Here is a 54,966-nt window from a genome sequence, read left to right as displayed (position 1 = left end):
ATGCCTGCGCTGACATCGCGAGTGAGTTCAATGAAGTCAGCGAATTTTTCCTCGCGGCCGGGGCCGTGAATCCAGCGGAAATCTTCGTGATGAGGGGGGATGTTTTTTTGGTCGGACGTGTTGGTGCGAGGCATCTACAACTCCTTGTGCGAAAAATGAACCGCGCCCCGCTCTCAAACGGGGTGGGCGGCAAATGGCAAGGTTGAGAGACCGGTGCACAAGGAACCCGGCAGGCCGAAGCCTCCCTACCATTGCCGCCCATTGAAGGTGCGACATGGTACAGACGAAAAAAACCGCCAAGGGAGGCGGTTGTCCGCCTTGTGCAAATCGAGCTCTCATACTCGGTCTCCTCTTTTTTGGAGACGCAGGAAGTATTCACTTTCTGCGTGTAACACGTCAAGCGATTTTCTCGCGCAACGTGCTATCGCTTGCGTTGCAGCTTGCCCACAGCGGGTGTTTTTGCTTCGGAACAATCCCATCGGTAACGCTGTTTTTGGGTCTGACAAGTCAGATTTTTTCTTCATGTGCTTAAGACCAGGCTGAAACTGGCTTTTCGATGTTCCGGCGCTTGATTGGCTCTATAAAATCCCGTCTCGTTACCTGATTCTCCGCTCCTTGCGGGCCAATATAGATCTTCTGATCCGGCCCATTCTCATATCAATTACGCCATCAACTATTCATGAAAAAACACCCTTCCCTATTGGTCGCGTTGCTGGCCTGTGTCATCGCACTAAGCGCTGGATGCGCGAGCACGCCGGAGCATGTGCCGCAAAAAGAAACCGCACGCGCTGATATTGAAAAGATCACCAAGGTCGATATTTTTTATCATCCAGCCGAGTATTCGGTCGTGGATGCGGGCGGGTCGTCATTGTCGGGGCTGGCTAGTTTCCTCGGTCCCATCGGCACGCTCGCGGGAGCAGCGCTGGATGCCGGTAGCAAATTGACTGTGGCAGAGCGGGCGACTGCGCGATCGAAGGAATTCACGGCCTTGATTGAGGATGCAGGGACTCCGGAAATCACCTTAATGCAGGCCGAGCGTCTGGCCGAGCGCATCAGAGAATCGGGCCGTGAAGTGCGTCTGATCAGCGTCAAGCGACCACTGGGCAAGATGAGCGCGATGGATGCAAGCGATCCGGAGGCCGCGACCGCCGATTACATGCCTGACCGTGCGCGGCTGGTCTTGCGTGTTACCCCTGGTTATCGCGCGGAGAGTGCGATGTCTTCGTTTCAGTCTGTCATGACCACTGCTTTTGTGTTGCGTGATGCGGAGGGCAAGCATCTGGTGTCCTACAGCCTGAGGAAGCAGGATAACGGTGAAACCTATATGGCTTATGAGGGCCTCAAGGAAGCTGCTGCGACGGCTGCTGCATCACTGCTCAAGGATGCGCTGGCGCAGGCTGATGACGTGTTTGTGATGACGTTTGATTTAGCGCCAGTGGCTCACTGAACCGGCTCTCGCTCATGACACCGCACCAACTGCGAGTGGCAGCGTAGGGAGGCGGTCCTCTATCTTTTGACGCACAGCATGGGGTACTTGCTCTTCTTTCTCTTTCAGACGGGCGATACCAGGTGATTTTCCTTGCTGGTATCGCCTGACAAACTGATTACCAGGCAATACAAGGCAACGTATCCAGAAAATTATGTTCGCGTAAATATTGCCAGTTGTCATTGCTGTTTTTACCTTCGGGGAAAGGATAGGCGTAGGCGTTATCTGTTTTGGCTTTGAAATATCTGCTGTTTTCAGGTGGGTACCGGTACCAGCCATGGCTGAGTTGCCACGATCGGTGGTGATTGTCCATATCGTAGCCAAACGAGGTATAGAGCCTGCTACCATCACCGTCCAGAAAACGATTGGTCGCTCTGTTACGCAACTGGACCATACCGTTCTCTAGCTTGATCGGCCACCATTGCTGGTACCCGCTGCCTGGCGTCGGGTCTCTCGTGTAGACGTGGCCATCGGCATCGCTATCAAGCACTCTGCCTGTGGCAGTTTGCTTGATGACGTACCAGGAGCTGAATTCTGGCCAACCCGGGTAGGCTTTTACAAATGTCCATAACTGGTAGGGATTTCCTATAGTCCACGGACGCATGTAGGCGTTGCCTTGGGGATCAGCATCGACGTTGTTATCGGTGCCTGAGACTTGCCGCAGGTTCCAATGGCTATCGGTGAGGAATGTGGTGATATAGATACTGTCTTTGCCACCAGCCTGTCCGGGTGTCAGGCACATGGGTTTTTGCGGTTGACCGTATTCTTCATAACGTTTATCGGGCAATTGCTCGAGGACACCTCCCTTCTCTTCCATTTCACTGATGGTGAGCTTTTTGTTGTCGTAGGTAACAATGTGTGCTTTTGCTTCGAAGGCGGCGCCTGTGCGGTAGACATTGACATTCCCAAAGAGGGGGTCGTCATGGTGTTCCTCCCTGGCGAACTGATGTTGATGCCCGACGAAAATTGCCAGCGGAGTATACGTATTCATAATGGCCCGGAACTGCAACCTTTCAGCGACGGTGGCCGTTCTCGAGAAGAAATCATTGTCTTGATGAAAATTGACAATGATTGCTGACATGCCACGCAATCTTGCCAGACGCATGTCTTCATGCAACCAGCTCAAGGACCGGTCTATCCAGATATAGCGGGCAGTCCAGCTCGTAAGCTCAACCCGATAGGTTGGATAGTTTTGCAATTGTACAAAATGAACGCCGTTGTAATCCCACGAGTAAGACATGCTGCCTGACCAATGCGCGCTGGAGGTCCGAACCCAATCCTTTGAGAAGTTACTGAGGCGATTGGCATACAGTCCCAGTTCGTAGTCCATTCTGGCGACAGAATTCATGGCACAACCGTTGGAGTCAAACCCAAAGTCTGGGTGAGTGCAATCACCGACGTTATTCTGATAGTCGTGATTACCCAGGCCAAAGTAATAGGGGAACCTCAGATTACCGTAGACGGAGATGACATTGTTCCAGGAGTCACTGCGTCCGAATTCTGTGACGTCGCCATTCATGATAGCGAACTCCACTCCGCTGTATTTGTTGAGTGCAGCGACCAGATTGCTATTGATTTTCCTCCACTCTGTGCCGTTTATCGATTCGCTGTTGGGATTGCCACCCGAGCTGAGTCGAAATGCCTGTGGATCTGCTATTACTGCAAACGTAAACGGTATGTCGGCGAGCGGTAAGGCGTTGGCTGGTCGTGGTGGCTCACCCATGTTGCTATTACCGTCTTGCTGCGGTGTGACACTCCGTGCGTTGATTGCGTCGATGACCTTAATGGCATCGATTGCAGGGTTTGCTTTGTCGGTATCAGCTGCGCAAGAAGTGCCACTGACAAGACAAAAAAGCACCAAGGTTATCGTTGCTGGGCGGTACCAAGATAGAGATTTTTTCGGTGTAGTGAAGGGTTGCATTTACTCGTCTCCAGATTGCAGACCGTGAGAGCAAAATACTTCCCGTTGGAGAAGGACTTTGCTGCCTCTGGCCAAGGTACCCGCGTTCGGATCGAGAATAGGTTGTTTAGTGGCGCTCAGTACCCCCCGCGTCAGGGGGGGCGCGCGTGGATGAATCAATTGCGTCGAGATGCTCTGTTATTGGAGTGAGTTCTTGTTGATGGTAAGCGTGACGCCAGCAACGTCGGTATGCCGGCGATGATTGAGATCGTCATCGCCGACGCGGCTGGCTTCACGGATATGCGCTGCGGCTTCAACGGCCTAGCAGCCAAGGTGGAGAGTGCCTTGCAAGACGATCCATTCAGTGGTCATGTCTTGCCTTCCGAGGACGACGCGGCAACGTCATCAAACTGCTGTGGTCCAGCGTGGACGGTCTGTGCCTGTTTGCCAAACGATTGGAACGTGGACGTTTCATCTGGCCACAGACCAGCGACGGGAAGGTTGATTTGACTGCGGCCCAGCTCTCCCGGCTTCTCCAAGGCATCTATTGGAAACACCCAGAACGCACCGCGCGCCCTATGCGTAACGGTCGAGGATGACAGCACCCGCACGCGGTGGAAATTGCCTTACGCTGCCATTGTGGATGATCAAGCCCCCCGTCCTGAACAGGCGCTGCAAGTACTGCCAATACGTGCTGAGATGCCCGTGTTCAAGCTTGATGACACCGCCAGCTTCACTGATAAGCATCTACGGGAACACATCGGTACGATTACCAAGATGAACACAAAGACTTATTCCCTCCCTTGCCACGCTGCGTGTGCTTGGCGGTGAGCATACGTGAGCGCTTTGACGGCAGAAGAGACTGCCGTTTTGCTGCTCGATTGTGCCACTGACGGAGTGTAATGGTGAATCGATATTGCTATCGTGTCATCTGGAATCATCCACTGCAGGTGAGCCAGGTCGTCTCCGAAAAGGTGCGATCAGGCAGAGGTACGGGCAGCCATAGCGGGAGCGTCAGGGCACCTGCGATCAGGCCGATAGGGCTGCGGCTATGGGTGGTGCTGGTCATCACTATCACGCTCAGCCTTGTAAGTGCCTTACCCGCCGTAGCCGACGACAATGGCGGCAATGGCGGCAATGGCGGCAATAACGGCGACTGGGAAGGCCGTGAGGGTATCAATGGCGGTACAGGTGGTGGCGGTGGCAGCGCTGGTAATGGTGGCTGGGGTAGTGCGAATGTGAGCAACGGAGAGCAATGGCTGTTACCTGGGTACCGGTGGTGGTGGTGGTGGTGGTGGTGGTGGTGGTGGTGGTGGTGGTGGTACCGGATTTGTCGGCTCCTCACTGACGAGTGTGGTTAGCACCATCTTGGGTGGTAATGGCGGTAACGGAGGTATTCCGGATGGTGCCAATCAGTCTGGTGCTGATGGCGGTGCAGGTGGCGGTGGCGGTGCGGGTGCTGCACTGTCGGGGTTTGGCAGTACCAGCACCCAGGCCAACATCGTTGGTGGCGCTGGCGGCAGTGGTGGCAATGGTGGCATTACTGCCAATGGTGTTCCTGCCTCAAATACTGCCGATGGCGCAGGGGGTGCGGGCGGAAGTGGTGTCAGTGGTTCCGGCTTTACTCTGACTAACTCGGGCAACATTACAGGCGGTAACGGCGGTCAAGCAGGTTTCAGCAACCCTAATCTTGGTGTGATGGGTGCCGGCGGTATCGGTGTGGTGGGGGGCAATCTGACGATCATCAACTCAGGCAGTATCAGTGGTGGTGTCGATGGAAACGGGAACCGCGCGGCCGCCATTAGCTTCACTGGTGGAATCAATCGTCTTGAGTTACAACGCGGTAGCAGCATCACCGGTCTCGTGATCGCCTCGGGGCTTAGTAATACCTTCGCGTTGGGCTCGCTCGACGCGAGCAATCAGGGGCAATTCAATGTCAGTCTGATTGGCTCGCAATACTTAGGCTTTAGTAACTTCCAGAAAACCGGTAACGGTACCTGGCAATTAACCGGTACCACCGCCACATCAACGCCATGGACCATTTACGATGACACCCTGATCATCAGCAGTGATGCGAACTTGGGCAGCACCGGCAACGCCCTCACGTTTGGTGCGGCTGGGGTCTACGTCGGCTCGACCATCAGTGGCGGTACCGGTCAACTGCAGGCAAACACTTCGTTGACCATGACGCGCGACATCGTGCTCAACGGTGACGCCATCATCGGAGCCAGCAGCGGTGCTACCTTGACCAGTACCGGTGCCATCAGCGGCAGTGGCAGCTTGACCGTCAATGCTGCCGGCGCCACGCTGGCGCTCAGTGGCAGCGCCAGTCGCAGCACTGGTGGCTTGACGCTGGCAGCAGGTACCCTGGGCTTGTCCTCGGGTGCTACGGTAACGGTCTCAGGGGCCTATACGCAGGCTGCAGACACGACGCTCGACATCAATCTCAGTGGTAGTACAGGAGCGGTCATCACTGCCAATACCGCGAGTCTGAACGGCACCTTGACTGTGAGTAACTATACGTTTGGTACGGCACCATCGAGCGTGAGCCAACTCGCTAATGCAGACTATATCCTGATTGCGACAAATGCTGGCATCAGCGGCAATTTTACGTCTGCTCCTGCCGAGGCCGTAGCCGGTTACGACTACCTGCGCGCAGGTGGCATGGTAAAGGGTAACAATTATGTGATGGGTCTGAGTCTTGCCTGGGATGCGCTGACGAACCCTAGTGGTAACTTCACGCTCAACAATGGCAATTTCAACGTGGATCAAGTGCTCGGCAATCGCGCCGATGGTGGTAATGATCTGGTCAAATCTGGCACCGGCACACTGACGCTGTCGGCTAACAATATCTATACCGGTAGTACTACCGTCAATGCGGGTGGTCTGGTATTGAGCGGTGCGGGCAATATCAGCAACAGCAGCGCACTGATCATCAATGGTGGCACCGTCGATGTCTCTGGGGTGAACGGCAACAGCACGCTGATCAATAATCTGAGCGGGGCTGCGGGCAGCACCGTGACGTTGGGTAACACTGCGTTGACCATCAACAATATAGTCGACACCTCCTTTGCGGGCAACATCCAAGGTACCGGAACGTTGATCAAAAGCGGCGCAGCAAGCTTTGCCATTGTGGGTACCAGCAGTCTCGGCAACATTGGCGCGGTGGTCATTAACCAAGGTACGCTGGATGTCTCTGGGGTCAGCAGCGGCAGCACGCTGATCAATAATCTGAGCGGGGTTGCGGGCAGTACCGTGACGTTGGGTAGCACCGCACTGACCGTCAACAATACGGTCGATACCGCCTATGCAGGGGACATTCATGGTACAGGCACACTGACCAAGACCGGGGCGGCTGCGCTCACCCTCACGGGCAATATGGCCTACACTGGCGAGACCATCCTCACTGCAGGCAAACTGATACTCGATGGTTCCGCTGGTGGTGCGCAACTGAGCGGTGATGTGATCGGGCAGCCCGGTAGCAGCTTAGCACTGATCAATGGTGCGCGTCTGACTGGTTCGATTGATCCGGTCAATAGCAGTATCGATGCATCCAGTACCTGGAACATGACCGCACCCTCCGTGGTGGCCAACATGGCGCTGGCGGGCATAATCAACTTTGCGGCACCGCCCCAGCCAATGACGACTGGCCGCACGCTGACTGCCAGCAATTGGACAGGCCAGGGCGGCACCGTCAATTTGTACGCGGTACTGAGCAACAATGCGTCAGTCATTGATCAGATCGTCATTAATGGCGGCACTGCCAGTGGCAATACCAACTTGCACATCATCAACATTGGCGGACAGGGTGCGCAAACCACGGGTAGCGGTATCAAGGTGGTCGATACCATCAATAACGCCAGCACTAGCGCCACCGCCTTTACGCTGGCGGGCCCGTTGTATGCGGGCGCCTATCAATACAACTTGCAGCGTGGTAGTGGCGACAGCTCGCAAGACTGGTTCCTGGTCAGCAAAGTACGTGCCGAAACAAGTTTGTACAGCAGCATCGACAATCAAGGCGCGCGTTATGCAAGCGTGGTCGCTGGCAGTTTGATCGAACGCATGGGTGCACTCACCGCATTGGAGAGAAAAACCGAGCCCTATGCCTGGGGACGTCTGTTCAGGCTGACTGACGATCAGGCGGCGAGCAGTCGTTCGGTCGGCCAACAAGCCGACATAAGCGGGGTGCAGGTCGGCAGCGATGTGCTTGTGGAGGCAAGCGATGCCAGGCGCGATAGTGTCGGGGTGTACTTCGCCAGCGGACAAAGTGTTGCCAATGTCAATGGCTATGGCGGTAGCGATAGTGGCCAGACCGTAACCGGCCAAAATACTATACATGGTTACAGTTTGGGTGCTTACCTTACCCGGCTCGAAAGTGATGGTGGTTATCTGGATATGGTATTTCAGACAACCTGGTATGAAGTCAGTGAAGCCTCGGTCAATCATCTGACGGCATCGACCCGAGGCTTGGGCGTATTGGGATCGGCCGAAATTGGTCAGGCGTTTGATCTGGGTGACGGCCGAAAATTGGAGCTACAGGGACAGTTAGGATTGCAGAGCGTCAAACTGCGCGGCTTTGCGCTCGATGCCGAGACCGACGTGAGCATGGATGCCCGCATCAATGTCGCATCCCGTCTGGGGCTGCGACTGTCAAAAACAGAGCTGCCGGATCAACATGGCAATGATGCCGTGGTGTGGCTGGGCTTGGATTTATTGAACAACAGCGGTCCGGCATCGACAACGCATTTCATCACATCGAATACCTCCGATGTCGAATTTTCCAACAAGCTTCCCGGCACTCGCGTGGCCATCTCGGCCGGTGCCGATGGCCAGATCAGCAAGAATCTCATGGTCAACGTGCGGGTCAATGCAGAAACCAGTATCGATGCCTCGCACAGCAAGAGCTACGGCTTGCAGGTCGGGATCAAGCTGGCGTTTTGAGCTTGCCCTCATGGTCGTGCCGATCAGACAAGCAAAGCGAGCAGGCCAGCGGACGGCCCGACCAAGTCTAACCGTGAAAGAATTTGATATCTCCGGCTAATGCGCTGTTGATAATAGTGTCGTGCACATGCGTGCTGTCGGCCCTGGCCGTGCTCTGCGGTTTTTGCCGAGATTCTGGTGTACCTGATGCAGGCCAGCGGCAATCCACTTTTGCGGTGCCGGGTTCGATGCGATTCCTCGTGGCCAGATTGTCTCGTAAATTGGTCCTTCTGAAGCAGGCAAAACGACGCTGCTGCGTTGCGTGAATTTTTTGGAAGCGGATGACGAGGGCGAAGTAATGATCAAGGGGCAGTTGCTTGGTTATCACTCTCACTGTCGCGCCCCCAAAGATCGAGATAGTGGGAAACGCATTGCGGAAGTGCGTCGCTACGTCGACATGGTGTTTCAGTAATTCAATTTGTGGCCGCATATCAGTATAACTATTCGGCAGCAACAGCAGTGCAAGGGGTCATCAAGGCTGTCAGGACTCCACCGCCTCACCGCGCAAACGCGTAATCACACCATCGAGCGCATCCAGATCGGCGAAGTTGATGATGAGCTGACCACGGTTCTTGGCGCCGGTCTTGATCGATACCTGGGTCGCCAGAATGTCGGAAAGCTCTTCTTCCAGACGGGCGATGTCGCGTGATTTTTCCTTGCTGGCATCGCGTGGTTTGCTGGCGGCAGATTGCTCGGCGCTGGTGCGTACGACCAGCTTTTCTGCTTCGCGAACCGACATGCGCTTGGCGACGATCTGGTTTGCCAGATTGATCTGGGTTGCCGAATCAACGGCCAGCAAGGAGCGCGCATGGCCCATGTCGATATCGCCGGCCATGAGCATGGTTTGTACTGGCTTGGCCAGATTGAGCAAACGCAGCAGATTGGAGACGGCACTGCGCGAGCGTCCGACGGCAACGGCGGCTTGCTCGTGGGTGAAGTTGAAGTCGGTGATGAGGCGGTGAATACCTTGCGCTTCTTCAAGCGGGTTGAGGTCTTCACGCTGCATGTTTTCGATCAGCGCCATGGCGGCGGTGGTTTGATCGTCGACGTTCTTGACCAGTACCGGGACTTCGGTCAGGCCAGCAATCTTGGCGGCGCGGAAGCGACGTTCACCGGCGATGATTTCGTAGCGGTCGCGACCTTCGTGGGTGCCGATCTGGCGGATCAGGATCGGTTGCAGCAAGCCCTGTTCCTTGATTGAGGCGGCCAGCTCATTGAGTGCGCCTTCATCCATGCGGCTGCGTGGCTGGTATTTACCGGCCTGCAGTTCGGTGACGGCCATGATCGATGGCGAACCAGCGACCACTGGCACATCGTCCGTGATGTCGGAAGAGCTGCCGAGCAAGGCGTCGAGTCCACGGCCGAGGCCTTTTGATTTTTTGATTGCCATCTTGATTTACCTGCCTGTTCTTTAATTGCTCAATGACTGAATATCTCTTGATCTTTGCTGCTGCCTGCTTACAGCGTCTTGATGCGTTCGACCATCTCGGCACCGAAGGCGATGTAGGCCTGTGCGCCCTTGGACGACTCGTCAAAATTGACGCCCGGCATGCCGTAGGACGGTGCTTCTGCCAGCCGCACATTGCGCGGGATGACGGTCTTGAATACCTTGTCGCCGAAGTGTTGCTCGAGCTGGTCAGAGACCTGTTGCGAGAGCGTCATGCGAGGGTCGAACATGACCCGCAGCAGACCGATGATCTTGAGATCGGGATTGAGTTTGGCGTGCACCTTCTTGATCGTGTTGACCAGGTCCGACAAGCCTTCCAGTGCGTAGTATTCGCATTGCATCGGGATCACCACACCGTGGGCCGAACAGAGGCCGTTCAAGGTCAGCAGGGAGAGCGCTGGCGGGCAGTCGATGAGGATGAAGTCGTATTCATCCTGGACGGCGGCAAAGGCGTCTTTGAGGCGCTTTTCACGGTTTTCCAGTTCGACCATTTCAACTTCGGCACCGGCCAACTCACGGTTGGCAGGCAGTACGTCGAAGTTACCGCTTTCCGAGCGCTTGCGTACCGATTTGATATCGGCAATGCCGAGCAGGACCTGATAGATGGAGCCTTGCAGATCGGACTTGTTGATGCCGGAACCCATGGTGGCGTTGCCTTGCGGGTCAAGGTCGGCGAGCAATACGCGCTGGTTGTGCTGGGCCAGACCAGCGGCGAGGTTGACTGCTGTGGTGGTTTTGCCGACGCCGCCTTTTTGATTCGCAACGCAAAAGATTTTAGCCATGAATTCGTCTAGTAAATGAAACGTTGGTGGGCCATGAAAATGGAAATGCTACTGCTATTGCACGGATACTCAATTATTGCGTCCCCAGCTTGAGACCGAACAGGATCAGAAAAATCCCTGCTGTGCGGGTCGCCAGTTTGCCGAGCCGACGGTGATGCGACAAGCGCTTGGCCGCTGTGTTGCCGGCAAAGACCAGCAAGCTGCCATAGAGGAAGGTGCAGGTGCAGATGACGCTGCCCATGACGATGAAGGTGAGCGCGCCCTTTTGTGTCACCGGGTCGATGAACAGCGGGAAGAAGGCCATGTAAAAGACGATCGCCTTGGGGTTCATCAAGGTGACGAAAAAACTGCGACGAAAGTCAGTACGGGTCGATCCTGAGGTGTCCTGAACCAAGCCTTTACTGCGTGCAAACAGGAGTCGGCAACCGAGATAGGCCAGATAGACCGCGCCAATGTACTGCACTGCCTTGAACAGCAAGGGATTGGCATGCAACATGGCGGCTACGCCTATGGCGGCAAGGAACATCAAGACGATATCACCCATCATCAAGCCGATGACGGCGATAAAGCCGCCGCGCAAACCTTGTCTGGCCGAGCAGGTCAGGATGCAGAAGGTGCCCGGTCCCGGCAGCATCAAAAAGATGGCGGTGGCTGCGATCAATTGCCAGACATTGGTAATGCCGATGGCGTGGAATAAGGCTTGCATGGTGGTCTCCTTCTTACGCTGAAGTGTTTTGAGCAGCGTTACTGTAAGGTCTTTACCAGTCGGGCAGTATCAAACCCTTGTCTGGTGGCGTTGTTGACGGCGGCTTCGTACTGCGCCTCCGAGACAGTTGGCGTGCGCGACAGGATCCATAGATAGTCTCGCGACGGTGTGCCAACGGTGACGAGGGAGTAGTCGGCATCGAGACTGATAATCCAGTAGTCACCCCAGACCAGCGGCAGCCATGACAGCCAGCCCGGTGCAAAGCGCACCTGCAGCTTGGCATTATTGGTACCGGGGACAACTTTTGCGAGCCCGACGGCTTCATCGGTCTTGCCATCTTCGACCTTGCAGCGATTGACGACATCGATATTGCCATCACTGCGGGGCTTGTACTCAGCGCTGACATCGGCGAGGCATTTCTTCTGGAAGCTGTTAGGGAAGCGTGCAATCTCGTACCACTTGCCGGCGTAGCGTTGGAGATCTACCGATGCGACGGTGGTGACTTCCTGTGCCTGAGTATGCTGTGGTGCCAGTGTAGCGGCAACCAGCAGCAGCGCACTCAAGACGGTGGAAGTACCAGTGACAACGCAACGCGGCAGGTTCAGCATTCAAGACCTCTCGATAAAGATCAGATGGCGTTCTGCATCCAGACCAGGGACGTGCAACGGTTGAGTGTGGCTGACCTTCCAGCCCACCGGCAGGCGTGCGATTTCGTCTTCCGGCATGACGCCTTTCATGGCGATGTAGCGACCATTGGGTGATAACAGGTGGTTGGACCAGGTGATGAAATCATTGAGCTCGGCAAAAGCGCGGGAGGTGATGACATCAAAATCCTGCTCTACTTTCAGCTGCTCCACGCGGGCGGTATAAACCGAAATATTGCCTAATTGCAACTCTGCTTTGGCCTGGGTCAGAAATGCCGTTTTCTTGTGCACGGTATCAATCATCGAAACGCGCATTTCAGGATAAACCTCTGCTGCCCAGATGGCCAGCACGATTCCCGGCAAACCACCACCGGCACCGACGTCAAGGACATTCCTGGCGTCTGCGAAGGCAGATACTGCTGCCAGTGAATCCAACAAATGATGCGTCATCATTTGCGCCGGATCGCGTAGCGCAGTCAGGTTGTAGGTACGGTTCCACTTGGCCATCAGGGTCAGATAGGCCAGCAGCTTGTGTTGCTGCTGGTCGCTCAGGCTCAGACCGAGTGCTTCGGCACCGCTACGTAAGGTCGCGGCGAGGGCTTCGTTGTTCGGAGTTGCGCTCAAGATTCAGGCTGCCTTGTTATCAGTGGTGGCAACCTTGAGGCCGCCTTTTTTCAGATGTACCAGCAGCAGCGAAATTGCCGCCGGTGTAATACCGGCAATCCGCGACGCCTGACCGAGCGTCTCTGGCTTGTGCTTGTTGAGCTTTTGGCGGACTTCAATCGACAGGGCTTTGACTTCCATGTAATCGAGATCGGCTGGCAAACGGAGGTTTTCGTTATGATCCTGACGGCTGATTTCCTTGGCCTGACGATCGATGTAACCGGCGTACTTGACCTGGATTTCGACCTGCTCGCGCACCGCATCATCGGTCACACCGGGGCCAGCCAAGGTTTGACCATCGCTAGCGGTCAGCGTCATCAGGCTGTCGTAGTTGACGTTGGGGCGGCGCAGCAGATCGATCAGGTTATATTCATGCTCGATGGCTTTGCCCAATACACGCTCTGCCTCGGCAGCGGGCAAAAGGCGTGGATTGACCCAGGTCGATTTGAGGCGTTCCATTTCACGTGCAACGGCTTCGCGCTTCTTCTCAAAGACTTCCCATTGGGCGTCGCTGACGCAACCGAGCTGGCGACCGATTTCGGTCAGCCGCAAGTCGGCATTGTCTTCGCGCAGACTCAGGCGATATTCGGCGCGGCTGGTGAACATGCGGTAAGGCTCTTGCACACCTTGCGTGATGAGGTCGTCGACCAGTACGCCGAGATAGGCTTCATCGCGGCGCGGAGTCCAGCTCTCGCGGCCCTGTGTTTGCAAGGCGGCGTTGATACCGGCCAGCATCCCTTGGGCGGCCGCTTCTTCGTAGCCGGTGGTGCCATTGATCTGGCCGGCAAAGAACAGCCCCTGAATCTGACGGGTTTCCAGCGAGGACTTCAAACCACGTGGATCAAAGTAGTCGTATTCGATGGCGTAACCGGGGCGCAGAATGTGCGCGTTTTCCATGCCACGCATGGAGCGTACCAGCGCCAGTTGCACATCGAATGGCAAGCTGGTGGAGATACCGTTGGGATAAAACTCGTTGGTGGTGAGACCTTCCGGCTCCAGATAAATCTGGTGTGAATCCTTGCCAGCGAAACGGTGAATCTTGTCTTCAATCGACGGGCAATAGCGTGGACCAACACCTTCAATCACGCCGGTGTACATCGGGCTACGGTCAAGGCCGGCACGGATGATGTCGTGTGTCTGGATATTGGTATGGGTGATCCAGCATGGCATCTGGCGTGGATGCATGGCAGCATTGCCCATGACCGAGAACACTGGCACCGGATCGAGGTCGCCCGGCTGCTCTTCGAGGATAGAAAAGTCGATACTGCGACCATCAATACGCGGTGGCGTCCCCGTTTTGAGACGACCTTGCGGCAGCTTCAATTCTTTCAGACGTGCCGACAAGGAGATCGCTGGTGGATCACCGGCACGGCCAGCGGCGTAGTTATTGAGACCCACGTGAATCTTCCCGTCGAGGAAGGTACCCGCCGTCAGCACCACTGCCCTGCCCTGAAACTGGATACCGGTTTGCGTAACAGCACCGATCACGCGATCACCTTCGACCATCAGGTCATCGACCGCCTGCTGGAACAGCCACAGGTTGGGTTGGTTTTCAAGACGGGAGCGAATCGCTTGCTTGTACAGGATACGGTCAGCTTGTGCGCGCGTGGCACGGACTGCCGGGCCCTTGGAGGAATTCAGAATACGGAATTGGATACCAGCTTCATCGGTCGCAATCGCCATTGCCCCACCCATGGCATCAACTTCCTTGACCAGATGACCCTTGCCGATTCCGCCGATGGACGGGTTGCAAGACATCTGACCGAGGGTCTCGATATTGTGGCTCAACAGTAAAGTCTTCTGCCCCATGCGGGCAGCTGCCAATGCAGCTTCGGTACCGGCGTGACCACCGCCGACGACGATGACATCAAATTGTGTGGGAAATAGCATAATGCGCCTCGTGGAGACGGTGAACAGAGGCGAGATTATAAAGTCTTTTTGGATGCCCTACCCCGACCCAGTCTGACTATTCATCGTTTCCGTTGGATTTTTGTTTCACGTGAAACAAAAAGAGGAGGCTTCCGCCTCCCCTTCTTTCCTTACCAACAACACGGATACTTGATTGTTTCACGTGAAACAATCATCACCCCCGTTACTTTTACTTTAGGAATGCGTCATAGGTCGTCTTGATGATCAATGCCGACACCACAAACAAAAACAGCTTTCGCACAAAACTGCTGCCATGTTTGATCGCTAGTCGGGTACCAACCAGCGAGCCTGCAATATTGAACACTGCCATCAACAAACCCAACTGCAGGATTACATGACCGCTGTAACCGAACCAGACCAATGCGGCCAGATTGGTCGCAATGTTCACGATCTTTGATACTGCCGACGCACGCAGGAAGTCGAAGCCAAATACACGCACAAACAGGAATACTAGACAGCTACCGGTACCAGGACCAAACACACCGTCGTAGAAACCGACCCCGGCACCAATCAGAATCGCGAACAACCTTTCCTTGCTGCCAGACAACAGGGGTGCATGCGTCTGACCGAAGTCTTTCTTCTTCAAGGTATAAACCGCCACCGCAACCAACACAAACGGCAAGGCCTTGCGAATCAACTCGGTGGGAATATGGGTCACTACATAGGCACCTGAAAAGGACAGTACAAATGCTGCCATCGCTGCCGGCACTGCTGCTCGCCATTCAATCCGCACGCGCCGGGCAAAGTTGATCGCTGCTGCGCTGGTACCCATGACACCAGCGACTTTATTAGTTCCCAACAGGGTTGCAGGTACTGCCGTCGGAAACACCGAGAACAAGGTGGGAATCAGTACCAACCCTCCTCCACCGACGACGGCATCGACCAGTCCGGCGACGAAGGCACCGAGGCAGAGAATGAGGTAATTGGAAAGCAGATCAGGCATGGAAATCTTCTTTGGAAAATAAAAATGCGGCCGAAGCCGCATGGTGTCAGATAACGGAAGCTAGATATTTTACTCTTGCTCCATTGCATACAGAACCATCACTACCTCCAAAAAAACAAAACCGCCGGATGGTTTCCCATGCCGGCGGTGAGCAGTTTCAAATGAGCGCTATTCAGTGTGCGGTTGAGGTTTTCCGCTTGGCAAAGTGAATGATTTCACCGACGATACCTCGCCGGAATGCCAGCACGCAGACGATGAAGATGAAACCTGTCACGATCGTGACCGAATCGCCCAGCGTGGTGAACCAGTCGATGTGGGTGACACTGGCAAGCCAGTTACCGATATCACCAAGTTTGTTCTCCAGCATGACGATGATCACGGCGCCAACAATCGGCCCCATGATCGTGCCCAGACCACCAACCAGCGTCATCAGCACCACCAGACCAGACATGCTCCAGTGGACATCGGTCAGCGTCTCAAAACCCAGCACCAGCGCCTTGGTGGAACCGGCCAAACCGGTCAGCGCGGCGGACAATACAAAGGCCAGCAGCTTGTAGCGATCGATGTCGTAGCCCAGCGAGATAGCGCGTGGTTCGTTCTCCTTGATGGCCTTCAATACCTGACCAAACGGCGAATGGATGATGCGCACAATCAGTGCCAGTGCAGCGACAAAGATGGCCAGCACGACATAGTAAAGCGTGATGTCGCTGCCCAGATCCAGAAAGCCCAGCAGGCGACCACGTGGAATCCCCTGCAACCCGTCTTCTCCACCGGTAAAGGGTGCTTGCAGCGCCACGAAGTACAACATCTGTGCCAGTGCCAGGGTGATCATGGTGAAGTAAATCCCCTGCCGGCGAATCGCCAGCAAGCCCATCACCAGACCAATCAAGGCACCAGTCAATGTACCCAGTACCAAGCCCAGTTCAGTTGGCAGGCCCCACAGCTTCAGCGACTGTCCGGCAACATAACCAGCCGCGCCGAAGAAAGCAGCATGTCCAAATGACAACAGTCCGGTATAGCCGATCAAGAGATTGAATGCGCACGCAAACAAGGCGAAGCACAACATCTTCATCAGGAACACCGGGTACAGACCGAATGGTGCCAGCAAGGCCAGCACCAGCAGTACGGCCAGAGCAATTTTTTTATTGAGGGAGTTATTCATGTGCTTCACCTTATTTCTCTTTGCCGAACAGACCAGCAGGACGAATCATCAGCACAATCGCCATGATGATGAAGACCACGGTAGCCGACAGTTCAGGATAAAACACGCGGGTCAGACCTTCGATCACGCCGAGCGCCAGACCAGTGACAATCGAGCCGAGGATCGAGCCCATGCCACCAATGACCACCACGGCAAAGACGACGATGATGAGGTTCGAACCCATCAACGGCGACACCTGAATTACCGGTGCTGCCAGCACGCCTGCAAAAGCAGCCAGCGCTACGCCAAAGCCATAGGTCAATGTCACCATCAGTGGCACGTTGATACCGAAGGCTTCCACCAGCTTGGGGTTTTCCGTGCCGGCACGCAGGTAGGCACCGAGTCGGGTTTTTTCGATCACGAACCAGGTCGAGAAGCACACCGTCAGCGAGGCCACCACGACCCAGGCGCGATAATTCGGCAGAATCATGAAGCCCAGATTGGTCGCCCCCTGCAAGGCGTCTGGCACCGAATACGGTTGACCTGACACGCCGTAGATTGAGCGGAAGATGCCCTCTACCATCAGCGTGATACCAAATGTCAGCAGCAGACCATATAAGTGATCAAGCTTGTAAAGCCAGCGCAGCATGGTCTTTTCGATAATGATGCCAAACAGGCCGACAATCAGCGGTGCCAGAATCAGCATGAGCCAGTAATTGATGCCGAAGTAAGACAGCCCGATCCAGGCGGTAAACGCACCCAGCATGTACAGCGTGCCGTGGGCAAAGTTGATGACGTTGAGCAGGCCGAAGATCACCGCCAGTCCCAGCGACAACATCGCATAGAACGAGCCGTTCACCAGACCCAGCAATAGCTGACTCAACAAGGCTTGCAGAGGGATGCCGAATAATTCCATAGAAACTCATTCACTCAGATTGACCGGCAAGCCAGATGGCTCGGCCGGTTTTACCAATGCTGACAACAAAAATCTGCCATTCCCGCCGAAACAGAAATGACAGACTCTTGGCAGCATGCGCACTGGCATATTCAATGACCGGAAATCAGTGGCTTCGCTAACGGGACACTAAGCTTGGCTGAAGTGAACTCAGGTACGAGCTCAGGTCCAAGCTCAGTATCAAGCTGACGTCGCTGCTTATTTCCAGGCCGCGCACTTGGACTCGGCCTTGGTGGTCCATGCCTGTTCGCCAGGAATGGTTTGCACCAGCTTGTAGTAGTCCCATGGATACTTAGACTCGGCCGGAGTCTTCACCTGATACAGATACATATCATGGACAACGCGACCGTCAGCACGGAGATAGCCGTTCTTCTGGAACACATCGTTAAACTTGGTCTTGCGCAACTGTGCCATGACCTTGTCCGAATCGGTGGAATTGACAGCCTTCACCGCTTGCAGATATTGCAACGCTGCAGAGTAGTCAGCGGCTTGCAGGCTTGATGGCATCTTCTTGTTCTTCTCGAAGTAGCGCTTGGCGAACTTACGGGTCTCTTCATTGGTATCCCAGTACCAGCTGTCGGTCAGGTACATACCCTGCGTCAACTTGGGAGTGAGCGAGTGAATGTCGTTGATGAATACCAGCAGCCCTGCCAGTTTGGCGGTACGCGTGATACCGAACTCGTTGGCGGCCTTGACCGAGTTGATGAAGTCACCACCGGCGTTGGCCAGACCAATGATCTGTGCCTTGGAGGTCTGTGCCTGCAACAGGAAGGACGAGAAGTCCGATGCGCCCAGCGGATGCTTGACCGAACCGATCACGGTGCCGCCAGAGGCCTTCACAACATTGCTGGTATCGCTTTCCAGGGAGTGACCAAAAGCATAGTCAGCCGTCAGGAAAAACCAGCTCTTGCCACCCTGCTTGACTACTGCAGAACCGGTACCTTTGGCCAGCGCGACGGTGTCGTAGGCATAGTGCACGGTGTAAGGCGAGCATTCTTCATTCGTCAGACGGGCTGAACCGGCACCGTTTTCAAAGAAGACGCGCTTCTTTTCAGAAGCCACCTTGGCCATTGCCAAGGCAGTACCGGAATTGGTACCACCAATAATGGTGTTGACGCCTTGCTGATCGAACCATTCACGGGCGCGGCTGGCAGCAACGTCTGCCTTGTTTTGATGGTCAGCGACCAGCAGTTCGATTTTCTTGCCGTTGATGGCACCGCCCATATCGGCGATGGCAAACTTGATTGCTTCGGCGCCGCCTTGCCCATCAATATCGGAGTACACACCGGAAATGTCGGTAATAAAACCGATCTTGATCGCATCTCCAGCGATCTGTGCGGAAGCCGACGTCGCCAACGTTGCCAGTGCAAAGCCTGCAACGACCGTCGAGACAGCGCGTGACATAGTCCTTAATTTCATTTTCATCTCCTTTGTTATGACTTACGACTACCCGTTACCCGATCAACACCAGCGATGCCGATGCACTCCACTGATTGGGCAAGGTTCGCGGTTTTACAGCAATCTTTTAAACGCCAAGCAGCTCGTTGAGTTTCTGGGTCTTTGATTCCAGCTCGGCAGCGGCAAACGATTCGACAATCTGTCCATGCTCCATCACATAGAATCGGTCCGCCAGCGGCGCAGCAAAGCGGAAATTCTGCTCCACCATCACAATCGTGTAACCCTTGGCCTTGAGCGTGGTGATCATGCGGGCCAGTGTCTGCACAATCACGGGAGCCAGACCTTCAGAAATTTCATCGAGCAGCAGCAAACGGGCACCGGTCCGCAGGATACGCGCCACCGCCAGCATCTGCTGTTCGCCGCCAGACAGACGTGTGCCCTGGCTGTTACGGCGTTCTTTGAGATTGGGAAACATGTCGTAGATTTCTTCGATCGACATGCCCTTGTCTGTTTTGGAGACGGAGGGTGGCAGCAGCAGGTTTTCTTCCGTCGACAGCGACGAAAAAATGCCACGCTCTTCGGGGCAATACCCCACGGCCTGATGCGCAATCTTGTAGGTCGGCATGGCGATGGTTTCGACGCCATTGATCTTGATCGAACCACGGCGTGCGCCGACCAAACCCATGATCGAACGCAGTGTTGTGGTACGACCGGCGCCATTGCGTCCCAGCAAAGTGACGACCTCACCCTTGTTCACCGTCAGATCAACGTTGTGCAGAATATGCGATTCACCGTACCAGGATTGCAGCTGGGAGATCTCCAGCGCAGGTGTCACTGCTGATTGACTTGTGGTCTTGCCAGCAGCGGCGTCCAATGTCGCTGTGCTCATTAATGTGCTCCTTGCAACTCAGTCGCTGTGGTGCCCATATAGGCTTCCATCACTTGCGGATTCTTCGATACCTGTTCATAAGTGCCTTCGGCAAGCAGCGCACCACGTTGCAGCACGCTGATACGGTCACAAATGCCGGAAATCACCGCCATGTTGTGCTCCACCATCAGAATCGTGCGACCGGCTGACACCTTCTTGATCAGTGCTGTGACACGATCCACATCTTCGTGGCCCATGCCTTGGGTTGGCTCATCGAGCAGCATCAGTTCAGGTTCCATCGCCAGCGTGGTGGCAATTTCGAGTGCGCGCTTGCGACCGTACGGCAAATCGACAGTGATGGTATCGGCAAAGCTGGCTAGATCGACCTCTTCCAGCAAGGCCATGGCACGGTCATTAAGTTGCGACAGGCTGCTGCCGCTCTTCCAGAAATGAAAAGAGGTACCCAGGCTGCGTTGCAAACCGATCCGCACGTTTTCCATCACGCTCAGATGTGGAAATACCGCAGAAATCTGAAACGAACGAATGATACCGCTGCGCGCAATCTGTGCTGGTGGTGCCATCGTGATGTCACGGCCATTGAACAGAATCTGCCCGGAGCTGGGTACCAGAAATTTGGTCAACAGATTGAAACAGGTTGTCTTGCCAGCACCGTTCGGGCCGATCAAGGCATGAATATGGCCTCGCTGAATTTGCAGGTTGACCTTGCTGACGGCGGTAAAACCCTTGAATTCCTTCGTCAGGTTTTTTGTCTCCAGAATGACATCTGTCATAGTGTCTCTTAGGTGTCTCTTGTCATTTTTCCCATGAATACCATGCACTTGTCACGGTGCCTGGCCCCTGAGCCATCCGCCCTGCTCTACTGGCATTATCTGGCGGCAACTCTACTGTGGTGCATGAGTCTTTATTTTTATTATTGTCGGTCTGCTGATGTTCGTATGTTCATATGATCTTTCTATGAAGTTCATATTATGAAGTTCATATTTGTCCTAAATATGAACAAACTACCTGTCAGCAGGTCCGATATCTGGCGCATAGTAGCCGAGTCATTTCATTCATACAATACGTATAAACACCGTATCTGACCAGATCTTTCTACATCTCAAAAATAGGTGGTTCATCAACTGAAGTCCTTTATCAAGCCTGCTTCTGACGCGCTTTCCGGATCAATTCTGCGGTCTTTTCGGCAATCATCACGGTCGGCGAATTGGTATTGCCGGAGGTAATTGTCGGCATCACGGAAGCGTCTACCACCCGTAGCTGGCCAACACCGCGTACCCGTAATTGCGTGTCGACAACGGCCAGCAGATCGTCTTCCCGGCCCATCTTGCAGGTACCAACTGGATGAAAAATGGTGGTGCCGATATCACCGGCAGCCTGGATCAACTCATCTTCATTCTGGAATTGCAGACCTGGTTTGTATTCTTCAGGCCGATATTTTTTCAGTGCTGGCGCGTTGGCGATATTGCGTGTCAATTTCAGGGAATCAACGGCCACCTTGCGATCAGCCTCGGTGCTCAGATAATTAAGCGTTATTTTTGGTGCAATAGCAGCGTCAGCAGAACTCAGACGGACATGGCCACGTGAGCTTGGTCGCAAATTGCAGACGCTGGCAGTAAAGGCCGGAAACGGATGCAAGGGTTCGCCAAATTTCTCTAGCGACAGCGGCTGCACGTGATATTCCAGATTGGCGCTAGCCTGTGCGCTGTCCGATTTGGCAAACACACCCAACTGCGACGGCGCCATCGACATCGGTCCACTCTGCCGCAACGCATATTCCATGCCGATCTTCATCTTGCCAAACCAGTTATTAGCCATCTTGTTGAGGGTCTTGACGCCTTCCACCTTGTAGGCTGTACGCAACTGCAAATGATCTTGCAGGTTCTCGCCGACACCGGGCAAATCATGTTGCACCTGTATCTGATGTTGCTGCAGCAACGCTGCCGGGCCAATCCCCGAAACCTGCAGCAGATGCGGAGAACCGACGGCACCAGCAGCGAGAATGGTTTCGCAAGTGGCTTCGGCGAACCATTCACGACCACCACCGGTAAATTCGACACCGACGCACACTGGCCCTGTCTCGGTTTGCTGGATACGCAGCCGTTTAACGTGGGAACCGGTCATGATCTCCAGATTCCCGGTTTTCATCGCAGGTCGTAAAAATGCCTTGGAGGCGTTCCAGCGTATGCCGCGTTTTTGATTGACATCAAAATAGGCACTGCCCTCATTATCGCCACGGTTGAAGTCATCAATCTTGGGGATGCCAACCTGTGCTGCGGCATCCCTAAAGGCATCCAGAATTTCCCAGGACAAGCGCTGCTTTTCCACCCGCCATTCGCCACCTCTTCCATGAAACGCGTTGGCTCCACCGTGGTAATCCTCACTCTTCTTAAACCATGGCAGAACCTGATCCCAGCGCCAGCTTTCATCACCCGTCAATTGCGCCCATTCGTCATAATCACGTGCCTGACCACGCATGTAGATCATGCCGTTGATCGACGAACAGCCGCCGAGCACCTTGCCGCGCGGGTAAATGAGACTACGCCCGTTGAGGCCGCGATCGGCTTCGCTGCGGAACAGCCAGTCGGTACGCGGGTTGTTGATGCAATAGAGGTAACCGACCGGAATATGGATCCAGATGTAATCGTCCTTGGCACCAGCTTCCAGTAGGAGAACCTTGACATCACGCTCCGCACTGAGACGATTGGCCAGCACACAGCCAGCAGTACCGGCACCGATAATGATGTAATCGTATTGTCCTGCTGACTCCATGTTGTCTCCGTGCTGAAACACACATCCCGACTGATGCCGGGATGCTGGGTGTTATTCGTTATTGTTGATTGTTATTGTGTTGGGTCCGGTTTTACTTTGCTACCGGCATTGTGAATTCTGCACCCTTGCCAATGGTGGCGGACCAACGCTGCATGATCGACTTGTAACGGGTATAGAACTTGATGCCTTCCTCACCATAGGCATGCGTGTCGCCAAATAGTGAGCGCTTCCAGCCGCCAAAGGAATGCCACGCCATCGGCACGGGAATCGGTACATTGATACCGACCATGCCAACCTGGATCCGGCGCGAAAATTCATGTGCTGTATTGCCATCAGCCGTGAACAGCGATACGCCATTGCCATATTCATGCGCATTGATCAGCCGCACTGCTTCGGCAAAATCAGGGACCCGCACAATACACAGCACCGGGCCAAAAATCTCTTCCTTATATATCGTCATGTCAGGTGTGACGTGATCAAACAAGGTACCACCAACAAAGAAACCCTTCTCATTGCCCGGCACCACATGGCCACGACCATCAACCAGCAGCTTGGCACCAGCGGCGACGCCTGCATCGATATAGCCTTCCACTTTGGCTTTATGGGCAGCAGTAACCAAAGGCCCCATTTCGGCATCGGCTTCCATACCGTTCTTGATTTTCAACGCCTTTACGCGTGGAATCAGCGCGTCAACCAGCTTGTCCGCCACACTACCTACGGCCACCGCAACCGAAATTGCCATGCAACGCTCACCAGCCGAACCATACGCTGCACCAATAAGCGCATCCACAGCCTGCTCCAGATTCGCGTCTGGCATCACTACCAGATGATTCTTGGCACCACCCAATGCTTGTGCACGCAGTGGATAAGTCCCGGCACGCTTGCTGGCTTCGCTGTAAATATATTCAGCAATCGGGGTCGAACCGACAAATGACACCGCCTGCACCTCAGGATGGTGCAGCAGCGCGTCGACGGCAACCTTGTCACCCTGCACCACGTTGAAGACACCATCAGGCAACCCGGCGCGTTTAAACAGCTCAGCCAGCATCAACGATGGCGATGGATCGCGTTCGGATGGCTTGAGAATGAAGCTGTTACCGGTAGCAATGGCCAGCGGCGCCATCCACAGCGGCACCATCACCGGAAAATTGAACGGCGTAATACCGGCTGTCACCCCCAACGGCTGACGCAAATTCCAGTTGTCGATACCACCACCGATGTTGTCAGTGAACTGCGTCTTCAGCAGTTGCGGCACGCCACAGGCAAATTCCACGATTTCCAGACCGCGGGTGACTTCGCCCTTGGCGTCCGAAAACACCTTGCCGTGCTCGCGGGTAATCGCCGCGGCCAGGTCATCATGATGTTGCTCAATCAGCTCCTTGAACTTGAACAGTACCCGCGCCCGCTTCAACGGTGCCGTTTCGGCCCAGTCAGGTGCGGCCGCACTGGCTGCAGCAACCGCAGCATTGACTTCCGCAACAGAGCCCAGCACCACCTGATTGACTACTTCGCCAGTGGCCGGATTGAACACATCTTGCTGCCGTTCGCTTGTGGAGGGAGTGATACGACCATTGATGAAATGCTGAATCGGTGAATGTGGGCTAGTCATAAGTTTTCCTTTGGTGATATTGGATGTTGAAAGTGTGTTATTCGCTCAACATAGTCACTCTTAGAGAGATACTCCTCCTTATATGACGATTTGTCGGCGGTTTTTCATGACATTTCAGAGGATATAACCGACTCAGGACAGAATCCAATCAGTTATTATCAATAGCAATATAATAAAAACTTATAAACACAAATGTGTTTTATTTTAAAGTTATAAATAACGTCATTTAAAAGAACTTTTCAATATTTAGGTATGGATTTAACACTTTTACGTGCATTTGTCACAGTTGCCAGAGAAGGAAATCTGACCCGTGCCGCCACCAGTTTGCACCTGACGCAACCGGCAGTGAGCTTGCAGATCAAGACCTTGCAGGAGCGACTCGATCTGCAATTGTTCGTACGCACGAATGCCGGCATGCGGCTGACCAATGAAGGTTCTAAATTATTGCCACTGGCAGAACGCCAGCTGCAACTACTGCAAGAGTTCCGCCAACATGCTGCCGCCTTGCATCAGCTTGATCAACTAAGGGGAACACTTTCAATTGGTACCATCCTTGATCCTGAATTCATCCGCCTCGGTGCCTTTCTGAAGCATCTGGTCGAACGTTATCCCCAGTTGTCCACACAACTTCAACACCATATGTCGGGTTCGGTGTTGCAACAGGTCAAGGCAGGGGCCTTGGATGTCGGTTTTTATCTTGGCAATCCAGGCAAGGGCTTTCATAGCCTGACGCTGACCCATTTCACCTACAACGTGATTGCTCCAGCTGGCTGGAAGAGCCGGGTTGCCGGCAAAGGCTGGAAGGAATTAGCCCAATTACCCTGGATCTGGACGCCGCCGGAGTCTGCGCATCAACGCTTGCTCAGTAAAGTGTTTGCACAATACAAACTTACACCACAGACCGTAGCATTGGTAGACCAGGAGTCCTCCATGCTCGATCTGGTGAAATCCGGTGTTGGTTTGTCGCTGGCACGGGCCTCTATTGCATTAAATCAATCGCATGCGCATGGTCTGGTGATCGCTGATGCGGTTGATTTGTCGACGGAATTGTCTTTTATTTCCATGGAGAAACGCCAGCATGAACCTGCTATAGAGGCAGTCTTTGCCTTGATTGCCGATGTCTGGCGTTGATGGCGACGCTTTTTGCTGATTTTTGCTCTTTTTCTGTCTGCCGTGACGAAATAACGTGATGTTGGTTTTTAAATTAAAAGGTTATATATATACATAGTAGTAGTAGTTAACACAGGGTGTTTTCTGTGGATAACTTGGTAAACCGAAGTTGAATCAGATGTTTACGAAAATGATAAGTGCTTGGCAAGTCTTGTATAGTCAAAGAACAGTTCGGGGATAGAAAAACCGTTTGTGAACAAGTGCCAAGCTATCCCCAATTCACACCCAGGATATACAGAGAGTTATCCACAGGAGAAATCAAAAAATGGCTTTTTAGCCATTTTTTTCGTCTTTTTTCCGATTCACATCTTTATGTTCAGCAAATGAGTGATCGGAGAGAGAAGCTTTTAAACCGTCACCACAGCAAAACAGGGAAAAACTGATGGCACCACCCGTTCTCACCTCACAACATGGCTGGAAGGTACTGCTCCTGCCTTCAGGATTGCAATTTCATGCACAAGCGAACAAGTCTTTGGTGTTATCTGCACTGGATGCAGGGATTCGATTGCCAAATTCTTGTAGAAGTGGCGCTTGTCGAACCTGCCTGTGTCAATTGCGAAAAGGAAATATTCGTTATCTGATCGAATGGCCCGGTGTTACCCGGGAAGAAAAAGCAGAAGGTTGGATCTTGCCGTGTGTTGCCGTAGCGGAATCTGACTTGGTAGTGGAAGTACAAGATGTGCAGGTGTTGAAGTAGCTGAACGTGTGTGTGAATACACTCAGCCGGTTTTTGCTTTTTTAGTTCAGCCGATAGAAAAGTAGGGTTTTAGGTTTTAAATTAAATGTTTATATATAGAGATAGTAGTAGTAGTTAACACAGGGCCATTTCTGTGGATAAGTCGGTAAACCAATGCGCAATCAAGTGTTTACGAAAATGATAAGCCCTGAGTAAATTATGTATGACTGAAGAATAGTTCTTGGATAGAAATCGGCCATGTGGAAAAGTGTGATCATGTCCCCAAATCTTCCGCGACTTATTCACAAGCTTATCCACAGAAAAGCAAGGGCCTGACAGTGCTATCCAAAGCTGAGTATGACCAGTGCTGCAGGCAGCATCAGTGCTACGTCTTGCTGGTAGAAAAACCATTCGATCACGCGCTATTGCCCGCCCAACAAGTCTTTGCGGCATATTTCCATCAGTCAATTCATCATATCTGCGCGCCCGGCACGCCTGTCATTGCCAGGCAGAAAACTAAAAATACAGAGTAGTCGGTGGTATTCGTTTGTGGCTTTATCCACATTAACGGAGGCGTTGCAGGATAGCCCCGGGCAATGCACAAAAATAGCTTGAGCAGATACCAGCGCTGCGACTTTTACGCGCGCATCAAACCGGCAATGAAGCAAAGGAAAGAGGTAAAACAGGAAGCACAACATGATCAAACAGTCATGTTGTGCAAGGTAGGATCAGAGGGACAGGATCAGCAGTATCACTGCGCCAGGTTGAAGCGCCCAAACTGCTCATGCGTGGTGGTTACCAGGTGAGCGCGTAACCATTTGTGGGCAGGGTTGCGTGCATCGCGCTCATGCCAGAGCATATCGACGTGTTCGTCGGGTGTCTTGAACGGCAACTCCTTGACCACCAACGCTTCAGTCATACCCGTGGCGGCAATCAGATGGCGCGGCAAGACGGTGATCAGTTCTGAACTGGCAACAATCCGGCCAGCAGTGAAGAACTGGTTGACCGTCAACAAAATGCGCCGCTCCCGGTTCATGCTCGACAACACATCATCGATCACGGCATGTGGTTTGCCTGACAGACTCACCAGCAAATGGTCGGCCGCACAATACTTGTCCAGCGTCAGTTCTTCATTGGCCAGCGGATGACTCTTGTTCATCACGCAGACATATTGACCGGTGTAAAGCCGCTCATGGCTGATCTGACTTTTTACCATGCCTTGTCCATCGGCCAGTTGCGCTGTCACCCCCGGGAAAAAACCGACCGCCAGATCCACATCGCCGCGCAACAGCATCGCCCGCGGGTCACGGGTGGTCAGCGGCATCATGCGAATTTTGATCCGAGGAGCATCGCGCATGATGGTCCGTACCAGCGACGGCAACCACAATGCCGCCGTTGCATCGACCATCGCCATGCGAAACGTATTTTGTGCGCGCGAAACATCGAAGGTCTCTGGTGTAATCACCGCTTCCAGCTCCGACAAGGCACGGCGTACCGTCGGCCATAGTTCTTCGGCACGCGGTGTCGGCTTGACCCCATGGGCGGTCCGGATCACCAGTTCATCATTGAGTGTGTCGCGCAAACGCCGCAGGGCATTGGACACCGCCGGCTGCGTCATTGCCAGCAAGTTGGCTGCGCGTGTCAGATTTTGCTCAGTCATGACGGCGTCAAAGACCCGCAAAAGATTCAGATCAAGTGTAAGAAAGCTCATGTCAGCCGCGCCAGATTAAGGGTTGCGGGAGGGGGTAGGGGTAAAAAACACTATTCACACCAACTATAACTGATATCTCAAAAGGAAATTGGTAAAGCGAGTATGCCATCACTATACTGCACTGCAACATCCCCTCTTTTTCAAGGAGTGCATCATGAGCACAATGAGCGCAAGCTATTCAAGCAAGACCAGTACCGGCTTTGGCACCAAGATCGGCGTCGCACTGCGTAACCTGTTCGTCAGTTTCGTCAAGGCGCACGAAGCACAAGCCGGTTTGCTGGCAGCGGATCAACACATCAACGGCATGGCCCAATTGAACCGTTTGGCCAATGAAGTTGAGTCGAGCCAACCAAATTTGGCAACAGAACTGCGTTTTATCGCCGGTCGCGGTTAATTTTGCTGTCGTTTTTTGTGGTAATAAGTGGTCGGAATTCCGACTACATGGCGATACCGAAGTACAAACAGTAATACTACATTGCAGATGACTGTAATGAAGTAGTAATGAAGCAGCAATGAGGCAAAGATCGTCTCTTTTTATTTTTGCCAGGGGATTGAGAAGGTTTTCCTTCGGCAATACCGCTGGTATGTTGGTGAGCCAACATGATTCACTTCGCCGCGCCAGTCGCCGGCCCAGTTCCAGTCTGCTGCTGAACTTTGCTTCAGCAACAAATGCTACGGCGCCATTGTGTGTCACTCGCATTTTCTGAACCGTGTCTCCTCTTCCCTCGCTGAGGGAAGGCTTACCCCGCTAACCTTGTTGTGCGGGGATTTTTTTGTTTTCAGCACACCAAGCAATGATTCATTACCAGTTTTGGTGATGGGAATTCACAACGCTATTCATATTTCATATATCTGATATCCCAACTCGAAATTGGAAAACTACGAGTTGACTCTTTATACTGCAACGCAACAGATCAGATAAATCAGCGCTAATGACAGCGCCCAACAGTTCGATATCAGGAAAATCAATATCATGTCCGCCTTCACCATCGCCTTTCCAGTTGAAGCAGCTGTTCCGGTTGCACAGCAAGTGATCGGTGCAACCATCGCCATGATCCGCCCGCTGCTGGGTCTGGGCATGATGGTCACGTTGCTGATGGTATTCAAGCCGCTGGTGCTTGGCATGATGCGCGCAGTGATGGTGTTCTTTGTGCCACGCAAGTCGCTTGAAGATCGTGTCTCGCAACACCGTTTCAAAGGCGTCAAGATGTTGAACCGCATGGCCAGAGATTATGCTGGCTCACAACCGAATTTTGCAGCAGAACTGCGCAACCTGGCAGGCCGCGATTTTTAAGCTGGCCCATTTGCTTGAACCCAGTTCTGTTTTTTGAAAGTTAAGTAGTACGAACCGCGTCTCCTCCTCCCTCTTTAGGAAGGATTTACCCCACGAACCAAGTTCGTGGGGTTTTTTTTGTCCATCGCACTGCCGCTCCTGTTTATTCGTCTTCCGCCCTGGTGGATGGCGTGATACCGTGAAGCCTGTACGCTTTGTATCAATTGATACAGACCTCCGAGCATGTTTTCCATCACTCCAACAAACTCTGATTTACTGCTAAACCGCGACCATGTGCCAGCTACTCGGGATGAACTGCAATACCCCCACCGACATCATGTTCAGCTTTACCGGGTTTGCCAAACGCGGCGGCCTGACTGATCACCACGCTGACGGTTTTGGGATCGCCTTCTTTGAGGGCTCTGGCGTGCGTACCTTTGTCGATTACCAGTCTGCAGTCACCTCGCCGGTCGCCGAACTGATCAAAAATAGCCCGATCCAATCCAAGCACGTCATTGCGCACATTCGTAAAGCCACTCAGGGACGCGTCACGCTGGCAAATTGCCATCCGTTCGTGCGCGAATTGTGGGGACGTTATTGGGTTTTCGCCCACAATGGCGATCTCAAAGAATTCACGCCCTCCCTCGACGGCCCGTATCGGCCAGTCGGCACCACCGACAGCGAACTGGCGTTTTGCTATCTGCTGCAACAATTACGCGAACGTTTTGGCGACCATCAACCTGCATTTGATGATCTGCATGCCACCATCCGCGAGATCGTCGACGATATTGCCCGTCACGGCACCTTCAACATGCTGCTTTCCGATGGTTCCGCCCTGTTCGCGCATTGCTCGACCAACCTGTACTACGTCCTACGCCAACATCCGTTTGGCTCGGTGCATTTGTCAGACGAAGATCTTTCTGTGGATTTCTCTGAACTGGCTGGATCCGAAGACCGCGTTGTGCTCATTGTCACGCAACCGCTGACCACTGATGAGACCTGGATCCAAATGCAAAACGGTGAGCTGAAAGTCTTCATAGACGGGGTTGTTGTCGGATAGACCAGATTTTGGAGCGCATATTTCCGAATGCAATGACAGCGCCTATCGATATACATTTTTACTCTGCCAAAATCGCACTCTGCCTGTGGATAACTTTTCCGGTCAAGGGTAAAATGGCGCCTCTGTTTAACGAACCCGTCGCGCAAGTCATCCACAAGACATCGCCTGCGACAGGTTCAGACAGATCCCCGCAAGTCCCTCACTGATAAGAAGATCCATGGAAAATTTTTGGCAGGCTTGTTCCGCGAAGCTGGAGCAGGAACTGACACCTCAGCAATATAGCGCCTGGATCAAGCCGCTCGCGCCGCTTGATTATGAAGATGGCCGCTTGCGTATTGCTGCGCCGAACCGTTTCAAGCTGGATTGGGTCAAGACCCAGTTCGCCAGCCGTATCACCACGATTGCTTGCGAATACTGGGAAGCCCAGGTTGATGTGGAGTTTGTGCTCGATCCACGTGTCGGCGCTGCCCGCCGCGCCGCCGCTGTTGCCGCTGGTACTTCACCGGCCAACACTGGCGGTCAAGCTGGCGCCTTGCTGGCGAGCATGCTTGATGGTTATCCGACCGGCATCCAGGAAGCACTGGTTGAGCCGCCGCCGCCGCCGGTCGCACCGCGTCAGGAGTTGTCGCGCATCAACTCGGTACTCACCTTTGACAACCTCGTCACCGGTAAAGCCAACCAGCTCGCCCGTGCCGCCGCGACTCAGGTTGCCAACAATCCGGGCATCTCTTACAACCCGCTGTTTCTGTATGGTGGTGTCGGTCTGGGCAAGACCCACGTGATTCACGCGATTGGCAATCAGGTGTTGGCCGACAATCCCAATGCCAAGATCCGCTATATTCATGCCGAGCAATACGTGCGCGACGTGGTGACCGCCTATCAGCGCAAGGGTTTTGACGATTTCAAGCGTTACTACCACTCGCTAGACCTGTTGTTGATCGACGATATTCAATTCTTTGGCGGCAAGAGCCGCACCCAGGAAGAGTTTTTCTATGCTTTTGAAGCCCTGATCGCGGCTAAAAAGCAGATCATCATCACCAGCGATACCTACCCCAAGGAAATCAGCGGCATGGATGACCGCTTGATTTCGCGCTTTGACTCTGGTCTGACGGTTGCCATTGAACCGCCCGAACTGGAAATGCGCGTCGCTATTCTGATGAAAAAGGCTACGCAGGAAGGCGTACAACTGTCCGATGATGTTGCCTTCTTCGTCGCCAAGCACTTGCGTTCGAACGTGCGCGAGCTTGAAGGCGCACTGCGCAAGATCCTCGCGTATTCGCGTTTCCACGGCAAGGACATCACGATCGATGTCGTTAAAGATGCGCTAAAAGACCTCTTGTCCGTGCAAAACCGGCAGATCTCCGTCGAAAACATTCAAAAGACAGTTGCCGATTTCTTCAACATCAAAGTCGCTGACATGTACTCCAAGAAGCGTCCGGCCAATATTGCCCGTCCGCGTCAGATTGCCATGTATCTTGCCAAAGAACTGACCCAGAAAAGCCTGCCCGAAATCGGCGACCTCTTCGGTGGCCGCGACCACACCACGGTGTTGCACGCGGTGCGCAAGATCGCCGCCGACCGTACCAAGAACCCTGAATGCAACCACGAACTGCACGTGCTTGAACAGACACTCAAAGGTTGACCAGAAGGCAAACCAAAAGCCTGACCGAATGCCCGATTCCTGAGGTCAATTTGCTTCCTTAGCGGGACCGTTGATTGATACAATGGCAGGGTTGGTCAGGTTGGCTGCCAGGGTGCTTTATTGTGCAAAAACATTGTCAAAAAAGCATGTTCGCGAGATCGGCGGCAAACCGCACGCAAGGATGGGTCCAACGCAGTCTGAGGCCGAACCTGCAGGCAGAATTTGAAAGCAGCTTTCAGCATCCGGTAAACCACTTCTAGTAAGGATAAAGAGACTATGCAATTGGTCAAAACCCAACGAGATACTCTGCTCCGACCTCTGCAAATCGTGAGTGGTATTGTCGAGCGTCGGCACACATTGCCGATTCTGGCCAATATCCTCATTCGCAAGGACGGCGAAAAGGTATCTTTCCTGTCCACCGACATCGAAGTGCAGATCACCACGCACGCTGACGTTGGATCCGGCAGTGACGTTACCGCTACTACCGTGGCTGCCCGCAAGTTCCTCGACATTTTGCGTGCCCTGCCCGACACCGGTGAGGTCACCGTCACCCTGGCCAACAAGCGTTTGACCGTGCAATCGGGTAAATCCCGCTTTGCCCTGCAAACACTGGCTGCTGAAGAATTCCCCACCGTTGCGCAGGCTGACCAATACAACGCCAACGTCACCCTGCCGCAAAAGACGTTGAAGCACCTGTTCAACATGGTCCATTTCTCGATGGCCCAGCAAGACATCCGTTACTACCTCAACGGCCTGCTGCTGGTCGTCGAAGGCAAGAACGTCATCGCCGTTGCCACCGACGGTCACCGTCTGGCCTTCTGCCAGGTTGCAACCGAACAGGAATTCCCGCGTCAGGAAGTCATCATCCCGCGCAAGACCATTCTGGAACTGCAACGCCTGCTCGAAGAAAGCGACGAACCAGTCCAGCTCGATATCGCCAACAACCAGGTCAAGCTGACCTTCGCCGATATCGAACTGATCTCCAAGCTGGTCGAAGGTAAATTCCCCGACTACACCCGCGTGGTACCGAAGGGTTACAAGAACAACTTCACCATCAGCCGTGATCAGCTGCTGCGCTCGCTGCAACGCGCCGCCATCATGACCAGTGACAAGTTCAAGGGCGTGCGTTGGGTGATTGCACCCGGTAGCCTGAAGATCAGCTCCACCAATGCCGACCAGGAAGAAGCCGTCGAAGAACTCGAAATCGACTACGGTGGCGACAGCGTCGACATCGGCTTCAACGTCACTTACCTGCTCGACGTGCTCAACAACCTCAAGGGCGACTACGTCAACGTTGCCCTCGGTGACACCAACTCATCGGCGCTGATCACCATCCCTGACAATGCCGACTTCAAATACGTCGTTATGCCAATGCGGATCTGATCTCCAGCAACACAGTAGTTACCGAAGGGCCGGCATAAGCGGCCCTTTGGCACTTTTAAGTTTTACCGGTTTTCGTCTTGTTTTGCCGTAATTTGCCGTTCTTTTGTATTTTTACCGGTATTCAGCTCTCACCCGAGCGTGTTTCAAGCGTGTCGTAAAGCGCGATTTTTCAGAAGGTAGCCATGTCCCAAGCCCCTGCAGACAACACCAATCAACCGCAACAAAATCAATATGGAGCCTCCTCCATCCAGATTCTGGAAGGTCTGGAAGCGGTCCGCAAACGGCCAGGCATGTACATCGGCGACACCTCTGACGGCACCGGCTTGCACCATCTCGTGTTCGAAGTCCTGGACAACTCGATTGACGAAGCACTGGCCGGCCACTGCACCGAAATCCACGTCACCATCCACTCCGACAATTCCATCTCGGTCACCGACAATGGTCGCGGAATTCCGACCGGTCTCAAGATGGATGACAAGCACGAACCAAAACGTAGCGCAGCCGAAATCGTCATGACCGAGCTGCACGCCGGCGGCAAGTTCGACCAAAACTCCTACAAGGTGTCCGGCGGTTTGCACGGTGTTGGTGTGTCCTGCGTGAACGGTCTGTCCAAACTCCTGCGCCTGACCATCCGTCGTGACGGAAAAATGTATGCGATGGAATTTGTGCGGGGTATTCCGCAGAATCGTGAAATCGAAATCGTCGACGGCGTACAGGTTTCGCCGATCAAGGTCATCGGTGACACCGACAAGCGTGGTACTGAAGTCCACTTCTGGGCCGACGAAGAAATTTTCACCCACGTCGAATTCCACTACGAAATTCTGGCCAAGCGCATCCGGGAACTGTCCTTCCTCAACAACGGCGTGCACATCAAGCTGACCGATCAGCGTACCGGCAAGGAAGAAGACTTCGCCTTCGAAGGCGGCACGCGTGGCTTTGTTGAATACATCAACAAAAACAAGAGCATCCTCAACCCGACCATTTTCCAGGCCACCGGCGAAAAGCTCTCCGACCAAGGCACCAACATCTCGGTCGACGTCTCCATGCAATGGAACGACGCCTACAACGAGCAAGTGCTCTGCTTCACCAACAACATTCCGCAACGTGACGGCGGCACCCACCTCACCGGCCTGCGCGCCGCGATGACCCGCGTCATCAACAAGTACATCGAAGAAAACGACTTCGCCAAAAAGGCCAAGGTCGAAGTCTCCGGCGACGACATGCGCGAAGGTCTCACCTGCGTCTTGTCTGTGAAGGTGCCAGAACCCAAGTTCAGCTCGCAGACCAAAGACAAACTGGTCTCCTCCGAAGTCCGCGGCCCGGTAGAAGAAATCGTCGCCAAGACCCTGACCGACTTCCTGCAGGAAAAGCCGAACGACGCCAAGATCATCTGCGGCAAGATCGTTGAAGCCGCGCGCGCGCGTGAAGCAGCCCGCAAGGCGCGCGAACTGACCCGCCGCAAAGGCGTCATGGACGGCCTCGGTCTCTCCGCCAAACTGGCCGACTGCCAGGAAAAAGACCCAGCCCTGTGCGAACTCTACATCGTCGAGGGTGACTCCGCGGGCGGCTCGGCCAAGCAAGGTCGCGACCGTAAATTCCAGGCCATCCTGCCACTGCGCGGTAAGGTCCTCAACGTTGAAAAAGCCCGCTTCGAGAAGATGCTCTCCTCCGAGCAGATCACCACCTTGATCGCCACCCTCGGCACCAGCATCGGCCCGGACGAATTCAACGCCGACAAACTGCGTTACCACCGCATCATCATCATGACCGATGCCGACGTTGACGGCGCCCACATCCGCACCCTGCTGCTGACCCTGTTCTATCGCCAGATGCCACAACTGGTTGAACGCGGCCACATCTACATTGCCCAGCCACCGCTCTACAAGGTCAAGGCCGGCAAGGACGAGCGCTACCTCAAGGACGACATCGAAGAAGCGCAATACATGATGCAGATCGCCCTCAATGACGCCGAACTGACGCCAAGCGCAGGCGCTGCCCCGATCAGCGGCGACGCGCTGACCGAGCTGGTCCGCCAATACAACACCGCCAACGCCATCATCATGCGTCTGTCGCGCATGATCGATGACGCCGCGCTGTCAGCGATCATGACCGGCGTCAAACTCAACCTCAACACCGTCGCCGACGCAGAAGCCTCCGCTGCTGCGCTCAAGGCATCGATCAACGAACCCGGCGTTGACGTATTGGTTCGCTCAGACGAACTGACCGACAAGCACACCCTACGCATTCAACGCCTGTACCACGGCAATATCAAGGTTTCCGGCATTGATGCCGACTTCGTCAACGGCCCCGACTATCAGGTGCTCAGCAACGCAGCAGCCACCTTCAAGGGCCTGATCGGACCAGGCGCACTGATCCGTCGCGGTACTGGCGAAAAAATCAAAGAAAGCGCCATCAACGACTTCCACCACGCCATGGCATGGCTGCGCGACGAAGCCGAACGCGGCGTCAACAAGCAACGCTATAAAGGTCTGGGTGAAATGAATCCAGAACAGCTGTGGGAAACTACGATGGACCCGACTGTGCGTCGTTTGTTGAAGGTGCAGATCGAAGACGCGATTGCCGCTGACCAGATCTTCATGACCTTGATGGGCGATGACGTGGAACCACGTCGTGCGTTTATTGAGTTGAATGCGCTGCAGGCTGGGAATATTGATGTGTAATGCTGTAGGATCCAAGAATAGTTGCAATTTGTCCAGGTAGTTGCAACATATTTGTTCCTTGCATGATCGATGCCGCCACGTTCATGGGTGAATAGGCGTAGGCCAGAGTTACTGCGAGTGGCCTACTTCAGTGCGGTAGTCGACGTGCAAAGGCCCGGTTGTATGGCCTAGTCATTAATCTTGGGCGAACGGGCCGCCCGTAACGGCAGTTTGCTTTCAGGCACTCAAATACCACAATTTGCTGCCAATTTACCGTGGGACTTGGCGGTCAAAAGGCACATGTGCCTAAGTTCACCCCGCCAGAGCGATGAAGTTGGCAGATGTAGCTGCTTCAAAATAATTGGACTTAGTTATTCGTAATGAGCACGGATGAATTTAACCACTTCGAAAGTTACGAGTGGCTGGGCCTTTTCAATTACCCGGACAAATCGATCGATTTCCCCGGCAAGTTGACCTACACCCCCGATAAGGGATTGCAGCTGGAATTCATGTGCCAGATGGATTCGAATGCGAAGAAGGTCGGACATCTGCATGGCGTTTTGTCCAGCGGAAGGCTATGCACATTGGTCGGGAATTTTGATCCGCCAAGCTACGGAATGAGTATTGGGAGTGTTTCGATATATCGCGGCAAGCCAAGATTTGAATACGCGATCTTTGGCGTGCACGCCGATCCCTCGGAAAAATTTCGCGGAATACTGATGGATTTTCCAAACTTCCAAGAATTCTTCCATCCCCAAGGGTTTCAAGACTCGGCCGAGTATTCAAATGAACCGCTGCACGTCCATAGCGGCGACGGTCTCGAAGTGTCAGTCATAACTTCCGGAAAGTTCTTTCCCGTCTTTTCCGATTTCGCCAACAGATTCCAAAGCGAAGATCCGGAAGTCTTGCAGGAGATCGAAGAGTTCTTTGCTGACTTGGCGAAAAGGCATCCGGCCGGCAAAATTTCGTCACGGGTCGAAATGAAATGGCTGCTGGAGTGTTGATTTGCACCGAAAATTGACCCACTTAGCCGCATAATTTGCATCGAAAAGTGACCCACGTTTAGCACACAATCCTACTCTTCGAAATGAGTAGGGGAATGGAGTGATTGACGTGGCATTACTAGGAATAATCAGACGCTGGCACCTGCGTGACAAGGTGCCGCTGAGGGAGATCGCCAAGCGGCTCGGCATCTCACGCAACACTGTCAGGCGCTACCTGCGCTCGGAAACCACTGAACCGACCTATGCGGAGCGCCAAACTGCCAGCGCCATCGACCCATACGCTCATCAGCTCGCCGGCTGGCTCAAGACCGAGGCGGCCAAATCCCGGAAGCAAAGACGCAGCCTCAAGCAGCTTCACGAGGAGCTTGTCGATTTAGGCTTCAAGGGGTCTTACGACAGGGTTGCAGCGTTCGCCAGGCAGTGGCGGGAGGGTCAAACTGAGTGGGTCAATTCAGCGCGCAAACGAACAGGTGTTGGTCATCTGGCTTCCAAGTTTGGAAATACCATGTCGCCGGTATTTCCGCGTGGCGCTACTGGAGATCACCGGGCGGCCCTCGATGCCTAGGCATTGACCGATCCCGAATCTAAATCGGGTGAGCATGCGATCGGCACACTGCTAAAGAAGCGACCGGAATTCCTCCATTGTGACGAAAGCGGCGCACATCAATTTCCAGCTAGAAAGAAAACGACTTTAGGCCTCGCAAATGTGCGCGATATATTAATAGCATAATATTCATATAAATCAATGACTTGCGTTATTTTTGGCCTCGATTTAGACTTGTTGGAATTGTTATTTTAACGGTCATTCCAAGGTTTTCAATATGAGCAGCCCTGTTGCCATTTATATACGTAATTTGCGCGTCCAAACCGGCCTGACCCAGCTGGACCTGGCGGGTTTGATGGGATATGAGCAAGCTTATGTGTCTGCGATCGAATTGGGAATCAAAAGCCCAAGTGATGAATTCATTGCAAAATTGATAATTGCGTTGAAGCTCGGCACCAAAGACCAGGAGGAGATAGGTCTGGCCCTGAAGGATTCCAAACGACGATACACGTTACCGCCTGAGGTATCGACGAAGACCTATCTGTTTTGTAGTGCGTTCTGGGAGCGGATCGAGCACCTGCATCCCGCCTTGCTCGATGCGATGTATGAAATGCTGAAAGCGGGAGACAAAGTCGCGGAGCGGCCGATTTATCGTCCGACACGCGTCCGCCGACAATCAAAACGGGAGGCGCCAATGTAAAAACGGGACCAACCTTGCGGCGTGCCCCGTTTTGATGATCGCTGAAACGATCGATACTGCTGCGTGAGAACTGCAGTATCGCGCTTCGGGCCCATCTCGGTCAAGCATCCCCGCTCAATCTGACATCTGAACACCTGGTTCACACCCGGTGAAGGGGCGTTATAACCTCCGATTTCAGTGTTGCTCAATCTACGAACCAATGGCGCGCAGGCCAGGGGATCGCTTTGCCTGCGCCCAAATGACAGGAGGGCATTGGATGGAACCTGTAAGAAAAGTAGTTACGCGAACCGGCAGGAGCATGCGCGGCAAATTTCCGTCGCTAAAAATGGGGCGATCCATCGGATGCGAATCCCGATTGGAAACAGACGCCGCGTTGCTCTTCGAATGGACGCCTGAGGTCCTGCGCTATTACGCACAGCCTTGCCACGAATTTCCGAGCGATGGCATCAACACCTTCCGATACACACCGGATTTTCTTCTGGAAATGGTTGATGGCACCAATATCTACGTGGAAATCAAACCGGCGCAAAAACTCTCCAACCCGACGCTACGGCAGCGGCTCACCGATATCGAGTCGCATTTTCGACGATCAGATCGCGCGTTTCAAATCTTCACGGAGATCACATTGCGCAACGATGTGATCAGGACCAATGCGCGCAAATTGCAGTATCACGCTAGGCGCCTGCCTGAATCCGTCGAGTTTTGGGAAACCTATCATCGCCTGATCCGCAACACGGATCTCACTTTTGGCGACGTTCAACATGCCTTTAATGACCCGCGCCATGCATTTCAGCTGTTGAGCAATCGCTGGCTTGCATTCGATCTTGAATTGCCGTTGACGTCGAATACGCCAATGGTTTTACCAGGACCGGAGGTGCGCCATGTTGCGTTTCAAATTTAAGAAAGGATTGCGCTTTCTACAGGGACAAAAAACCTGGACGCTCTTGCGGCGATTGCCCACGCATAAATTTCAACTTGAGGATGAACAAGGAGTCATCGAACAATTGACCCACGACGAAATTTTCGAGCGCTGGCATTCAAGGGGCTGGGCGATTGACGAAAGCAGCCTGAACGAAAATAGCAGCGTCTTCTATCAGGCAACGCCGCGCGACCTGTCCTCATTCTCGCAAAAACATCAGGACGTAGCCAAAAGGCGTTTTGCTTACCTATGCGAACGTGCCGCGGTCGAGGGTAGTAGCCTACGTTTGCCAGCCTTGGAGAGTCCTATCGTGCCAATACCGCCGGAGCAGAATTCTGAATCCACCGGTCCCAAACCACATCGCACGACGCTCTACCGGTGGCGAATTCGCCTTTCGGCTGGCAAAGACATTGTGTCACTCGTAGACCGCCGCGTGCGCGCGGGGCGCAAACGAAATGCGGTTCTGTATCGTTACTTTGAAGATGCGCTCAATAGTGTGTATCTCACCCCGCAAAAGACAACCAAGGTCGCGGTGTATGAGGAGGTCAGAAGGCAGATCGATCGCTTCAACAAATCGCAGCCGGAAAGCGCCAGGCTGAAAGCCCCATCGCGCGCGACGATTTTCAATTGGTTGGGTGAACTTGATACCTACCTCGTTGACGTGAGCCGCCTTGGAAAGCCGGCGGCCGATCGGCTCCATCGGCGGTCTATCGGATCGGCACCGCCATGCAAGATCATGGAACGCATTGAAATCGATCATTCACCTATCGACGCGATGATCGTCGATAAGGCAACCATGATCGCGATTGGCCGGCCATGGATCACGCTCGCCTGTTGTCGCGCGACTCGCGCGATCCTCGGCTTTTATGTCACATTCAATGCCCCATCTTCGCTTTCCGTCTTGCGCTGCCTGAATCAGGTCATGCTGCCCAAGACGGATCTCCGCAATCGCTATCCTGACATCAAAAACGATTGGCCTATGCATGGCATTCCAGAAGAGGTGGTGTGCGACAACGGCATGGACCTGCATTCCCGCGCGACGGAGGAGCTTTGTTTGCATGCCGGCATTCGACTGACCTACTGCCTACCGGCTGATCCAGGTGCAAAGGGTAGTGTCGAACGGGGATTTCGCAGAATGAATGAAGACCTTATCCACAAGCTGCCGGGCGCCGTGTTTTCCAATCCGGAACAGCGTGGCGACTACCCATCGGAGAAAGAGGCGATTCTGGATCTTGATGATTTGACCTATCTGATCACGAAGTGGATCGTCGATGTGTATCATCAAACACCCCATCGTGAGCTCAAGGAGCGACCGATCGACGTCTGGAACAGGCAAGTGCAGACCGCTCTCATTGAATATCCAGCGCACCACGATTCGTTCCAAATCGCCATCGGCGAACCAGCCGAGCGCACGTTATTCCTGTATGGCATCGAATTCGAAGGCCTGCATTACAACAGCGATGAATTGCAGAACCTTCGGCGCCGCACCGGCGAATCATCAAAAATCAGGTTCAAGTATTTCGATGATGACATCAGTTTCATCCAGGTCTGGGATGAGAACAAGGAGGAATATTTCCGCGTCAACGTGAGCCCCAAGCACAACGACTACGTTTTACGCCTCAATCGCCAAATGCATCGCGTCATACACGCGCATCGCCGGCGGGCCTATCACGAGTTGTCCCAGGAGATGGATCCGCTCCATGCGAAGCAGGAGATCCTGGACATGGTTTCCGAGGCACGCGTGGACAAGAAGATGCGGCAACGCAAACGGGCCGCAGTTCTCCGAGGCCATAGCAGCGAACGCCCGCTGGATTTTCCGTCGGCACTTGATTTCGCCGAGCAAAGATCCCTGCCTTCCAAAAGCAATCCGCCCGAAGATCTCGACGCCGGGCTTGAAGATGAATTACCTGATTACGAAATATCCATCTAACGGAGACGACAATCATGTATGACTTGAACGCACTCGAAAATTTCCAGATCGCAGCAACCGAATTGAATCTGCTGATGCGCGAAATCGATCAACCCTTCTCCGTTCGTAGCAATACCATACCGCATCCTTCATATAGTGCGGCAATCAGGAAAATCGCCGGCCTTCACAAAAAAGGCCTTGAACGTAACCACGGCGGCGGCTTATTGCTGACAGGACATTCGGGGGTCGGCAAGTCAATGGTGCTGAGCTACTACAAGAATCAGTTTCCGACAGAGCAGGAGCCGGACGGCCTTGTGATTCCGGTCCTGTTTGTGATTACGCCCGCAGCGCCCACCGTCAAGAACCTGGCCGAGTCGATTCTGGAAGCGATGGGCGACCCATACAGTGCGAAGGGAAGTTCCGAGGAGAAAACGCGGCGCATCTACCTGTATCTGAAAAAGTGTCGCGTCGAGCTGATCCTGATCGACGAGTTCCAGCATTTTTTCGATACGATACGCCGGTCGGAGACGAGAACCGTGACAGACTGGCTCAAGAATCTGCTGACCGTTGCTAAAATTCCGGTCGTGCTGGCCGGGCTGCCGCGCAGCGAGCTGGTCATCCAATCCAATCCTCAGCTCGCCAGAAGATTCTCATCGCGCTTCAACATTCCGCCGTTCGCCTTTGCCGAGGAGAATTTGCAAAAGCAGTTCCGCGGCATCCTCAAGACTATGCATTCCAAGATTCCATTGACGTGCGTGCCCTTGCACGACGCCAATGTGGCGCGGCGGATATTCATTGCCACTAATGGCGTAATGGATTACATCTGCAAGTTGCTGGACCAAGCGTTTTATCTTGCACGTCGATCGCCAAAACAAGAGATAACGCTGGACACATTAAACCACGCCTTCCTCGACGAGATATGGAAGGACTGTCCCGGCTCACTCAACCCCTTTTCGCCTGTTTCGATACTGCGGCCGTTGATACAAACGGGGGAGCCGTTTGAATCCCATACGCATTCACTCGACGTGCCTCGAGCAATCCGCAAGGCATTATGAAATGGACTCAACTTGAGCCAACTATTGCGTCACCCGCGCCTGATTGACGGCGAGGGTCCGCAAGGCTTCCTGCTGCGTCTGGCGAACGCCAACGGCCTCGACCGCTCGTCTCTCAAGACGGGCGGCGTTTTCTTTCATGTCGAACTCCTCAAAAGCATCCGTTGCCTGCCCGACGATGGGCCTGATCATACCCTGATTGCTTATGCCACCCTGGTGGCTCGAGAATGGGACGAGCGTCCGCCGATCTGGAACACCAGACGATGCCGGTGTTGCCCGCTGTGTCTGCAGGAGGGCGAATATTGGCGGATTGGTTGGGAGCACCTATTCTTCGATGTATGTCCTGTTCACAGCTCCTGGCTTGTCGATCGTTGCGACAGTTGCGGATCGGCGATCAGCTGGCGGCGGCAAGATCTACACCGATGCGACTGCGGCCATCATTTTGCGAGCAGCAAGACCAGCGAGGCTCCTGCCGCCAATGTGCTCCTTGCACGCGACTTGAAGAACAAATTCGTCACCCAACATGCTGCCTGCAATTTGCTGCCGCTGCAAGGCCTGAGCTTTGAGCAGTCGGGACATCTGATTCGATTGCTCGGCACCTATGGGCAAAACCAGGTTGGCAGATTGCCCCAAAAAATTCAAAATGCCGGCGCCATGGACGTGTCCTGGCAGGTCACCAGCACAGCGGCAGAGATCTTAAACAGATGGCCACATTGCTTCGAGCATATGCTGCATGGCATGCTTGACCAGAGCACCGCCAGTGCAGGCCAACGGTTTCCGGCACGGTTCGGCCATTTTTATGCCCTTCTATATAGACGCTTTGCCGGCGTTGAGTTTTCCTGGTTGCGCAATGCATTCGAGAACTTCGTCGCCGAGCATTGGCGTGGACCGATCGCCAGGCGCAACACGCGTTTGGCGCAAGCCATGCTCGCGCGGGCGACTTGGGTGCCTGCCAATCATGCGCGTGGTCATTTGCAGGTCTCCGCAAGTCGGCTCTCCGAACTGGTGCGCACCGGCACACTGGTCGGTGAGGAACGATTATCTGAAACCGGCCGCCGCTTTCTGGTTGTCCGACGGGACTCGATGCAAGCGCTATCCCCTGCTTTGGAAGACGAGGTCGATCTATCCACTGCCAGCGAAATGTTGGGCTTGACCCGGGCAAGGCTGCGCACCGCGCTGCCACAGCTTTTTCCCAACGCAAGAAAAATCGAAGGCGATGCAAACCGCTGGGCGATTTCGCGCGCCGATGTAAGCCGATTTTTGCAGATCTGCGATGTTCCAATGATCGCGGAGCCCAACGCAGGTCAGCTAAGTATTGATCATGTTTTGCGATTCTGGTGCTGTTCTGAAGATGAAATCGCGACCTTGCTTGCCCACCTGCGTGACGGCGTGCTCAAGCCGATGGGACGTCTGAGAGGGGGTGACGGCTTGAGCCACCTGGTCATCGTTGGCGCGCACGCTCGTCAATTGATTGATGGCAGACGCGGAATGACCCATGACAAGTGGAGTATTCCCCAAGTTGCTGAAATGTTGAGCATCAAGCAGGAAGTGGCATATTTCCTGGTTCGCTGTGGATTGCTGGTGGCCGTTCCGGAGATCATAGGCCGCCGCGAGGCCGCCATGGTCAATCGCGAGGCCCTTGATACATTTCGTGCCCGATATATTTTTGCAAGGGACTTGGCAAAACTTCACAAAACCAGTGCGCGCAGTTTGCAGTCACGCCTGGCCGAGATTGATATCTATCCTGCGGTCTCGCCCACGTCTGGAGCCTGTCGCCAGATCGTCTATGAAAGAACGCAGACACTGCTGCAGCTTTTTCCTGCGGCAACCAATCAACTTTCCCCGATATAAATCAACGGCTGGAACTGAGCGAACTCAGGTAACCGTGTGGATTGATGCGGGTTCGCGCCGGACTCAGGTGGTGATAACTGTGCGAACTGAGCATTGAAGCAGCCTAAGCAATCCGGTAAACCGTTGTTGGCGTGCCAGGCGAAGCTTTCGGGCGGCCGATCATTTGAACTTGAATTCTGGCGGGTGTCATTCCCAGGAGATGGTCGACGGCAGCATCTATTCGCATTTTGGTCTCGCGCCGATTGAAGCATTCCACTGTAATGTCGCGCCTCGAGGCTTGCCCACGCTGCCCTAAAAATGCGAGAATTTGGTTGGCCATTTCCAGCACCCTTTCCATTTTCGCATCTTCTTCCGCGCTCACAAAAATATACCTGACCGAAGCGACTGCATGCCGGACCCATGCGACGGAAGCATCTATATGCGGAACATCGATGCGCAGCTGCGAATCGGTCAACGCAAACAACATGGCCAGACGCAACATCATCGGCGCCCGGCGCTCCAGCAGCGCTCCCAAAACGGAATTCCCGCTTTCTTCGTTGAGCTCACCGCGATAGAGTTGTCCATAGCGCCATTGGGCTTGGGGTGAAAGGTCCAGCCGAAGGCTGTCCCCGCTTCCATGCTGATCAGCGTGTGCAAATTCCAGCACTTTCAGAATGCGTTGCGCCAATCCATCGACGCTTGTCTGGGGAGTGGCTTTGGGAAATGCCACCACCTGCGAGCGCTCAGCCCAGATCATCAAGAACCGGTTGGCAAAACCATTGGTCAGTTCACGGAGTTTCATGAGCGCCAACAATTCACCAGGGGAAATTGCGCCGGACAGGCAAATATGGGGATCGCTGGCATAGAGGCGATTTGATTTGGTGGCCGGTTTCATGGACACGCCATCCCAGCAGTCGCGCAGTGCTGCCGACAGGGTATTGCCGTCGCGCCGCCCCTGGTGCAGCACATTGGCAAATTCAGACTCAACAACCCATAAGCGTTTGTCCAGAATCCGTGCAACTTCCCGCTGCCCTTGCTTGTAGCCGTCGTGAATCAATGCGACCAAGCCTTCTCGACTTGACAGGCCGCCCCGATGAATTTGTGGCGCATGGGCGTCACTCAACTCTCGCAAGGCCTGATCAACGCGCATGACCAAGGATAAGGCATCCCCCTTGCGCCCGCGACCAGATCTCCCGACGTGCAGAACAAACTGCCTTGCGTGATGCCACGTGTTGCCGATTGGAAGGTAAGGATTGCGGCCCACCGCGCAGGAAAGGTAAGCGATGAAATTGGCTGCGATGGCAAAGGGATTTGTTTCAGTGCCGTCGCTTCCCGCGCGCGCTATATCGCCGATCAATCCATACAGGCACGCCGGATCTGGGGTCGGGGCATTGCGATGTGCCGCAACCGAAGTGTCGCTGCTCCATTCCAACGAGTCGTTCTTCTGGATTGGATCGAGCGGCCCCTTGACCAGCGACTCCGTGCCGGAATCGGATCCCCGCGTATTCATCTACTTGTCCAGGGACGTCGTATCGACGATGTTCGAAAACTCGCTCAAGAAATCCGCGTGCTTCTGCGACAAAAAGCGGATCACGGCCTCATTGCCGATCAACTTGGCCAGATAGCCCCTCGCCAACACGAGATTCAAGATGTCTTGTCCGTAGGAATGCTCAAGCAGTTTGAACTGGCTTTCAACATTGGACATTTCGCGCTCCATGATGGCCATCTGCTCAGGCGTTACGCCACGGATCTTTTTTGGCTTTTCTTCACCGACAAGCATGGGCGCAGATGTCGCAGCCAATAGCGCAGTGGCATAAGCCACAGTGATATTGTTGGTCGCGACCATCAGCTCGACACACTCCACCTGCCGGGTCGGTTTCATCTTGCGAAGAACGGGACTCAGATTGGCGGAGAAATGCTGATCCTTGAGCAGACGAACCGCCTCAGTGCAAATACCGTCGAGCAAGTTAAGCTTCTTCATGATGTGGTCGACATCGATGTCCAGGGAGCTTGACAACTTCGATGGCGTCACGCCCCGTTCCACCGCGCGGCGGATCATGAAATGCTCTTGGATTGTCGACAAGCGATTGATTCGATTGTTATACGTGTAGCTTTCATCATCAATGGCCAGCAGGCAGGGCGCATCGACAAAGCCAAGCTCTTGAAGGGCCGCCATGCGGATGTGTCCATCGAGCAGGAGGTGCATGCCGCTGCCCTTGTCAGCTTTGCCGACAGTCAATGGCTCAATCAACCCCACCGCTCTGATGGACGATACAATCTGCTTGAACTTCCTGGACAGTGCGAGTCCATCCGGTGGTTTGCGTGACGGCAGAAGTTTTTCGAAGGAGATCGTGACGGGCTCCGGAACGAAACCGAGTGGCAGTTGACTCATGCTGCATGGCCCGTGCCGCTAATGCGATCGGCAAGATATTTTGGAAGACTTTCGAGACCTTCCGCTCTGAGAAGATTGGTGAAATTCTCATCCGCAAGAAGTTGTCGCATCGCTTCCACCACGAACAGGAGGCGCTGTTGCACAAATTCGGCTTTCTTCACCATTATTTTTTGTCGGCCAACCTCATTTTGGTAAGTGCGGATCAAGCTTGACGAAGTGACCTCCGCCACCTTGCGCGGTGCGCCCCTCGCGATGGAGCGGCCCAATGTCCTCCGCTTTTCGATGACTTTTCTGGCATTGAGCAAATGATTTCCTCGCAACATGCCGCTTTCATACGCCTCCTGCAGTGCAATCTGCACGTCCTTGTCGGCGCTTCCTGCGCCGGCGATAGACAGTGCCGCGTTCAAGGGAACTCTGCCGCTTTCCACCGCAATCAGCAGTCGCTCCTCCCCATTCTTTAGGAGCTGCAAGATGCCGTAGACATAATCAACGCTGAGTCCGGTTTTCTTGGCGATGGCCTTTTTGTCATAACCCTGCTCTTGCAATTGCTCGATCCCCGCCAGTAGTTCCAAGGTGCGTGCCTGCCGTCGCGCGATGTTTTCCGCCAGGCTCATGATGAAGGCGTCCTCATCGGAGACCTGCACCACCATGGCTGGAATAGTCTTTTCCGCTAATGCCTGGTAGGCCTTGAGCCGTCCTTCACCACATATCAACAGATACCGATCATTGCCATCGGCACCCTTACGGGGCGTAACGGTGATGGGCTTTTTGAGGCCAATGTTCTTGATGTTGCCAACGATATCGTCAAACACGCGCGTATTGCGTTCCCGTGGATTGAGGACATCAATCAATTCAAGAGGAATCATTTGCAAGTTGCTTGAGGGATGTTCTTTGGTCACGCTGCTCTCCTGACACGAGTTCGCTCTGCCATGCCATGGAGGTAGTCCAGGCTTTCAAACCGGTAACTCTCGAATTCGATGCCGTTGTGCTCAGCCAGGCTGATGCGGGGAAGACCGAAATCCAGTCGGGGCAGCAAGTAGTAATCCAGCGGCTCACGGTTGGCCTGGTCAAGCCGCACCGCGACCGTGATATCGGGCGCCAGGCCCGTGTCGAAGCGAACCTTCCAGCGGTGGCGCCCATTGTCATGGGTCTGGCAACGCGCTAAAACAATGGATACGCTGAATTCCTCATTTATTTGCAGCAAGTCGGTCGCCGGATCCCGCACCACAATGCCACCAAGATTGGCGATCTCACGCTCGGTGCGGCGAATGATTTCCGGGTGCAAAGTGCGCAGGAACCGGTTGACCTCCAAGAATTTGTAATCGCGGTCCGGCGTAAAGCCAACTGCTTCATAGGCGCGTATCAAGCTGCCAAAGCGGTGGATGTAGGCGGCCGACGACGGCATGTCCTCCGCCTCATCGATGATCAACCCGGACAGGAAGCCGCGGTGCTGGAACAGGTGACGAAGTTTTTCGATCAGCTCGTCGTTGCTGAACCGGTGCGACCTGGCCCGAATGATCCCCTGGGCCATGTAGAACACTTCGGGGGAAACCAGCGCTTCGAATGCACCTTCTTTCTTGATCCACATGTCGGGCTGGTTGATGATCCGGCGCTTCTTGAGCTTGTAGGAAATTCGGTTGTAGACGTTGTTGCCGACGTATTTTTCATTGGTCAGCACTTCGCGAACGGTTGCGCGCGTCCAGTTACGGTCCAGATCAGTGCGCACGCCCTTGTCGTTTAGTCGTGTCGCAATTTCCAACTCTGGAATTCCCTCGTCAATGAACCATCTATATATCTGGTTCACTGTCGCCACTTCCGTATCCGGCCCGGGCATCAGTATGACCCGGTCGGTTTGCAAACTCTTGTGTTCACCGCGCGTCAGTTCACTTTTGATGGAACCACTCTGGTCTATCAGGATACGGCGCAGACCAAAGCCGGCCGGCCCACCCTGGCGATAGCCGAGCTCGATCAGGCGGCACTGGCCGGCAAACACTTTGGCGGAAAGCTCCCGGCTATATTCACCAGCCATGGCGCGCTTGACGCCTTTGACAATCGTGGACACGGGAGAGCCATCGTTCTCGAACTGCTCGGCGCAATAGGTGACCTGGATTCCAGCGCGCCGGCAGATGTATTCGTAATAGGCGCTCTCGTCGGCATCCTGGAACCGCCCCCAGCGGCTGACGTCGTAGACCAGGATCATCTGAAAATCCACCGGGCCCGCCTCAACATCTTTGATCAATTTCTGCAACGATAGCCGGCCGGCGATGTTCAGCCCGCTTTTGCCCTCGTCAGCATAAGTGCGAACAATTTCGATACCGCGCTTGGCGGCATATTCGCGAATCTTGTCGCCTTGGTTTTCAGTAGAGTATTGCTGGTGCTCCGTTGACATCCGAACGTATTCAGCGGCCCGCAACATGGCCGGAGGATCTGTCGATTCGTTGGTCAATTTTTCTGACGACATAAGCCCGACAACTCACTATTTGAAGATTGAAGGACGCCCCGATCGTCACTTAACCCACCGGAATAAACTGCATGCCGGATTGGGTGCGTGGCCGGCATCCGTGGTAACGCACCGCATCTAGGTTGATCGAGGGCTTTATTGTCGTAAAGTTATCGGATGTTCGTTGTGCTGACCATTACGCACTGTCTTTGCAAGCGTCGCCTTTGCAAGCATCATTTTTGCAATTGGGGTTGGCACAAGCCGGTGAAATTTCAACAATCCAGGCACCATTTTTTCCAGCCCCCTTGCTATGAACTGGAGTGATCCGGTATATGCCGGCCTTTAACGTTTGCGGCCAACTTGACGCGTCTATCTTTGCAAGGACAGATGACGTAGGCACATCGACTTTTACCCGTTGGCGACGACGGTTTTTGTCTGCATACTCAGGATTGCCTATCCTGTATTGACGCCAGTAATTGGGATTTTGGTCCATCCACTTGCGTTGCACCCGTCGCTTGTTGTCTCGATAGTCCGGGTCACCTTCAAGCTTTTTCTGATACCAGCGTTGCCGCCGTGCCCGCTGACAAGCAGCTTGAGAACAGTATTTTTGGCCTGGGACTTGCGGGATCGGCTGAAACGGCGAACCGCAGTTTGCGCATGACTTGATTGGCATCGAATTTCTCCATACGGGTTGAGGTATGGAAAGGGGAGCGCATAAGCAGCCTCATGACTTTGATTTAGGATGCTTTTTTTATATCATGGGATCGCCGAGCACGGGTGATGCGGGATGGAACATTCGAATGCCAAGAAATAAGTTACGTGATACCCTACTAAAATGTAGGTTATTGAGTAACTTATGAAAAGAATGGACCTGATTCGTCGCCTGTCCGAACTGGAAAGGCATGGCGTTTTCGTCCTGGCCAAGCGCGACATCGAAAAGCTATTTCCCGACGAAAACGAGAAGTCGATGGAGAAGTCGCTCCAACGCATGGTGCGGGATGGCATCCTGGTGAGGGTTGCGAAGGGGATGTATGTGGACGCGGGTGTCGCTGCCCGCAATCGTGGTTGGCTGATTGAAGAAATTGCCAAGGCCCTGCGCCCAGGGAAACTTTGTTATGTCAGCCTGGAAAGCATGCTCGCGGAATTTGGTGTCATCTCGCAAATTCCGGTCAGTCATATCACGATCATGACGACCGGGGCCAGCGGTTTGCACGAAACCCCTTACGGCACGATCGAGTTCACGCATACGAAACGGAGCATGGCGGCGATTCTCGATCGCACGCTGCATGTTAAGGGCCGGCCGCTGCGAATTGCCAAGAAACATGCCGCCTACCGCGATCTTGTTCGCGTCGGCAGGAATGTCAATATGGTCGATCTCGAAGAGTTGGAAGCAGACGATTAGAGATAGGCGGTGCAGGCGCTTTTTTGCAGCACTTGGCGACGGCCAAGCTTAGGTTGTCCGACCTTGCAATGAAGGAGAATCAAGGGTAAAGTTCATTTCGATATTTTCGATTTAAGTGAACACAATGCGCCTCTCCGCCGAGTCCAGGGTCCGCAAATGCCTGCAAGACATTCTGTATGCCGAGCTATCGGCCGTGCTGCGTTCGGATCCCCGGCTGGGCGCGCGGGTCTTGAACCTGAAAAGTATTCGCGCGATGAGCACAAAGGTCGTTGACAGCTTGATCGAAAACCCAAAGTTTCATGAGGCACTCGGTCAGATCCCCACAAAACAAGAGAAAGAATGGCTGACCACCGAGGAGGCTGCGAAGATCTCCGGATTTAGTCGCCCCTTCATCGTTGCGTTGCTCGACAGCAGCACCTACAAGGGCGCAGTCAATCGGACAGAAAAGGGCCATCGAAGAGTCCTGGCATCCGATTTCCGAGAATGGATAACCAAACTAGGCGCTATTGATTTACCTCGAACGGTCACCGATGTTCGAACGGGTGTAAGCCTGGAGTCGGAGATCGAAAGTGATACACTTGAGGAGAGGAAGGCCCGATCGCGGTCCCGCAAGAGGGCCCTCGATGTCGCACGCAAATTGGGGCTCAGTTAACAGGTGTAAAAGGCAAATAGGATTGGAGCAATTCATCTTGGACTGCATCGGGAAAAAATCCAAATACACGCGCACAGCACATTGATTCTTGGCCCCTCGTTGAGCAACTATTCTTGGATCCTACAAATGCTGTCGGATGACATGAAACATGAAAACTGTGCCAAGTTAGTGAAAAAATCATGACGTAGATTGTGAAATTTTCTAACTGGCACAGTTTGTAGCTTGGATAATTTTGATGTAGGTGTCGTATCCGTTCTAACTACGGGGGACTTCTTTGATAAATGAAAAAAATTCCAAAACAATCAAAAAAGAAAAAAGTAAATCCTCGATACCTGGCGCGGCCCCAGGGCAGGCTTTAAGCTATAGTCTTCAGTACACACGTTTAACAGCAATGTTGCTTATTGCTGAGCCGGGCAGCTGGTGCAGCTTAGAGGTTTTGGACGATGTGGTGGAAGAAAAAAATACAGGTGTGAAACACCTCGTTCAAAGCAAAAGTACTCTCGGTAGTAATCCAATCTCGGACCGTGCCAAATCTCTTTGGAAAACACTTTTTAACTGGTTACACCTAGTTGAAAACGGCCACGTAGAACCCGACCAGACTATCTTCGAAATCTACGTTTCCCGTTCAGTTGACGGTGACATAGCTTCGGTATTCTCCGGTACCAGGAACGACGCTGATGCACTGGCGGCTTTGCAGAAAGCGCGAGAATCTATCTCCAAATACCCTCCTGAAAAAACTTAATATAGTTCCTGTAAGCGGCCCTAAAATTGATGGAGGACGTCAGTATTTTTACAGACGCACCGATCTGGAATCCTCTTAACCGTCTTCAATTATTTCATTCAAGCTGTCTCAGGAAATGATTCCTAAAGAATATATAAACGAGCTAATCGAGCATTCGGACATTGCTAAATTAATTAGTCAGGAAATCAAACTCCACCGATCTGGCCGAAATTACTTTGCCCCATGGCTTAGAGCAGCTCTGCCAGCTATTAAAGAAGGACTAAATATTAGGTTCGCAACGTTGCCGGACGGTTATGGTGTTTCTGCGCTAGTTAAGCAAGAAGACGGAAATGAAGATCTGCAACAGGCGATAGCCGGAGCTATTTCGTTATCCGAATTTCTGTTTCAAACTTTGACAGAACGTTTTGATATTCGCTTAATCGAGGAAAAAGCCAAGCTGCTCGCAGAGATGGATGAATTATTGGGGATGGTCGTCGCTCCCCGTATAAAACAGCTTTTGCAAGAGCGTTTAGACAGCCTTATACAAGATAATCTTGAATTGCTAAATTCGCTGGAAGAACATGACCGTTGGTTCTCAGATGCAATCTCGCGTGCTAAACATGAGTTGGTCATTGTTTCCCCTTGGATACGCTAAGCAACTGGCCGCGAAAGCGGCTACATTAACCCCTGACTCTAAAGCCATTTGCTACTGAATACGGGGAGACGTCGCGCCAAAAACATTGCTGTTGAATATTCGATCAAGAAATCGGCGGTCGTCATCAATGGATCGCCTGTGCGTGTTGCAATTGGTCGTTCGATCGAGAACCACGGTGCCTGCGAGCCCTATTTCTCGGTCTTTGAAGCAATTGCAAGTCTGATCAGCAGTGACGCACAGGAAGGTGCCAGCTATACATTCATGCCCTCGATTTTGACGCAGTGCTCGAAGAATGCAAGGTGGTCATGTGTTCGATTGAAAAGCGCATGCGTGGTGGCGGAGCGGGTGATATCGCCACACTGCCAGGAGAAGGACGCACCTGCCAGATTCTGCTTGGGGTGGCGCACGCGGGCTTGGGAAACTCGAAAAACGCGATCCGGCAATTGCTGCAAGAAGAGCAGGAAATATTGGCACAACCTATCGATTTCGATTGGTATCGCTTGCTGTTTCTCGAATGGGGATTGTCGAATGCCCATCTGATGCAGGGCGATTTATCCAACGCCAGGTTTCGAGCTGCGAAATTCGTGGAGCGTGCTCAAGCCACTGATGAAATGTGCTGGTGTGCTTTGGCGTGGGAGATGAGTTCCCGCATCGCCATGCTAGGCGAAGAGGATGACCTGGCGTTGAACTCAATTATGCGGGCGATTGACACGGTCGAATCCCGTCATGTTCCGTTGGCGGCGTGGCGTGTCTATCATACAGCGGCAACGATTTATGCCAAGCGTGGCGATATGGCTCAAGCACACAAATACGCCGAACGTTTCTCACTGGCGCATCAAAGTTTGATTGAGTCACTACCGGAGCAACACCAGAGTCGTCATACGCTTGGAGGACTGCATCTGGACATAACGTCGGCTTGAACCGCCCTTCCGCAATTCCATCTTAATTTGCTAGCAAAGCCGAGGCGATTCAGTTCGTCCGGTAGGCACATCTGCACTGAACCGGAAAAGTTTAAGTTAACCAGAGCGCGGTGCTATTAGGACCGAGGGGGCCATAAGCTCAGTGAAGTGGCCAGCTTTAAGCAAGAGAGTTATCGATATTTTTTGCTGGGAAAATTTGGAGCATCAGCTGCGGTAACTTCTAAATCTCATACATGTAGCAATCAACAACCACTGAGATTATCCACTCGCTCCCGCGCCAACTGCGCCGAACTATTTCGCACCGCCCACCGTATAGGCCGTGCAGCAACTCCCACAGCCCGCAATAATCCCGCCTGTTGCCAAGGCCGCAAAGCAGTCACACCCAATTGCTGCTGCGCCCAGTCCGGCAGAAGATCCACCCCCGCGCGCATCATCAAACGTGTCCACGGCTGCGCCAGTGGATGCGGAGCTGGGGCATTGAGCACCAGCTCCAATGTTTTCAACGTGCGTGCGTCGCAGTGCAATTGCGGTCGCGTGTCTTGCAGATATTGCTCCAGTTGCACGACCGTGCGCGGTACCTCAATGGCACCAAGCGCAATCGCAATGCGGCTGATTTCATCGAGGTATTGATCCTGTTTTGCCAGTGGCAGCGAAGGATCGCGATAGCGCAGATAGGCGCGCAAAAAGCTGGAAGTTTCGGCCGCATGAACCCAGGTCAGCAACGCCGGGTCATCGGCTGCATAGGCTCTGCCGTCCGGTGCAACACCACGCACTTGGGTGTGAATCTTTTTGACTTTGGCGATCAGGTTCTCGGCATCGGCACGGCTGCCGAAGGTGGTGCCGGCGATGAATTGCGCTGTGCGGCGCAAACGCCCCAGCATGTCTTGCTGGAAGGTCGAGTGGTCCCATACTCCGCTTAATGCCAGCGGATGCAGCATCTGTAGCAGTAGTGCGCTGACGCCGCCAATGAGCATCGCTGTGAAATCACTATGTACTAACCAGCTCGCCGAGTCTGGGCCAAACAGGCCGGGGTCGCCTTTGGGAAAGCGGAAGTCCGGGCTGCCCGGTGGGCGGCTGATCGCCAGGACGCTGGCTTCGATACGGGTACGCAAGGCTTCCATGACGCGGGTCTGCTGGGCGCAGAAAGAAAAGAGGATGCCGTATTCTGGCATCCTTTTTGAGTTGCGGTTGCAGAGCAGTCAGACATTGCTACAGAGAAGAATGTGGTCGTCATTTTGCATGGAAGTATGGATAGCCGTTAATTTGCGCATATGTCATCAGTGTTCCTTTTCCGCGAGTTGATCATGACCAAATGATCGCAGCACAAATTCGATGGCGTATTAAGACTTCCTTGGTATTCCCACTTAGGTTCTCGGACTCTTCAGCGACAAGTTAAAACACCACTCTGACCGCACGTAGGCGAAGAATTTTGAAGGCGCTCACGCGCCTCGCAATTGCTTGGTGCTCGCAATTTTCGAACATCAACATCTCAATTCTACCCACTTCGTACTGGTCAGTATGTTGCGCGAGTAATCTCGTATTTCTCTTATTTCTGACAGCAGAAAATTCTCGCAATATGACTGTCAGGTTCTCCCGGAGGGAGTCCAGAACAAGCGACATAGTGATTAACCCTGACTTCAATAGTCATCTCAATAGAAACCTTATGATCGGTAAAATTTATAGCGCAGCACCTGTGCGGTCCTTGGAATGGCAGGGCACGCAAAAAATTGACGACAACACCAAACGCGTTTTCGCGATGTCGTTTATGGGTGTGGAATCTGTACACCATATGTTCAATGTAGACGAAGAGGGCCTAAAGAATGTTGAGCGTTGGTATGTCAAGGGTATCAATCCACAACTTCGTTTTGCCAAGTCCCCACTTCAACGCCATGAGGCTCATGCCGGGGGTGTGGCCCCTGTAATGACCTTGCCTGTTTCGATGCCGTCTCTAGAACCGCAGACAGAGGAGCTGTCGCAGCCCCCACTTCACCATCATGAAGCAGATGCCGG

At 53.7% G+C, this 54,966-nt stretch carries 46 protein-coding genes and 3 pseudogenes; 26 read left to right on the top strand and 23 right to left on the bottom strand.

Going from position 1 to position 54,966, the window contains the following annotated elements:
* The first annotated feature begins 679 nt into the window (after positions 1–679).
* Entirely contained in the window at positions 680–1,447 is a 768-nt protein-coding gene (locus tag FHW66_RS17580) for a hypothetical protein (protein ID WP_183381123.1), read from the top strand.
* 157 nt (positions 1,448–1,604) lie between these two features.
* Here FHW66_RS17580 and FHW66_RS17575 read toward each other — a convergent pair whose 3' ends face one another.
* Complete coding sequence (locus FHW66_RS17575; protein WP_183381122.1) at positions 1,605–3,407, bottom strand: RICIN domain-containing protein; 1,803 nt, start codon at positions 3,405–3,407, stop codon at positions 1,605–1,607.
* Positions 3,408–3,635: 228 nt separating this feature from the next.
* On the opposite strand from FHW66_RS17575, the pseudogene tnpB reads away from it, so the two are divergent.
* A pseudogene (tnpB, locus tag FHW66_RS17570) lies at positions 3,636–3,985 on the top strand (IS66 family insertion sequence element accessory protein TnpB).
* A gap of 303 nt (positions 3,986–4,288) precedes the next feature.
* Positions 4,289–4,402, top strand: a pseudogene (locus FHW66_RS21275) (ESPR-type extended signal peptide-containing protein); the annotation flags it as partial.
* A gap of 81 nt (positions 4,403–4,483) precedes the next feature.
* On the opposite strand, the gene FHW66_RS17565 reads toward FHW66_RS21275, so the two are convergent.
* Positions 4,484–4,642: a hypothetical protein gene (locus FHW66_RS17565; protein ID WP_183381132.1), complete on the bottom strand. Its 159-nt coding sequence runs from the start codon at positions 4,640–4,642 to the stop codon at positions 4,484–4,486.
* Positions 4,643–4,739: 97 nt separating this feature from the next.
* Here FHW66_RS17565 and FHW66_RS21270 point away from each other — a divergent pair, with 97 nt between their 5' ends.
* Complete coding sequence (locus tag FHW66_RS21270; protein ID WP_183381121.1) at positions 4,740–8,327, top strand: autotransporter outer membrane beta-barrel domain-containing protein; 3,588 nt, start codon at positions 4,740–4,742, stop codon at positions 8,325–8,327.
* Positions 8,328–8,628: 301 nt separating this feature from the next.
* Entirely contained in the window at positions 8,629–8,778 is a 150-nt protein-coding gene (locus FHW66_RS21265; protein ID WP_370543498.1) for a hypothetical protein, read from the top strand.
* A 69-nt stretch (positions 8,779–8,847) separates the two neighbouring features.
* Here the strand turns inward: FHW66_RS21265 and FHW66_RS17550 are convergent, their stop codons facing one another.
* The 14 genes from FHW66_RS17550 to FHW66_RS17485 all read right to left on the bottom strand — a co-directional run bounded on the left by FHW66_RS17550 (position 8,848) and on the right by FHW66_RS17485 (position 24,241).
* Complete coding sequence (locus tag FHW66_RS17550) at positions 8,848–9,756, bottom strand: ParB/RepB/Spo0J family partition protein (protein WP_183381119.1); 909 nt, start codon at positions 9,754–9,756, stop codon at positions 8,848–8,850.
* Between the two features lie 68 nt (positions 9,757–9,824).
* Complete coding sequence (locus tag FHW66_RS17545; protein WP_183381118.1) at positions 9,825–10,595, bottom strand: ParA family protein; 771 nt, start codon at positions 10,593–10,595, stop codon at positions 9,825–9,827.
* A 73-nt stretch (positions 10,596–10,668) separates the two neighbouring features.
* Positions 10,669–11,301: a leucine efflux protein LeuE gene (leuE, locus tag FHW66_RS17540; protein ID WP_183381117.1), complete on the bottom strand. Its 633-nt coding sequence runs from the start codon at positions 11,299–11,301 to the stop codon at positions 10,669–10,671.
* Between the two features lie 38 nt (positions 11,302–11,339).
* The gene (locus tag FHW66_RS17535) at positions 11,340–11,909 is read right to left on the bottom strand and encodes a lipocalin family protein (protein WP_183381116.1); all 570 of its coding nucleotides are present in this window, start codon (positions 11,907–11,909) and stop codon (positions 11,340–11,342) included.
* Positions 11,910–12,569 carry a 16S rRNA (guanine(527)-N(7))-methyltransferase RsmG gene (gene rsmG, locus FHW66_RS17530; protein WP_183381115.1) on the bottom strand — a complete coding sequence of 220 codons (660 nt, stop codon included), beginning with the start codon at positions 12,567–12,569 and terminating at the stop codon, positions 11,910–11,912.
* A 3-nt stretch (positions 12,570–12,572) separates the two neighbouring features.
* On the bottom strand, positions 12,573–14,498 hold the full coding sequence (mnmG, locus tag FHW66_RS17525) for a tRNA uridine-5-carboxymethylaminomethyl(34) synthesis enzyme MnmG (protein ID WP_183381114.1): 1,926 nt from the start codon (positions 14,496–14,498) through the stop codon (positions 12,573–12,575).
* 208 nt (positions 14,499–14,706) lie between these two features.
* Positions 14,707–15,480: a TSUP family transporter gene (locus FHW66_RS17520; protein ID WP_183381113.1), complete on the bottom strand. Its 774-nt coding sequence runs from the start codon at positions 15,478–15,480 to the stop codon at positions 14,707–14,709.
* A gap of 172 nt (positions 15,481–15,652) precedes the next feature.
* A complete protein-coding gene (locus tag FHW66_RS17515) occupies positions 15,653–16,642 on the bottom strand; it encodes a branched-chain amino acid ABC transporter permease (RefSeq protein WP_183381112.1) in 990 nt (329 codons plus the stop codon).
* Positions 16,643–16,652: 10 nt separating this feature from the next.
* On the bottom strand, positions 16,653–17,537 hold the full coding sequence (locus FHW66_RS17510) for a branched-chain amino acid ABC transporter permease (protein WP_183381111.1): 885 nt from the start codon (positions 17,535–17,537) through the stop codon (positions 16,653–16,655).
* 237 nt (positions 17,538–17,774) lie between these two features.
* The gene (locus FHW66_RS17505) at positions 17,775–18,995 is read right to left on the bottom strand and encodes an ABC transporter substrate-binding protein (RefSeq protein WP_183381110.1); all 1,221 of its coding nucleotides are present in this window, start codon (positions 18,993–18,995) and stop codon (positions 17,775–17,777) included.
* Positions 18,996–19,101: 106 nt separating this feature from the next.
* Positions 19,102–19,863: an ABC transporter ATP-binding protein gene (locus tag FHW66_RS17500; protein ID WP_183381109.1), complete on the bottom strand. Its 762-nt coding sequence runs from the start codon at positions 19,861–19,863 to the stop codon at positions 19,102–19,104.
* The gene (locus tag FHW66_RS17495; protein WP_183381108.1) at positions 19,863–20,633 is read right to left on the bottom strand and encodes an ABC transporter ATP-binding protein; all 771 of its coding nucleotides are present in this window, start codon (positions 20,631–20,633) and stop codon (positions 19,863–19,865) included. The genes FHW66_RS17500 and FHW66_RS17495 overlap by 1 nt, the downstream gene beginning before the upstream one ends.
* A gap of 364 nt (positions 20,634–20,997) precedes the next feature.
* Positions 20,998–22,632 carry a GMC family oxidoreductase gene (locus FHW66_RS17490; RefSeq protein WP_183381107.1) on the bottom strand — a complete coding sequence of 545 codons (1,635 nt, stop codon included), beginning with the start codon at positions 22,630–22,632 and terminating at the stop codon, positions 20,998–21,000.
* Positions 22,633–22,723: 91 nt separating this feature from the next.
* Positions 22,724–24,241 carry a CoA-acylating methylmalonate-semialdehyde dehydrogenase gene (locus tag FHW66_RS17485; protein ID WP_183381106.1) on the bottom strand — a complete coding sequence of 506 codons (1,518 nt, stop codon included), beginning with the start codon at positions 24,239–24,241 and terminating at the stop codon, positions 22,724–22,726.
* A 252-nt stretch (positions 24,242–24,493) separates the two neighbouring features.
* Here FHW66_RS17485 and FHW66_RS17480 point away from each other — a divergent pair, with 252 nt between their 5' ends.
* Both FHW66_RS17480 and FHW66_RS17475 read left to right on the top strand, forming a co-directional pair.
* Positions 24,494–25,372 (top strand): LysR family transcriptional regulator, encoded by an 879-nt coding sequence (locus tag FHW66_RS17480; protein WP_183381105.1) that lies wholly within the window; start codon positions 24,494–24,496, stop codon positions 25,370–25,372.
* 421 nt (positions 25,373–25,793) lie between these two features.
* Positions 25,794–26,108 (top strand): 2Fe-2S iron-sulfur cluster-binding protein, encoded by a 315-nt coding sequence (locus FHW66_RS17475; RefSeq protein ID WP_183381104.1) that lies wholly within the window; start codon positions 25,794–25,796, stop codon positions 26,106–26,108.
* 730 nt (positions 26,109–26,838) lie between these two features.
* Here FHW66_RS17475 and FHW66_RS17470 read toward each other — a convergent pair.
* The gene (locus FHW66_RS17470) at positions 26,839–27,798 is read right to left on the bottom strand and encodes a LysR family transcriptional regulator (RefSeq protein WP_183381103.1); all 960 of its coding nucleotides are present in this window, start codon (positions 27,796–27,798) and stop codon (positions 26,839–26,841) included.
* 154 nt (positions 27,799–27,952) lie between these two features.
* On the opposite strand from FHW66_RS17470, the gene FHW66_RS17465 reads away from it, so the two are divergent.
* From FHW66_RS17465 to FHW66_RS17405, 13 genes and pseudogenes are all read left to right on the top strand, one after another.
* Positions 27,953–28,192, top strand: a complete 240-nt coding sequence (locus tag FHW66_RS17465; protein WP_183381102.1) for a hypothetical protein — start codon at positions 27,953–27,955, stop codon at positions 28,190–28,192.
* A gap of 579 nt (positions 28,193–28,771) precedes the next feature.
* Entirely contained in the window at positions 28,772–29,092 is a 321-nt protein-coding gene (locus tag FHW66_RS17460; RefSeq protein WP_183381101.1) for a hypothetical protein, read from the top strand.
* 271 nt (positions 29,093–29,363) lie between these two features.
* On the top strand, positions 29,364–30,131 hold the full coding sequence (locus FHW66_RS17455) for a class II glutamine amidotransferase (RefSeq protein WP_183381100.1): 768 nt from the start codon (positions 29,364–29,366) through the stop codon (positions 30,129–30,131).
* 217 nt (positions 30,132–30,348) lie between these two features.
* A complete protein-coding gene (dnaA, locus tag FHW66_RS17450; RefSeq protein ID WP_183381099.1) occupies positions 30,349–31,773 on the top strand; it encodes a chromosomal replication initiator protein DnaA in 1,425 nt (474 codons plus the stop codon).
* Positions 31,774–32,049: 276 nt separating this feature from the next.
* Entirely contained in the window at positions 32,050–33,156 is a 1,107-nt protein-coding gene (gene dnaN / locus FHW66_RS17445) for a DNA polymerase III subunit beta (RefSeq protein ID WP_183381098.1), read from the top strand.
* Between the two features lie 182 nt (positions 33,157–33,338).
* Positions 33,339–35,837 (top strand): DNA topoisomerase (ATP-hydrolyzing) subunit B, encoded by a 2,499-nt coding sequence (gene gyrB, locus FHW66_RS17440; RefSeq protein WP_183381097.1) that lies wholly within the window; start codon positions 33,339–33,341, stop codon positions 35,835–35,837.
* 359 nt (positions 35,838–36,196) lie between these two features.
* Positions 36,197–36,820, top strand: a complete 624-nt coding sequence (locus FHW66_RS17435) for a hypothetical protein (RefSeq protein ID WP_183381096.1) — start codon at positions 36,197–36,199, stop codon at positions 36,818–36,820.
* Between the two features lie 100 nt (positions 36,821–36,920).
* Positions 36,921–37,289: pseudogene (locus tag FHW66_RS17430) on the top strand (helix-turn-helix domain-containing protein); the annotation flags it as partial.
* Positions 37,290–37,641: 352 nt separating this feature from the next.
* A complete protein-coding gene (locus FHW66_RS17425) occupies positions 37,642–38,064 on the top strand; it encodes a helix-turn-helix domain-containing protein (protein WP_183381095.1) in 423 nt (140 codons plus the stop codon).
* 298 nt (positions 38,065–38,362) lie between these two features.
* The gene (locus FHW66_RS17420) at positions 38,363–38,965 is read left to right on the top strand and encodes a TnsA endonuclease N-terminal domain-containing protein (protein ID WP_183381094.1); all 603 of its coding nucleotides are present in this window, start codon (positions 38,363–38,365) and stop codon (positions 38,963–38,965) included.
* The gene (locus FHW66_RS17415; protein WP_183381093.1) at positions 38,946–40,913 is read left to right on the top strand and encodes a DDE-type integrase/transposase/recombinase; all 1,968 of its coding nucleotides are present in this window, start codon (positions 38,946–38,948) and stop codon (positions 40,911–40,913) included. The genes FHW66_RS17420 and FHW66_RS17415 overlap by 20 nt, the downstream gene beginning before the upstream one ends.
* A gap of 14 nt (positions 40,914–40,927) precedes the next feature.
* Positions 40,928–41,947 (top strand): TniB family NTP-binding protein, encoded by a 1,020-nt coding sequence (locus tag FHW66_RS17410; protein WP_183381092.1) that lies wholly within the window; start codon positions 40,928–40,930, stop codon positions 41,945–41,947.
* 12 nt (positions 41,948–41,959) lie between these two features.
* Complete coding sequence (locus tag FHW66_RS17405) at positions 41,960–43,795, top strand: TniQ family protein (protein WP_183381091.1); 1,836 nt, start codon at positions 41,960–41,962, stop codon at positions 43,793–43,795.
* 103 nt (positions 43,796–43,898) lie between these two features.
* Here the strand turns inward: FHW66_RS17405 and FHW66_RS17400 are convergent, their stop codons facing one another.
* From FHW66_RS17400 to FHW66_RS17380, 5 genes are all read right to left on the bottom strand, one after another.
* A complete protein-coding gene (locus FHW66_RS17400) occupies positions 43,899–45,206 on the bottom strand; it encodes a DUF3987 domain-containing protein (RefSeq protein ID WP_183381090.1) in 1,308 nt (435 codons plus the stop codon).
* 78 nt (positions 45,207–45,284) lie between these two features.
* Positions 45,285–46,166 carry a plasmid partitioning protein RepB C-terminal domain-containing protein gene (locus FHW66_RS17395; RefSeq protein WP_183381089.1) on the bottom strand — a complete coding sequence of 294 codons (882 nt, stop codon included), beginning with the start codon at positions 46,164–46,166 and terminating at the stop codon, positions 45,285–45,287.
* Positions 46,163–47,032, bottom strand: a complete 870-nt coding sequence (locus FHW66_RS17390) for a plasmid partitioning protein RepB C-terminal domain-containing protein (RefSeq protein WP_183381131.1) — start codon at positions 47,030–47,032, stop codon at positions 46,163–46,165. Before FHW66_RS17390 ends, FHW66_RS17395 begins: the two co-directional genes overlap by 4 nt.
* 29 nt (positions 47,033–47,061) lie before the next feature.
* Positions 47,062–48,582 carry a recombinase family protein gene (locus FHW66_RS17385; RefSeq protein WP_221197054.1) on the bottom strand — a complete coding sequence of 507 codons (1,521 nt, stop codon included), beginning with the start codon at positions 48,580–48,582 and terminating at the stop codon, positions 47,062–47,064.
* Positions 48,583–48,802: 220 nt separating this feature from the next.
* Positions 48,803–49,279 carry a hypothetical protein gene (locus tag FHW66_RS17380; RefSeq protein ID WP_183381088.1) on the bottom strand — a complete coding sequence of 159 codons (477 nt, stop codon included), beginning with the start codon at positions 49,277–49,279 and terminating at the stop codon, positions 48,803–48,805.
* Positions 49,280–49,462: 183 nt separating this feature from the next.
* Here FHW66_RS17380 and abiEi point away from each other — a divergent pair, with 183 nt between their 5' ends.
* From abiEi to FHW66_RS17355, 5 genes are all read left to right on the top strand, one after another.
* On the top strand, positions 49,463–50,008 hold the full coding sequence (gene abiEi / locus FHW66_RS17375; protein ID WP_183381087.1) for a type IV toxin-antitoxin system AbiEi family antitoxin: 546 nt from the start codon (positions 49,463–49,465) through the stop codon (positions 50,006–50,008).
* Positions 50,009–50,132: 124 nt separating this feature from the next.
* Complete coding sequence (locus FHW66_RS17370; RefSeq protein ID WP_183381086.1) at positions 50,133–50,660, top strand: helix-turn-helix domain-containing protein; 528 nt, start codon at positions 50,133–50,135, stop codon at positions 50,658–50,660.
* A gap of 274 nt (positions 50,661–50,934) precedes the next feature.
* A complete protein-coding gene (locus tag FHW66_RS17365) occupies positions 50,935–51,402 on the top strand; it encodes a hypothetical protein (protein WP_183381085.1) in 468 nt (155 codons plus the stop codon).
* A gap of 115 nt (positions 51,403–51,517) precedes the next feature.
* Complete coding sequence (locus tag FHW66_RS17360; RefSeq protein ID WP_183381084.1) at positions 51,518–52,036, top strand: hypothetical protein; 519 nt, start codon at positions 51,518–51,520, stop codon at positions 52,034–52,036.
* Positions 52,037–52,362: 326 nt separating this feature from the next.
* Positions 52,363–52,956 carry a hypothetical protein gene (locus FHW66_RS17355; RefSeq protein WP_183381083.1) on the top strand — a complete coding sequence of 198 codons (594 nt, stop codon included), beginning with the start codon at positions 52,363–52,365 and terminating at the stop codon, positions 52,954–52,956.
* Between the two features lie 242 nt (positions 52,957–53,198).
* Here the strand turns inward: FHW66_RS17355 and FHW66_RS17350 are convergent, their stop codons facing one another.
* Positions 53,199–54,077: an oxygenase MpaB family protein gene (locus FHW66_RS17350; RefSeq protein ID WP_183381129.1), complete on the bottom strand. Its 879-nt coding sequence runs from the start codon at positions 54,075–54,077 to the stop codon at positions 53,199–53,201.
* A gap of 542 nt (positions 54,078–54,619) precedes the next feature.
* On the opposite strand from FHW66_RS17350, the gene FHW66_RS17345 reads away from it, so the two are divergent.
* Positions 54,620–54,966 (top strand): hypothetical protein (locus FHW66_RS17345; protein WP_183381082.1); only part of this gene is annotated, 347 nt, incomplete at its 3' end.

This window comes from Herbaspirillum sp. Sphag64, from assembly GCF_014192645.1.
In the GTDB taxonomy this organism is placed as follows: Bacteria; Pseudomonadota; Gammaproteobacteria; order Burkholderiales; family Burkholderiaceae_D; genus Herbaspirillum.
This window is presented reverse-complemented; position numbering and strand designations above follow the sequence as displayed.

Coding starts and splice junctions, on each gene's coding strand:
- FHW66_RS17580 (WP_183381123.1), top strand. CDS start 680: ATGAAAAAACACCCTTCCCTATTGGTCGCGTTGCTGGCCTGTGTCATC.
- FHW66_RS17575 (WP_183381122.1), bottom strand. CDS start 3,407: ATGCAACCCTTCACTACACCGAAAAAATCTCTATCTTGGTACCGCCCA.
- FHW66_RS17550 (WP_183381119.1), bottom strand. CDS start 9,756: ATGGCAATCAAAAAATCAAAAGGCCTCGGCCGTGGACTCGACGCCTTG.
- FHW66_RS17545 (WP_183381118.1), bottom strand. CDS start 10,595: ATGGCTAAAATCTTTTGCGTTGCGAATCAAAAAGGCGGCGTCGGCAAA.
- leuE (WP_183381117.1), bottom strand. CDS start 11,301: ATGCAAGCCTTATTCCACGCCATCGGCATTACCAATGTCTGGCAATTG.
- FHW66_RS17535 (WP_183381116.1), bottom strand. CDS start 11,909: ATGCTGAACCTGCCGCGTTGCGTTGTCACTGGTACTTCCACCGTCTTG.
- mnmG (WP_183381114.1), bottom strand. CDS start 14,498: ATGCTATTTCCCACACAATTTGATGTCATCGTCGTCGGCGGTGGTCAC.
- FHW66_RS17520 (WP_183381113.1), bottom strand. CDS start 15,480: ATGCCTGATCTGCTTTCCAATTACCTCATTCTCTGCCTCGGTGCCTTC.
- FHW66_RS17515 (WP_183381112.1), bottom strand. CDS start 16,642: ATGAATAACTCCCTCAATAAAAAAATTGCTCTGGCCGTACTGCTGGTG.
- FHW66_RS17510 (WP_183381111.1), bottom strand. CDS start 17,537: ATGGAATTATTCGGCATCCCTCTGCAAGCCTTGTTGAGTCAGCTATTG.
- FHW66_RS17505 (WP_183381110.1), bottom strand. CDS start 18,995: ATGAAATTAAGGACTATGTCACGCGCTGTCTCGACGGTCGTTGCAGGC.
- FHW66_RS17500 (WP_183381109.1), bottom strand. CDS start 19,863: ATGAGCACAGCGACATTGGACGCCGCTGCTGGCAAGACCACAAGTCAA.
- FHW66_RS17495 (WP_183381108.1), bottom strand. CDS start 20,633: ATGACAGATGTCATTCTGGAGACAAAAAACCTGACGAAGGAATTCAAG.
- FHW66_RS17490 (WP_183381107.1), bottom strand. CDS start 22,632: ATGGAGTCAGCAGGACAATACGATTACATCATTATCGGTGCCGGTACT.
- FHW66_RS17485 (WP_183381106.1), bottom strand. CDS start 24,241: ATGACTAGCCCACATTCACCGATTCAGCATTTCATCAATGGTCGTATC.
- FHW66_RS17480 (WP_183381105.1), top strand. CDS start 24,494: ATGGATTTAACACTTTTACGTGCATTTGTCACAGTTGCCAGAGAAGGA.
- FHW66_RS17475 (WP_183381104.1), top strand. CDS start 25,794: ATGGCACCACCCGTTCTCACCTCACAACATGGCTGGAAGGTACTGCTC.
- FHW66_RS17470 (WP_183381103.1), bottom strand. CDS start 27,798: ATGAGCTTTCTTACACTTGATCTGAATCTTTTGCGGGTCTTTGACGCC.
- FHW66_RS17465 (WP_183381102.1), top strand. CDS start 27,953: ATGAGCACAATGAGCGCAAGCTATTCAAGCAAGACCAGTACCGGCTTT.
- FHW66_RS17460 (WP_183381101.1), top strand. CDS start 28,772: ATGTCCGCCTTCACCATCGCCTTTCCAGTTGAAGCAGCTGTTCCGGTT.
- FHW66_RS17455 (WP_183381100.1), top strand. CDS start 29,364: ATGTGCCAGCTACTCGGGATGAACTGCAATACCCCCACCGACATCATG.
- dnaA (WP_183381099.1), top strand. CDS start 30,349: ATGGAAAATTTTTGGCAGGCTTGTTCCGCGAAGCTGGAGCAGGAACTG.
- dnaN (WP_183381098.1), top strand. CDS start 32,050: ATGCAATTGGTCAAAACCCAACGAGATACTCTGCTCCGACCTCTGCAA.
- gyrB (WP_183381097.1), top strand. CDS start 33,339: ATGTCCCAAGCCCCTGCAGACAACACCAATCAACCGCAACAAAATCAA.
- FHW66_RS17435 (WP_183381096.1), top strand. CDS start 36,197: ATGAGCACGGATGAATTTAACCACTTCGAAAGTTACGAGTGGCTGGGC.
- FHW66_RS17425 (WP_183381095.1), top strand. CDS start 37,642: ATGAGCAGCCCTGTTGCCATTTATATACGTAATTTGCGCGTCCAAACC.
- FHW66_RS17420 (WP_183381094.1), top strand. CDS start 38,363: ATGCGCGGCAAATTTCCGTCGCTAAAAATGGGGCGATCCATCGGATGC.
- FHW66_RS17415 (WP_183381093.1), top strand. CDS start 38,946: ATGTTGCGTTTCAAATTTAAGAAAGGATTGCGCTTTCTACAGGGACAA.
- FHW66_RS17410 (WP_183381092.1), top strand. CDS start 40,928: ATGTATGACTTGAACGCACTCGAAAATTTCCAGATCGCAGCAACCGAA.
- FHW66_RS17395 (WP_183381089.1), bottom strand. CDS start 46,166: ATGAGTCAACTGCCACTCGGTTTCGTTCCGGAGCCCGTCACGATCTCC.
- FHW66_RS17390 (WP_183381131.1), bottom strand. CDS start 47,032: ATGATTCCTCTTGAATTGATTGATGTCCTCAATCCACGGGAACGCAAT.
- FHW66_RS17385 (WP_221197054.1), bottom strand. CDS start 48,582: ATGTTGCGGGCCGCTGAATACGTTCGGATGTCAACGGAGCACCAGCAA.
- FHW66_RS17380 (WP_183381088.1), bottom strand. CDS start 49,279: ATGCCAATCAAGTCATGCGCAAACTGCGGTTCGCCGTTTCAGCCGATC.
- abiEi (WP_183381087.1), top strand. CDS start 49,463: ATGAAAAGAATGGACCTGATTCGTCGCCTGTCCGAACTGGAAAGGCAT.
- FHW66_RS17370 (WP_183381086.1), top strand. CDS start 50,133: ATGCGCCTCTCCGCCGAGTCCAGGGTCCGCAAATGCCTGCAAGACATT.
- FHW66_RS17360 (WP_183381084.1), top strand. CDS start 51,518: ATGATTCCTAAAGAATATATAAACGAGCTAATCGAGCATTCGGACATT.
- FHW66_RS17355 (WP_183381083.1), top strand. CDS start 52,363: ATGCGTGGTGGCGGAGCGGGTGATATCGCCACACTGCCAGGAGAAGGA.
- FHW66_RS17350 (WP_183381129.1), bottom strand. CDS start 54,077: ATGGAAGCCTTGCGTACCCGTATCGAAGCCAGCGTCCTGGCGATCAGC.